Origin of the sequence: Salinicoccus cyprini, from assembly GCF_007713705.1 — a bacterium.
GTDB classification, from domain to species: Bacteria; Bacillota; Bacilli; order Staphylococcales; family Salinicoccaceae; genus Salinicoccus; species Salinicoccus cyprini.
Genome location: NZ_VMSJ01000006.1, coordinates 115,344 through 170,508, shown reverse-complemented (window position 1 = coordinate 170,508; position 55,165 = coordinate 115,344). Strand labels below are relative to the sequence as shown.

52 protein-coding genes, 1 tRNA gene and 1 other RNA gene (1 of these 54 running past the window's edge) are annotated in these 55,165 nt (G+C 47.4%); 8 read left to right on the top strand and 46 right to left on the bottom strand.

Features of this window, described 5'->3' with window-relative positions; all coding sequences use genetic code 11:
* Together FO441_RS12715 and FO441_RS12430 are read right to left on the bottom strand one after the other, a co-directional pair.
* The coding region (locus FO441_RS12715; protein ID WP_425473453.1) for a helix-turn-helix domain-containing protein at window positions 1–116 on the bottom strand (116 nt) is incomplete at its 3' end.
* A gap of 555 nt (window positions 117–671) precedes the next feature.
* The gene (locus tag FO441_RS12430; RefSeq protein WP_145290797.1) at window positions 672–2,054 is read right to left on the bottom strand and encodes a reverse transcriptase domain-containing protein; all 1,383 of its coding nucleotides are present in this window, start codon (window positions 2,052–2,054) and stop codon (window positions 672–674) included.
* Between the two features lie 610 nt (window positions 2,055–2,664).
* Between FO441_RS12430 and FO441_RS12425 the strand changes: the two genes are divergently transcribed.
* The gene (locus FO441_RS12425) at window positions 2,665–3,459 is read left to right on the top strand and encodes a TIR domain-containing protein (RefSeq protein ID WP_145290794.1); all 795 of its coding nucleotides are present in this window, start codon (window positions 2,665–2,667) and stop codon (window positions 3,457–3,459) included.
* A gap of 587 nt (window positions 3,460–4,046) precedes the next feature.
* Here the strand turns inward: FO441_RS12425 and ssrA are convergent.
* The 19 genes from ssrA to FO441_RS12330 all read right to left on the bottom strand — a co-directional run bounded on the left by ssrA (window position 4,047) and on the right by FO441_RS12330 (window position 22,271).
* Window positions 4,047–4,412, bottom strand: a transfer-messenger RNA (tmRNA) gene (gene ssrA / locus FO441_RS12420).
* A 71-nt stretch (window positions 4,413–4,483) separates the two neighbouring features.
* Window positions 4,484–4,951, bottom strand: a complete 468-nt coding sequence (gene smpB, locus FO441_RS12415; RefSeq protein WP_145290790.1) for an SsrA-binding protein SmpB — start codon at window positions 4,949–4,951, stop codon at window positions 4,484–4,486.
* 2 nt (window positions 4,952–4,953) lie between these two features.
* The gene (gene rnr, locus FO441_RS12410; protein WP_145290788.1) at window positions 4,954–7,296 is read right to left on the bottom strand and encodes a ribonuclease R; all 2,343 of its coding nucleotides are present in this window, start codon (window positions 7,294–7,296) and stop codon (window positions 4,954–4,956) included.
* Window positions 7,297–7,316: 20 nt separating this feature from the next.
* Window positions 7,317–8,063, bottom strand: coding sequence for an alpha/beta hydrolase (locus FO441_RS12405; RefSeq protein WP_145290785.1), 747 nt, complete (start codon window positions 8,061–8,063; stop codon window positions 7,317–7,319).
* Between the two features lie 96 nt (window positions 8,064–8,159).
* Entirely contained in the window at window positions 8,160–8,390 is a 231-nt protein-coding gene (gene secG, locus FO441_RS12400; RefSeq protein WP_145290782.1) for a preprotein translocase subunit SecG, read from the bottom strand.
* 80 nt (window positions 8,391–8,470) lie between these two features.
* The gene (locus tag FO441_RS12395; protein WP_145290780.1) at window positions 8,471–9,907 is read right to left on the bottom strand and encodes a sucrose-specific PTS transporter subunit IIBC; all 1,437 of its coding nucleotides are present in this window, start codon (window positions 9,905–9,907) and stop codon (window positions 8,471–8,473) included.
* Complete coding sequence (locus FO441_RS12390) at window positions 9,904–10,872, bottom strand: carbohydrate kinase family protein (protein WP_145290777.1); 969 nt, start codon at window positions 10,870–10,872, stop codon at window positions 9,904–9,906. The genes FO441_RS12395 and FO441_RS12390 overlap by 4 nt, the downstream gene beginning before the upstream one ends.
* Window positions 10,872–12,311 carry a glycoside hydrolase family 32 protein gene (locus FO441_RS12385; RefSeq protein ID WP_145290774.1) on the bottom strand — a complete coding sequence of 480 codons (1,440 nt, stop codon included), beginning with the start codon at window positions 12,309–12,311 and terminating at the stop codon, window positions 10,872–10,874. Before FO441_RS12385 ends, FO441_RS12390 begins: the two co-directional genes overlap by 1 nt.
* Before the next feature lie 88 nt (window positions 12,312–12,399).
* Window positions 12,400–13,374, bottom strand: a complete 975-nt coding sequence (locus FO441_RS12380; RefSeq protein WP_145290771.1) for a LacI family DNA-binding transcriptional regulator — start codon at window positions 13,372–13,374, stop codon at window positions 12,400–12,402.
* Window positions 13,375–13,521: 147 nt separating this feature from the next.
* Window positions 13,522–14,823, bottom strand: coding sequence for a phosphopyruvate hydratase (gene eno, locus FO441_RS12375; RefSeq protein WP_145290768.1), 1,302 nt, complete (start codon window positions 14,821–14,823; stop codon window positions 13,522–13,524).
* 65 nt (window positions 14,824–14,888) lie between these two features.
* Window positions 14,889–16,415: a 2,3-bisphosphoglycerate-independent phosphoglycerate mutase gene (gene gpmI / locus FO441_RS12370; protein ID WP_246095149.1), complete on the bottom strand. Its 1,527-nt coding sequence runs from the start codon at window positions 16,413–16,415 to the stop codon at window positions 14,889–14,891.
* Window positions 16,412–17,164, bottom strand: coding sequence for a triose-phosphate isomerase (gene tpiA / locus FO441_RS12365; RefSeq protein WP_145290763.1), 753 nt, complete (start codon window positions 17,162–17,164; stop codon window positions 16,412–16,414). Before tpiA ends, gpmI begins: the two co-directional genes overlap by 4 nt.
* A 36-nt stretch (window positions 17,165–17,200) precedes the next feature.
* Window positions 17,201–18,388: a phosphoglycerate kinase gene (locus FO441_RS12360; protein WP_145290760.1), complete on the bottom strand. Its 1,188-nt coding sequence runs from the start codon at window positions 18,386–18,388 to the stop codon at window positions 17,201–17,203.
* Between the two features lie 102 nt (window positions 18,389–18,490).
* A complete protein-coding gene (gene gap, locus FO441_RS12355; RefSeq protein WP_145290757.1) occupies window positions 18,491–19,495 on the bottom strand; it encodes a type I glyceraldehyde-3-phosphate dehydrogenase in 1,005 nt (334 codons plus the stop codon).
* A 32-nt stretch (window positions 19,496–19,527) separates the two neighbouring features.
* Window positions 19,528–20,550, bottom strand: coding sequence for a sugar-binding transcriptional regulator (locus tag FO441_RS12350; protein ID WP_145290755.1), 1,023 nt, complete (start codon window positions 20,548–20,550; stop codon window positions 19,528–19,530).
* Window positions 20,551–20,670: 120 nt separating this feature from the next.
* The gene (locus FO441_RS12345) at window positions 20,671–20,928 is read right to left on the bottom strand and encodes a glutaredoxin family protein (protein WP_145290810.1); all 258 of its coding nucleotides are present in this window, start codon (window positions 20,926–20,928) and stop codon (window positions 20,671–20,673) included.
* Window positions 20,929–20,930: 2 nt separating this feature from the next.
* Window positions 20,931–21,383 carry a threonine/serine exporter family protein gene (locus tag FO441_RS12340; RefSeq protein WP_145290753.1) on the bottom strand — a complete coding sequence of 151 codons (453 nt, stop codon included), beginning with the start codon at window positions 21,381–21,383 and terminating at the stop codon, window positions 20,931–20,933.
* Window positions 21,384–21,394: 11 nt separating this feature from the next.
* Window positions 21,395–22,180, bottom strand: coding sequence for a threonine/serine exporter family protein (locus FO441_RS12335; protein ID WP_237605479.1), 786 nt, complete (start codon window positions 22,178–22,180; stop codon window positions 21,395–21,397).
* 19 nt (window positions 22,181–22,199) lie between these two features.
* Window positions 22,200–22,271, bottom strand: a tRNA-Arg gene (locus FO441_RS12330).
* Between the two features lie 180 nt (window positions 22,272–22,451).
* Between FO441_RS12330 and clpP the strand changes: the two genes are divergently transcribed.
* Both clpP and FO441_RS12320 read left to right on the top strand, forming a co-directional pair.
* The gene (gene clpP, locus FO441_RS12325) at window positions 22,452–23,045 is read left to right on the top strand and encodes an ATP-dependent Clp endopeptidase proteolytic subunit ClpP (RefSeq protein WP_145290747.1); all 594 of its coding nucleotides are present in this window, start codon (window positions 22,452–22,454) and stop codon (window positions 23,043–23,045) included.
* A 111-nt stretch (window positions 23,046–23,156) separates the two neighbouring features.
* On the top strand, window positions 23,157–24,098 hold the full coding sequence (locus FO441_RS12320; protein WP_145290744.1) for a TIGR01777 family oxidoreductase: 942 nt from the start codon (window positions 23,157–23,159) through the stop codon (window positions 24,096–24,098).
* 51 nt (window positions 24,099–24,149) lie between these two features.
* On the opposite strand, the gene whiA is transcribed toward FO441_RS12320, so the two are convergent.
* The 22 genes from whiA to FO441_RS12210 all read right to left on the bottom strand — a co-directional run bounded on the left by whiA (window position 24,150) and on the right by FO441_RS12210 (window position 49,098).
* Entirely contained in the window at window positions 24,150–25,097 is a 948-nt protein-coding gene (gene whiA / locus FO441_RS12315; protein ID WP_145290741.1) for a DNA-binding protein WhiA, read from the bottom strand.
* A gap of 19 nt (window positions 25,098–25,116) precedes the next feature.
* A complete protein-coding gene (locus tag FO441_RS12310) occupies window positions 25,117–26,097 on the bottom strand; it encodes a gluconeogenesis factor YvcK family protein (RefSeq protein WP_145290738.1) in 981 nt (326 codons plus the stop codon).
* A complete protein-coding gene (rapZ, locus tag FO441_RS12305; RefSeq protein ID WP_145290735.1) occupies window positions 26,084–26,968 on the bottom strand; it encodes an RNase adapter RapZ in 885 nt (294 codons plus the stop codon). The genes FO441_RS12310 and rapZ overlap by 14 nt, the downstream gene beginning before the upstream one ends.
* A 164-nt stretch (window positions 26,969–27,132) precedes the next feature.
* Window positions 27,133–28,077 carry a thioredoxin-disulfide reductase gene (gene trxB / locus FO441_RS12300; RefSeq protein WP_145290732.1) on the bottom strand — a complete coding sequence of 315 codons (945 nt, stop codon included), beginning with the start codon at window positions 28,075–28,077 and terminating at the stop codon, window positions 27,133–27,135.
* 66 nt (window positions 28,078–28,143) lie between these two features.
* Window positions 28,144–29,562: a tetratricopeptide repeat protein gene (locus FO441_RS12295; RefSeq protein WP_145290730.1), complete on the bottom strand. Its 1,419-nt coding sequence runs from the start codon at window positions 29,560–29,562 to the stop codon at window positions 28,144–28,146.
* Window positions 29,555–30,043 (bottom strand): acyltransferase, encoded by a 489-nt coding sequence (locus FO441_RS12290; protein ID WP_145290727.1) that lies wholly within the window; start codon window positions 30,041–30,043, stop codon window positions 29,555–29,557. The genes FO441_RS12295 and FO441_RS12290 overlap by 8 nt, the downstream gene beginning before the upstream one ends.
* A 3-nt stretch (window positions 30,044–30,046) precedes the next feature.
* Window positions 30,047–30,874 carry a prolipoprotein diacylglyceryl transferase gene (gene lgt, locus FO441_RS12285; protein WP_145290724.1) on the bottom strand — a complete coding sequence of 276 codons (828 nt, stop codon included), beginning with the start codon at window positions 30,872–30,874 and terminating at the stop codon, window positions 30,047–30,049.
* A complete protein-coding gene (gene hprK, locus FO441_RS12280; RefSeq protein ID WP_145290721.1) occupies window positions 30,864–31,802 on the bottom strand; it encodes an HPr(Ser) kinase/phosphatase in 939 nt (312 codons plus the stop codon). The genes lgt and hprK overlap by 11 nt, the downstream gene beginning before the upstream one ends.
* Before the next feature lie 201 nt (window positions 31,803–32,003).
* On the bottom strand, window positions 32,004–33,158 hold the full coding sequence (locus FO441_RS12275) for a DUF4097 family beta strand repeat-containing protein (RefSeq protein ID WP_145290719.1): 1,155 nt from the start codon (window positions 33,156–33,158) through the stop codon (window positions 32,004–32,006).
* Between the two features lies 1 nt (window position 33,159).
* A complete protein-coding gene (gene uvrA, locus FO441_RS12270; protein ID WP_145290716.1) occupies window positions 33,160–36,000 on the bottom strand; it encodes an excinuclease ABC subunit UvrA in 2,841 nt (946 codons plus the stop codon).
* A gap of 6 nt (window positions 36,001–36,006) precedes the next feature.
* Window positions 36,007–37,986, bottom strand: coding sequence for an excinuclease ABC subunit UvrB (uvrB, locus tag FO441_RS12265; RefSeq protein WP_145290713.1), 1,980 nt, complete (start codon window positions 37,984–37,986; stop codon window positions 36,007–36,009).
* 80 nt (window positions 37,987–38,066) lie between these two features.
* The gene (locus FO441_RS12260; protein ID WP_145290710.1) at window positions 38,067–38,303 is read right to left on the bottom strand and encodes a DUF2198 family protein; all 237 of its coding nucleotides are present in this window, start codon (window positions 38,301–38,303) and stop codon (window positions 38,067–38,069) included.
* 3 nt (window positions 38,304–38,306) lie between these two features.
* Window positions 38,307–38,945, bottom strand: coding sequence for a YfbR-like 5'-deoxynucleotidase (locus tag FO441_RS12255; RefSeq protein WP_145290707.1), 639 nt, complete (start codon window positions 38,943–38,945; stop codon window positions 38,307–38,309).
* Window positions 38,945–39,526, bottom strand: coding sequence for a TlpA disulfide reductase family protein (locus FO441_RS12250; protein WP_237605485.1), 582 nt, complete (start codon window positions 39,524–39,526; stop codon window positions 38,945–38,947). The genes FO441_RS12255 and FO441_RS12250 overlap by 1 nt, the downstream gene beginning before the upstream one ends.
* A 125-nt stretch (window positions 39,527–39,651) precedes the next feature.
* The gene (locus FO441_RS12245; RefSeq protein WP_145290701.1) at window positions 39,652–40,761 is read right to left on the bottom strand and encodes a LysM peptidoglycan-binding domain-containing protein; all 1,110 of its coding nucleotides are present in this window, start codon (window positions 40,759–40,761) and stop codon (window positions 39,652–39,654) included.
* Window positions 40,762–41,095: 334 nt separating this feature from the next.
* Window positions 41,096–41,524 carry a c-type cytochrome gene (locus tag FO441_RS12240; protein ID WP_145290699.1) on the bottom strand — a complete coding sequence of 143 codons (429 nt, stop codon included), beginning with the start codon at window positions 41,522–41,524 and terminating at the stop codon, window positions 41,096–41,098.
* 306 nt (window positions 41,525–41,830) lie between these two features.
* Window positions 41,831–42,941 (bottom strand): peptide chain release factor 2 gene (prfB, locus tag FO441_RS12235; RefSeq protein ID WP_145290696.1). Its coding sequence is split into 2 segments (ribosomal slippage): window positions 41,831–42,868 and window positions 42,870–42,941, totalling 1,110 coding nucleotides; the frame shifts between segments, so codons are not numbered across the junction.
* Between the two features lie 17 nt (window positions 42,942–42,958).
* The gene (gene secA, locus FO441_RS12230) at window positions 42,959–45,481 is read right to left on the bottom strand and encodes a preprotein translocase subunit SecA (protein ID WP_145290693.1); all 2,523 of its coding nucleotides are present in this window, start codon (window positions 45,479–45,481) and stop codon (window positions 42,959–42,961) included.
* A gap of 147 nt (window positions 45,482–45,628) precedes the next feature.
* Window positions 45,629–46,189 (bottom strand): ribosome hibernation-promoting factor, HPF/YfiA family, encoded by a 561-nt coding sequence (gene hpf, locus FO441_RS12225; RefSeq protein ID WP_145290691.1) that lies wholly within the window; start codon window positions 46,187–46,189, stop codon window positions 45,629–45,631.
* A 55-nt stretch (window positions 46,190–46,244) separates the two neighbouring features.
* On the bottom strand, window positions 46,245–46,910 hold the full coding sequence (locus tag FO441_RS12220; RefSeq protein WP_145290688.1) for a ComF family protein: 666 nt from the start codon (window positions 46,908–46,910) through the stop codon (window positions 46,245–46,247).
* Entirely contained in the window at window positions 46,907–48,157 is a 1,251-nt protein-coding gene (locus FO441_RS12215) for a DEAD/DEAH box helicase family protein (RefSeq protein ID WP_145290685.1), read from the bottom strand. Before FO441_RS12215 ends, FO441_RS12220 begins: the two co-directional genes overlap by 4 nt.
* A gap of 68 nt (window positions 48,158–48,225) precedes the next feature.
* Complete coding sequence (locus FO441_RS12210) at window positions 48,226–49,098, bottom strand: DegV family protein (RefSeq protein ID WP_145290683.1); 873 nt, start codon at window positions 49,096–49,098, stop codon at window positions 48,226–48,228.
* Window positions 49,099–49,198: 100 nt separating this feature from the next.
* Here FO441_RS12210 and FO441_RS12205 point away from each other — a divergent pair, with 100 nt between their 5' ends.
* Window positions 49,199–49,831, top strand: a complete 633-nt coding sequence (locus tag FO441_RS12205; RefSeq protein WP_145290680.1) for a YigZ family protein — start codon at window positions 49,199–49,201, stop codon at window positions 49,829–49,831.
* Here the strand turns inward: FO441_RS12205 and FO441_RS12200 are convergent, their stop codons facing one another.
* Window positions 49,832–50,884 carry a glycosyltransferase family 4 protein gene (locus FO441_RS12200; protein WP_145290677.1) on the bottom strand — a complete coding sequence of 351 codons (1,053 nt, stop codon included), beginning with the start codon at window positions 50,882–50,884 and terminating at the stop codon, window positions 49,832–49,834.
* A 145-nt stretch (window positions 50,885–51,029) separates the two neighbouring features.
* Here FO441_RS12200 and FO441_RS12195 point away from each other — a divergent pair, with 145 nt between their 5' ends.
* Together FO441_RS12195 and gdpS are read left to right on the top strand one after the other, a co-directional pair.
* A complete protein-coding gene (locus tag FO441_RS12195; protein ID WP_145290674.1) occupies window positions 51,030–51,986 on the top strand; it encodes an LCP family glycopolymer transferase in 957 nt (318 codons plus the stop codon).
* A gap of 22 nt (window positions 51,987–52,008) precedes the next feature.
* The gene (gene gdpS / locus FO441_RS12190) at window positions 52,009–53,055 is read left to right on the top strand and encodes a GGDEF domain-containing protein GdpS (protein WP_145290670.1); all 1,047 of its coding nucleotides are present in this window, start codon (window positions 52,009–52,011) and stop codon (window positions 53,053–53,055) included.
* 30 nt (window positions 53,056–53,085) lie between these two features.
* Here gdpS and ytxJ read toward each other — a convergent pair whose 3' ends face one another.
* Window positions 53,086–53,406, bottom strand: a complete 321-nt coding sequence (ytxJ, locus tag FO441_RS12185) for a bacillithiol system redox-active protein YtxJ (protein ID WP_145290667.1) — start codon at window positions 53,404–53,406, stop codon at window positions 53,086–53,088.
* A gap of 103 nt (window positions 53,407–53,509) precedes the next feature.
* Here ytxJ and FO441_RS12180 point away from each other — a divergent pair, with 103 nt between their 5' ends.
* The gene (locus tag FO441_RS12180) at window positions 53,510–53,752 is read left to right on the top strand and encodes a hypothetical protein (protein ID WP_145290664.1); all 243 of its coding nucleotides are present in this window, start codon (window positions 53,510–53,512) and stop codon (window positions 53,750–53,752) included.
* Window positions 53,753–53,761: 9 nt separating this feature from the next.
* Here FO441_RS12180 and FO441_RS12175 read toward each other — a convergent pair whose 3' ends face one another.
* On the bottom strand, window positions 53,762–54,658 hold the full coding sequence (locus FO441_RS12175) for an EMYY motif lipoprotein (protein WP_246095147.1): 897 nt from the start codon (window positions 54,656–54,658) through the stop codon (window positions 53,762–53,764).
* A gap of 167 nt (window positions 54,659–54,825) precedes the next feature.
* Here FO441_RS12175 and murB point away from each other — a divergent pair, with 167 nt between their 5' ends.
* On the top strand, window positions 54,826–55,165 hold the beginning of the coding sequence (gene murB, locus FO441_RS12170) for a UDP-N-acetylmuramate dehydrogenase (RefSeq protein ID WP_145290660.1). 599 nt of this gene lie beyond the right edge of the window; only the first 340 of its 939 coding nucleotides appear in the window; it begins with the start codon at window positions 54,826–54,828; the stop codon falls past the right edge of the window.

Here is a 55,165-nt window from a genome sequence, read left to right as displayed (position 1 = left end):
TGAACTGTCTGACGGGCACGCCCAATCCGTTTCGCAATATGAGAAATTGGTGTGTCGTGATGGAAATAGGCTTCTATGATTACCAGTTCGTCCGTGGTAAGATGGGTGTAGGTCATGCGTGATCACTTCTATGATTTTCTTTGGTCGGAAAACTCATTTTGAGTGTATCACGTGTGACCCTTTTTAGGTGTCTAGCTTAATTTAACAATCGGCGATTTTTAAAGAGGACACGACTTCTATCAATTAGTACTACATATTTCTAGACAACCAAACAATTTAATTTCAAAATCTCTAAAGCATAAAGTGTCCTCATATTCATACTTCCAATTTCACTTTCCACTACCATTTTTATTATTTTATCCCTATTTAGTTTGTCAAGATAAGCTAGACCATTATTATGCCATTCATATAATTCCAAATATAATATTTTAGGTGTACATTAAGACAAAGCATTTTTTGCAGCATGACTGTCAGGAAGTTTATTGCCAGTATTTAATATTTCTTGTTCCAATTCTATTCATTAATAATTGAGAAGAATCATTACTTATGATCTCATGAAAACTACTTCCATTGTTCTCCTTTACCATAGAATAATTAATTCTATTTCTATATTACTAAAGATGCTCTAATTGATTCCCGCGTTTATTTATAAGAAGACACATAATAATCACTTATATTCTTTTATGTATTTTCCTCCAATGTCTTTTAATCTGTTTTTGTATTACACTTTTAACCGGCAACTTGCTCATTCTTTTATGGGCTTTATTAGCGTACTTAATAAAATTGCCATATCCTTTGTACTGAAATCCCAAATGCGTATATAAATCATATAAATCTTTTTTAGGGCCTGGGCGATTCGTAGCATATTCAATTCTCTTTACTGTCTTTGCTTTCCGATAAGCTCTTGTATAGTAATTAAACAAACTTTTTTCTCTTAATTGTATCATTTTTCCGTCAGTAACAAATCCCAAATAATCAAGGCTAGAAGGCTTGAACGACTCATCCATTACACTTTTACCGTCCCAAAATCTTATTTCAGTTTTTTCTTCTTGGACTTCTAAACCATCTTTTTTATACTTTTCAATTATGCATAAAAGTTCATCTTTAATTTCTTGTAGACTGTCTTCTTTTTTCTCTACCGGTACAACAATAATTAAATCATCACAATATCTTCTATACATAGCATTTCCTGATTTGTTTTCACACCATTTTTTCAGTTCTTCGTCGAAGTCAATTAAATGAACATTGGAACAAACTGCGCTCATGCTCGAACCTTGGGGAATTCCATATTTATTTTTATTGTAATATACTAATTTTTGTTCCTTAATCTCTCTAAATTCTATTGGACTCATTATTCGCTTTATTTTACGTGTTTTAATTTTCTTTTTTAGTTTGCTCCTATATTTTTTTTCTAAGAATTCATCAAGATCTTCTTTATTAACCCAAGAATATTTTGTAAGATTTTTATATACTCTATACCAGTCATCACTCAATGATTCCACTTCTAAAACTCTGCATAGATTTCTCTTTAATGTACGGTGAACTATATTATCGAAGTATTTAGTAAAATCTATTGAAATTACAACCGCATTATCAAACTTAAACAAATGCTCAAAAACTTCATATGCAAAATCAATATTGTTCTTTCCAATCTTATTATTTCTATATGCTATGATGTTTTTATCAAACTTTTGTTTGTATGCATATGAATTATAAGCATTGTTTAACATATCTCCATAATACTTATAAATATATCCATCCTTGTGAGCGGCATAGTAGATATTACGTGTTTTCTTTTCTTTCTTCTTGATTGAATTACCTTGATCATCAAATTCGTTTACTTTTATGTATTTTTTAAAGTTTAATTTGAAATGAATGAATGGCCAAAAGGCATATGAAGACACCCACTTCTCGTTTTGAAGTTTGTGTTTCATATGCCTTATACTTATCTGCTCGTCAAAATGTAAATATCCTTTGATTTCGTATTTATCCCAATTGATGTTAGAAGAGCTAGAAAGGTCATGTGATTGTCGTGGTCCATCACTCTGTTTCATAACAGAAGACCTCCTAGCCTAATTTGGTGTCGCTCACATTAAATGAGCGCTCTGTTGACCACTGATCCAAAATAATGGGATCTCTTAAAACGATACACTATAATTACCATGAGGAGGCAATCAAGGTGCTGATATGGCTGTCTGGCGCTCCAGAAGCGTTTCTAGTACTCGCAATTCTGGTGATCACCGACGAGCTTGGCGAGGTGATAAATATTTATCAACTTGACAAGCGAGAAACATATCACTTCTACATCTATTTATATAGAATAATTAAATTATAACATAAAATTAAATATTCTAACATTTATTTATTTTATGTTTTGTACTTTAAAGAACCATATTACTCACTAGGTAATAAGAAGATTTTTAAGTATGGAGAGGACGGAACTCGAACTTGCGTTAAGAAATCAAGCTACTTAGAAGTTAATTATAGTGACTAGTGGTATACAAAAATTTTACTTATCAGAGAGCTGTATATTTTACGAACTTCATTCAAAACCCTTCCATTTATAGTATAATTTTTTAATAGAACATTATAGTACTATATTAAAATATGTTTTGTTATTAACAAGAGTTTGAAATAGAATATAAAATATTTAGGGGGATTACTTTGGATAAAGTTGAAGTACTTAGCAACTTGAAAGAGAGAGTTAAAGCACTTGAATATAACGATGACGCGAGTCTAAGAAATCTAAAATTACAAATGAGAACAACACTAAAAAAAATATTGGACAATAGTGAAGTTGGAGAATATCTTATGTCTATTGAAAGGACTAAATTTTATTTATCGGTGTATACTAATGGAACTCCCGAAAGCAAAAAAATTCAACAATGGGAAAATGGAAAAAAAGAACTAATAGGTTTACTTGATGTCATTCTTCATTCATTCATATTAGAAGGGGCATTGCCACAGGAAACTGAAACTACATCTCCTTCTTTTAATCAACAAAACACTAATGTTTTCATTGTTCATGGTCATGACGATGCTATGAAACTAACAGTTAAAGACTACTTAGTTAAGTTAGGTCTCAATCCAATTATTCTTCATGAACAACTAGATGAAGGAGATACTATAATTGAGAAGTTTGAAAGAGAAGCTAAAAACGTAAGTTATGCAATTATATTGTTGTCTCCAGACGATGTTGGTAAAGCTATTAGTGCAGAAGTCTATCTTCCGCGGGCACGTCAAAACGTGATTTTAGAATTAGGCTTTTTCACCGGAAAGTTAGGAAGAAAACGTACGTTCAATTTGTTAAAAAACTCCCAGGGAGAAGAACTTGAACAGCCAAATGATTTTTCTGGTGTAGTCTATCATCAGTTCGATCCCGCTGGTGGATGGAAACTTAAATTAGGTCAAAGTTTGAAAGCTGCAGGATTTGATATTGATTTTAATCTTTTGCTTTAAACCTACACCATCCAATAATATTTCCCTCTCACATTTGATTGGTATGCTTCCTTCAAATTTTTCGCTTTTTGGAAGTGCACCCAAATTGTTAGACATACTCTAACAATTGGAGGTGCATTTTTTTATGGATAAGTTTGATACAGAGGATAGACTAAACGCAGTCGATCAATATTTAAATAGTAGAAAAGAACTCTTATGAAATTGCTAAAGCTTTGGGTACAGATTATAAACTGGTTCTCACATGGATAAAATGTAAACGTCAGTATTAAAATGTAGGAAATCGACAATTTAAATATGAAGAAATATCTTAATTTATGCGATGGTCCGGAACCACTAGCTTGTTGACCACGTCGACTATATACAGACAATGTCGCCGCTACTCCATCGCCATACTGACGAGTAAACGGGATCAAATTACGGATTCACGTGTTGAAAAACTGTCGTAGTAAATTATAAAATTACAATGTAAGGAAATTGAAGAAATGAAGAAGCAATCGATGACCTTGAAGAAGAAGATTGAAATAGAGAAGTTATAATAAAAAGTGCCAATTCCCTTGATGAGAAGGGAATTGGCATTTTTATGTTTCATATGGAGACGGCGGGAGTCGAACCCGCGTCCAGAGACTTTGGCACAACTCTTTCTACGTGCGTAGTCCATTTCTTGGTTTCGCATGGCTGGTGGTAATGGACAGACCCCAGATCCATGCTAGTCTGATTGATCTCTTCACCCCGGTCTGCAGACGGAAGACCGGGATGCGTATCCTATTAAGGTTGAATCATCCGATCAAGACGCATAGGAAACGTCATGGGATGATGCAGAGTGCTCTTAGGCAGCTACTGCGAAGTTGTTTTGTTTGCCAGTTATTATTAACTGAGTATCGTTGATGACGAAGCCGATACCTCCGGCACGCTTAAGCTGCTCAAACAGCCCCTGTCGAATCCGGAACGTCCCCGGATTAAAAGCACGTCCTCTCAAGACGTATATTATATTATAGCAGATCGCTCTCCATTTTTCAAGTTGATGCTATCTCATACGGTCTTTCATCGCCCGGTCGATATCGCGTTTCATCTGCTTCTGCTTCAGATCTTCACGCTTGTCGTACTTCTTCTTGCCTCGGGCGACACCGAGCAGCACTTTGCAGAAGCCGTTTTTGATAGAGAGTTTGAGCGGAATGATCGAATAGCCGGGGTCCTGTGTCTCTCCGAGCAGCTTATCGATCTCCTTCCGCTTCAGAAGCAGCTTGCGTGTACGCAGCGGGTCATGGTTATAGCGGTTACCCTCTTCATAGGGGGCGATATGCATGTTGTACACATACATTTCACCTCTATAGACACGGGCATAGGAGTCCTTCAGATTGGCGGAGCCGCGTCTGATGGATTTGATTTCGGTGCCCCTCAGTTCAATGCCCGCTTCGATTGTATCTTCAATCGTATAGTCATGGCTTGCTTTCCGGTTCTGCGCAAGTGGTTTATCATGTGTTTTCTTCTTCATGGCTATTTCTTCTTTCTATTGCTTTTTTTCGCACCTTTGTAGAATGGCTTCTTGTTGCTCTTGCCTTTGTCAAAGTGCTTTTTGCCATCCTTCTGCCTGCTGTCATTGCCTTTATTCCGGCCACCGCCATTGCCTTTATTCTGTCCGCCGCTTCTCGGTTTGGACTTCGCTTTGATTTCAACAGGTCTGTCCCTGCGCTCTCTCGGCTGGCGCTCCGGCATGCCGACGACTTTGAAATCGATCAGGCGCTCTTCCAGGTTGACGTTCAGCACTTCGACCTCGACCGGGTCGCCGATGCGGTAGACGGTGCCTGTACGATCACCGATGAGTGCCATATGACGCTCATGATACTGGTAATGGTCGTCTGTCATGTAGGAGACGTGTACCAGTCCTTCGATCGTGTTCGGCAGTTCGACAAACATGCCGAAATTCATCACGCCGGCAATGACACCTTCATATGTCTCACCGACATGCTGGATCATATATTCCGCCTTCTTCAGGTCATCGGTATCCCGTTCTGCATCCTGGGCCCGTCTTTCCCTGTTCGACGTATGCTCGGCGATATCCGGCAGTTCTGAAGCAATCTGGTTCACTGTTCTCTGTCCGGTCTTGCCTTCAATCAGATATTTTCTGATCAGGCGATGGACCACAAGGTCCGGGTAACGGCGGATCGGGGAAGTGAAGTGTGTATAGTACTCTGCAGACAGGCCGAAGTGTCCCAAGTTCTCCTCGGAATAGCGTGCCTGCTGCATGGAACGTAGCATCAGTGTGCTGATGACCATCTCTTCAGGCCGCCCTTCGACCTCTTCGATGATTTCCTGCAAGGCACGCGGATGGATCTCATTGCCTTTACCTTTGACGACGATGCCGAAGTTTGTAATGAATTCGAAGAACTGTCTCAGCTTCTCCTCTTTCGGATCTTCGTGCACACGGTACAGGAAAGGTACTTCCATCCAGTGGAAGTGCTCTGCCACTGTCTCATTTGCTGCAAGCATGAATTCCTCGATCATCTTCTCGCCGACGGAACGTGTACGCAGAACGACTTCAGCCGGGGTACCATCCGGTTCCACAAGTACTTTTGCTTCGTTGAAGTCAAAGTCGATTGCACCGCGTTTCTCTCTTCTGCCACGCAGGATCTTCGCCAGTGCCTCGGCGTCCTGGAGCATCGGATGGACATCACTGAATTCCTGGATCAGTCCCTGGTCCCCTTCATCCAGCATGCGATTGACCGCATCGTAGGTCATACGGCGGTCGGAGTGGATGACACTCTGGAATATATCATGATTGACGACTTTGCCCTCACGGTCGATCTCCATGCGGCAGCTCATCGTCAGACGATCCACATGTGGATTCAGTGAACAGATGCCGTTCGACAGACGGTGCGGAATCATCGGAATGACCCGGTCGACCAGATACACACTTGTCCCACGTTCGTAGGCCTCCTTATCGAGTGGCGCATCTTCTTCAACATAGTAGCTGACATCTGCGATGCTGACCGTCAGCTCATAGTTCCCGTTATCCAGCGTTTTGACGGAGATGGCATCATCAAGATCTTTCGCATCTGCACCATCGATTGTAATGGTGAACTCGTCACGCAGATCGGTACGGTCCTTGATCTCTTCCTTGCTGATGGCATCAGGCACCGCTTCCGCTGCTTTCAGCACTTCTTCCGGAAATTCGATCTCAATGCCGTGCTGATAGATGATGGAGAGGATATCCACACCCGGATCGTTCTTATGGCCGAGTATCTGGATGACATGGCCTTCCGGATTATCATTTTCATTCTCACGGTATTTCGTAATCTCCACAAGTACCTTGTGTCCGTCTATGGCACCGAGATTCTGCTTCCCTGGAATGAAGATGTCATCTACAATCTTCTTTGAATCCGGCACGACAAAACCGAAATTCTTATTCGCATGATACTCCCCGACAATGCGGGTGATGCCGCGTGTCAGTATGGAAGTGATCTGACCTTCCTGGTTATCCCCCTGGGACTGCTTCTGCACTTCGACCAGTACAGTATCCCCATCGAGTGCCCCATTGATGGCATTCGGCGGAATGAAAATATCCTCAAGCTCCGTATCCTCGGGACGCAGGAAGCCGAATCCGCGCTTATGCATGGACAGCTTGCCCTTGATCAGATCCGTTTCGCTCATCTTCATGAATTTATCTTTTTTCGTTCTATGGACTTCTCCAGACGCCTCCAGGGCAACCATGTCCTTTACCATTTCCTTGAAGTCTTCGGAATCATATGCTGAAAGTGCCTGCTGGAACTGGTCCATTGTCATCGGCTTATAGTCTTCCGAGCCGATCAGTGTCAAAATCTTTTCTCTGTAGCTACCCATGAATCTGCCTCCTACTCCTATTACGCATCCCAGTCGAGCTGGTCCATAAATGCGTGTATATCTTCGAAAAGTTGCTGTTTTTCCTTATCTATTGTCAGAACGTGACCGGACTCCGGGTACCACTTGAGCTGTTTCTCCTCATCTTCCGTAGAAGCTTCTTCAAAGATGATATTTGCAGAATCCGGGTTGATCATCTGATCCTGTTCGGATTGAGCGACAAAGAGAGGAACGAACACGTCCGGCAGGCTGTCCTTGGCGCGTGCAATCATATCACGCACTTCATCCAGCATCCCGGTCGGCTCAAACTTCGTCATCTCCCGCTCGATTTCCTCTTTTGTCTTGCCTTCCATCTTTTTGAATCCACGGGCGTACTCAAGCACCCCTTCGTACATCGTCTCCCGATCCTTCAGGTACATCGGACTGCAGATTGTCGCGATGCCGACGACATCACGCACTGTCGCGAGCCGTACTGCAAATACGCCACCCAGGGAGAGGCCGGCAACAAAAATCTTCTCATATCCGCGTTCCACGAGAAAGTCATAGGCTTGGAGCACTTCCGACCACCATACATGCGGACTTGATCTGAGCAGATTCTCAGGCGGTTCTGCATGCCCCTCGTAATGGGGTGCATATGACGTGATGCCCTGCTTCTGAAGATAGCGTCCGAGCTGTCTGACATCCGATGAATTACCGGTGAATCCATGAAGCAGCAGCACTGCCTGCTCTCCTTCTTCAAAGAAAAATGGTTGCGGTAACTGTATCTTCATTATTTATACCCTACTTTCAATTCACTAATTTCATTGTACGTCAAAAACTGCTCTTAGAAAAATAAAAACCCCCTATATCATAGGGGGCTCCGTTCATTAGCTTAAATATGTGAGCAGCAGCATGATCATGAAGAACAACAATGACAGTATGACCGTTGCCCTATGAAGTATGAGATCCATGCCACGCGCTTTTTGTTTACCAAATAATTGCTCTGCACCGCCACCGATTGCACCTGAAAGGCCGGCACTTTTCCCTGACTGTAGCAATACCACTGCAATTAAAGATATACAAACGATAATCAGAAGCACAACGAGTAATGTTTGCATGTGGTAATCCCTCCGAATGATAGTAACATTAGAAATTCTATCAGAAATACGGATGGATTGCAAACTTGACCTGGTGCCTCCTATTCATTCTCCGCATCTTTGAACCGACTCATTCTCGACAATGCAAACGTTACTGCAAATGCTGTCACAATGGCTATGGCTATGGATATGATGAAATATGGGATGTCAGTCGGTACGATTGAAATGATTCCCGGAATGGCAGCTGCACCAAGGGCTGTCGCTTTGACATCGAACAGACCAACGAAGAATGCACCGACCGCCGAACCGATGATTGCTCCGATAAACGGATATCTGAGTTTCAGATTGACACCGAACATTGCTGGTTCCGTTATGCCGAGCAGTGCGGAAATTCCGGCAGCGGAGGCCGTCCCTTTCATCTTCTTACCTTTGATGATGACAAAGACTGCCAGAGCTGCAGCACCTTGCGCGACATTCGACATGGAAGCGATCGGGAAGATGAAAGAACCACCGGTAGACGCCTGGTTGGCAATCAGCTGGGTCTCAATCGCGATGAAGCTGTGGTGCATACCAGTAATGACTATCGGAGCGTAGAATAGACCGAATAATGCTGCACCTACAGGGCCACCAAAATCATAGAGCCACATCAGTCCTCCTGACAGGAAATCCCCTGCTGTGCGTGTCAATGGTCCTACAAAAAGGAACGTGACAAACCCTGTAATGAAAAGTGAAAACAGCGGTGTAAGTATGATGTCTAGGGCGGAAGGGACGATTTTTCTGAACTGGATTTCAAGTTTGGCGAGTATCCAACTTGCTACAAGTATCGGTAATACCTGTCCCTGGTACCCGACCTGCTCAATGGAGAGGGAGAAGATATCCCAAGAAGGAATCGGATCACCTGCTGCCACAGCATTCGGATAATCATATCCATTCATGAGGGCAGGGTGGACCAGCAGCATGCCGAGGGCTGCACCAAGGTAAGGATTGCCTCCAAATCTTCGCGTAGCACTGAACCCTATCAATATAGGCAGAAATACAAAAGGCGCATTGGCGAATATATCAATCATATTCGCCAGGTCAGCCAAACCTGGATTGGCTTCTATGACAGAGGCTTCATCATAGAATAGTCCTTCGGCAACCAGCAAGTTGTTTATACCCATGAGCAGCCCTCCAGCAACAATGGCTGGTATGATTGGCACAAAGATGTCTGACAGCATTTTAACGAATTGCTGTATTGGGTTCATCTTTTTATTGGACCTTTGGGATACTTCCGATTTTGTCGATGCCTCCTTGCCGGTGATTTTTGACATCTCATTGAATACTGTGTTTACAGTGCCGGTGCCTATGATGATCTGATACTGTCCTCCGGTAGAGAATGTGCCTTTGACAATATCCATATCGCTGAGCGTTTTTTCATCGACCAGACCTTCGTCATTCAACACCATTCTCAGACGCGTCGCACAGTGCGTCATCGCGTCGATGTTCACTTCGCCTCCGAGCGCTTCGATTATCTTTTTTGCTTCATCGTTGTAGTTCATTGCAAACCTCCCATAAATGTTTCGACTTCATGCTTATCCGGTATGCTGCTGATTGCACCTTTTTTCATCGTCGTCATCGCCCCGACGGCATTGGCGAATCCGAGTACTTCCCGTCCCGTCTCTGCCAATGTACTGTAGGGAGAAGATCCACTCTCCGTCAACTTATGTATGACGGCACCGATAAAGGCATCCCCTGCCCCAGTCGTGTCGACTGTCAGTACAGTGTACCCAGGGTGGCTGAACATGGTGTTATCCTTCAGGATGACTTCGCTGCCATCAGGTCCTTTTGTGAAAATAACTACTTTTACATTTCCGGTAAAAAGCGCTGAAATCGCCTTTTTTTCATCTTCGATGCCAGTGATGAACCGAATCTCCTCATCCGATACCTTGATGATGTCAGCCATAGGAATAAAAGATTGTACCGTCTCCTGATAAGCTGCCTTATCCTCCCAGAGCGGCAGGCGAATGTTGGGATCGAATATAATCGTGCCGCCAGCCGTCTTCATCTTCCCTATTGCAGCCTCATGTGCCAATTTCATGTCACTTTCTACTAGGTCGACCGAGCAGAAGTGAAGAATATCGTCCGCGCTGAACTCTATCCCATCAATTTGTGAAGGATGATAGAGCAGATCGGCAGAGGGATTCCTATAAAATGAAAAGTCCCTGTTTCCTGTGTCATCGAGCGAAACGAAAGCCAAACCGGTATTTGCCTGTTGTGTACGAGTAATGTATTCTGTTTTGACGCCCGCACCTTCCAGCGTATCCAGAATCTTGTCACCAAAAGCATCTACGCCAAGCTGTGTCAGCAAGAAAGATTCCCCGCCAAGAATCGCATGAGTTGCAGCAACATTTGCCGGCGCACCACCAACCTGGGGTTCAAACCCACCAACATCCTTCAACTTCGTTCCTTTTTCTTCAGGGATGAAGTCAATCAGTGCTTCTCCCATTGTAAATAGACGTTTCATTACTCGACCTCCAGTTCATATATATTCAGATCATCCAAACTGATATTGTGGGCACTGATATCATGAGTGCTCGCTTCACTGAACATCCTGCTCGTGAAAACATATTTTCCATGGTTGATGAAAAGCTCTATACTACTGACATCAACAATGGCTCTCAAATGATGCACCGGCTCCTCCAACGCTGCCTTCCGGTATTCCGGATACCTGCACTCGACCTCGTGGTTGAAGTGTCTTCTGATTTGGATTTCTGATCTGCTGCTGGAATACGTGATTTCAAAATATTCATCTCCGCTATCCAGGAGACAAAGTGTGAAATCGTCCATCGTTCTCACGTTTACTTCAAGATCGTATGTTTCAGGCAGGTCGACTATTTTGGATCCTTTATACCTGCTGTCATGTGCTTTTCTATATTTCATCAACTGAGGAATAGGTTCCTGGAACAGACGACCATTTTCAATCGATAGTTTCCTTGGAATAGTGAGACAGTGCGCCCATCCATCTTCGTCACTTGGATAGCCGGTTTCCGGCAAGCCCATCCACCCAATAAGGATGCGCTCTCCCGAACTATTTTCAAACGTCTGAGGGGCGTAGAAATCATACCCGTAATCCATAAGATGAAATGCGTCATGATCCATAACAGCCGTTTCGTAATCGAATTGTCCGACAATGCACCCTGATTGATATACATTCAGATAACCCGTGTCATTTGCAATGCCTTGTGGAGAAAAAAGCAGAACATCATACCCATTAAGGTTGAACATGTCAGGACATTCCCACATATAACCAAAATCAGCCAGCCCCGTCTTTACCTCAGCATGGAAACGCCACTCCTTCAGGTCTTTGGAATGATAAAGTACCACACACCCTCGTCCTCCAGTCGTTTGGGCTCCGACAATCATGTAGAAGGTGTCTTCATGACGCCACACTTTCGGATCGCGGTAGTGCTCCGTGTAGCCGGGATGAGGTCCTTCTATAACCGGCTCTTTCTCTTCGACTACACCTGTCTCTTCGTTGAATACCCCACGGATCTGATATGGGGTCCGATTCCAATCTTCGCTTCTATGGTTGCCTGTATAGAAGATCTGGATATCCTCTTCATGGAGGAGCGCCGAACCGGAATAGGCACCATGGGACTCCCAGGTCGTGTCCGGAATATTTGCTGCACCTTCATATTTGAATTCGATCAGATCTTTTGAAGAAGCATGATACCAATACTTTAATCCATGAACCGCACCAAGCGGAAACCACTGGAAGAAGATATGATAAGTATCTCCCTTCTGAACCAGTCCGTTCGGATCATTCAGTAACCCGGAGACTGGCTGCACATGGAACTTCTGACGCCATCTTGCTTTTTCAACACTATGCAATAGGGCCTCATATTCCTCTATGAAAACATCTTCGATTTTTCTGTAGCGCTCTGTCCGTGACCACTCTTTCATAACAGTACCCCTTTCTTTTCGGAACCGGTTCCAATAAGCATTAAAAAAAAAGTGAACCGCTTTGTTCACTTAAACTTTATACCTGATTTTATTTTTTGTCAACGCTTTCATTTATAATTAGTTCATTTCCTACATGCTGTATCATTGAAATACGCTCTCCATCGATCAGTTTCAGTATGCTTTCAGCCGCCTTTTCACCTGCTTCGAAATAACCAAATCGCACAGTCGTCAAAGTCGGCGTGACGATGTTTGTCGTATTATATCCTCCAAAACCTGTGATGGACAGTTCATCCGGAACACTGATGCCGCGTTCAATTGCATGCTTCAAGGCTGCCAGTGCAATATTATCGGTTGCGCAGATCATGACTTCAGGTACAGAGGCTTCGAAGATGACGCCTATATCATCGAATGCCTCACTATAATTGAAGGAGGTCTCTGCCGTTTTACATGTTATTCCCAGAGTGTCGAAATAATCCAACACGCCATCCCGCCTTTTTATCCCTACTGCTTCATCCGTATCGGAGACACCGAGGTACAAAAGGTCGTCCTTGAAGTAACGGGCTATATATTCCGCCATTTTCCGCCCTGCCCCGTAATCATCGTGGATGATGCAATGAACGCCTTCTGAAAATTGCCCCACGATGACCACTGGTATATCCACACTGTTTATGATGGACATATGTTCGGCCGTCATATGGGTTGCCATCAGTATAATACCATCCACACGCTGATTGAAAAGAGCTTTCAGCCCTTCCATCTCACGATTTATATCTTGATTAGTATAATATATGATGGACTGTAAACCGGAGTCATGGAGCACTTTATCAATCCCCTTGAAAGTTTCATTCGCAGCAAACGAATCCACTCTGGGTACGATCACACCGAGCATGTTGGTACGCTTGGCTTTCAGGCTCTGGGCAAAACGGTTCGGTTCATAATTATGTGTCTTGATGATTTTTTCTATTTTCTCTTTGGTCCTCTGACTGACAGACCCGTTATTCAAATACCTGGATACGGTGCTCTTCGATACACCGGCCAGTTGACTGATCTTCTCTATATTCATTAGCCTCACCACTTTGAATCATTGAGTTTGAACTATAGTATATCACAGGATACTTTCTCATTAACGATACATGGCATAAGCAGTCGACCATCTGATCCACCAAAAAAAACAGCCCCTGAAAAGGGGCTGCCATCAAATCAACTTCTTCTACTTCTGATCCAGGTTGTAGAATGAAGCAAGTCCTGAATATTTTGCTGTTTCGAACAGCTCGTCTTCGATTCTGAGGAGTTGATTGTATTTTGCTACGCGGTCAGTACGGGATGGTGCACCTGTCTTGATCTGTCCTGCATTGACAGCGACAGCGATATCAGCGATTGTCGTATCTTCTGTTTCACCGGAACGGTGGGAGATGACTGCTGTATATCCGGCGCGTTTCGCCATTTCGATTGCTTCGAATGTCTCTGTCAGTGTACCGATCTGGTTCACTTTGATCAGAATGGAGTTGCCGACGCCTTCTTCGATGGCACGGGCAAGCTTCTTCGTGTTTGTAACGAAGAGGTCATCACCGACAAGCTGGACTTTTGAACCGAGTTTTTCTGTCAGAAGTTTTGTACCTTCCCAGTCATTCTCGTCCAGTCCGTCTTCAATTGAGATGATTGGATACTTCTCGATCATTTCAGCATACCAGTTGACCATCTCTTCTGATGTGTACGATTTGCCTTCGCCTTTAAGCTCATATTTCTTTGTATCCGGATCATAGAACTCGCTGGATGCAGCATCCATTGCGAGACGGATCTGTTCTCCAGGCTTGTATCCGGCTTTTTTCACTGCTTCGATGATTGTGGATAGTGCTTCCTCGTTGGAACCGAGGTTCGGTGCGAATCCACCTTCATCACCGACGCCTGTGTTGTAGCCTTTATCTTTCAGTACCTTTTTCAGATTGTGGAAGATTTCAGCACCCATGCGCAGGCCTTCCTTGAATGATTCCGCACCGACCGGCATGATCATGAATTCCTGGATGTCCACGTTGTTATCCGCATGCTCCCCGCCATTGATGATGTTCATCATCGGTACTGGAAGCTGGACTGCATTGAATCCACCCAGATATTTGTAGAGTGGCTGTCCAAGGAAATCTGCAGCTGCTTTCGCTACAGCCATTGATACACCAAGAATGGCATTGGCGCCAAGCTTGCCTTTGTTTTCAGTACCGTCAAGTGCGATCATCATCTTATCGATGGACACCTGCTCAAGTACACTGAATTCGCCATCGACAAGTTCAGGTCCAATGACTTCGTTGACGTTCTCAACTGCTTCTTCGACACCTTTTCCAAGGTAGCGTGTGTCATCTCCGTCACGCAGTTCAACAGCTTCGTATTCTCCTGTGGAAGCACCTGAAGGAACCAGTGCGCGACCGAAAGCGCCGCTTTCTGTCAGTACTTCCACCTCGACTGTCGGATTGCCCCGGGAGTCAAGAACTTCACGTGCATAAACATCTGTAATTAATGGCATAGCAATGTCTCCTTTTTTGTTGGTTTCTATATTATTACCCGAAAAGATGTTCTTTTCGGCAATAATCATCTGATCAGACTTTCTCCTGTCATTTCTTCCGGCTGTTCAATCCCCATCAGATCAAGAATCGTCGGGGAAAGGTCCGCCAGACGACCGCTTTTCACTTCTGCGCCTTCTCTGGTGACGATTACCGGCACAGGGTTTGTCGTGTGTGCAGTCATCGGTTCTCCATCGATCGTTGTCACTTCGTCCGAATTGCCGTGGTCCGCCGTGATGATTGCCGTTCCGCCCTGGGCGATGATCTCGTCCACAATCGGTCCGAGACACTCATCCACCGCTTCAATGGCTTTGACTGTCGGCTCCAGCATACCACTATGGCCGACCATATCCGGATTGGCGAAGTTCAGGATGACCATATCAAGGTCTTCTTTACGAAGCTCCTCAAGACATCTGTCCCGCACTTCATAGGCGCTCATTTCCGGTTTCAAATCGTACGTCGGCACTCTCGGCGAATCCACAAGCACTCTGCGTTCACCGTCAAACTCCTTGTGGCGTCCCCCGCTCATGAAGTAGGTGACATGTGGGAACTTTTCAGTTTCTGCAATGCGCAGCTGCTGCTTCCCGGCTTTCGATACAACCTCACCGATGGTGTTGACGATGTCCTTCTTTTCAAATACAACGTCTGCCAGTACATTATCACTATACTTGGTGAAAGTGACAAATTTAAGATCGGAGTACTTCCTGTCGATCTCGAATCCCATGAATTCCTGGTTGGTATAGATTTCGGACAGCTGTGCGGCACGGTCGGGACGGAAGTTGTAGAAGATGACTGCATCATCATTCATCACGCCCCGGTCGTAGTCGCCATCATGTCCGAAAACGATGAACGGCTTGACGAATTCGTCATAGATGCCTTCGTCATAGCTTGCCCTGATGCCGGCTTCGGCACTGGCATACCTCTTGCCGACACCATTTGAGATCGCCTGATAGGCCATTTCCTCCCGGTCCCATCGCTGGTCGCGGTCCATGGCATAGTATCTGCCGCTTACTGTGGCAAACTCACCGATGCCGATCTCCTCAAAACGCTTTTCGGATTCCTGAACATATCTGATGGCAGAGTCCTGCGAAACATCCCGACCATCCAGAAAGGCATGAACATAGACGTTTTCCACTCCCTTTTCCTTGGCCATCCTGAGTATGGCGAACATATGCTCATAGTGCGAATGGACGCCGCCGTCACTCAAAAGACCCATGACGTGCAGAGCGCTGTTATTATCATTGACATGCTCCATTGTATCGAGGAGTACTTCATTATTGTAGAAGTCCCCATCTTCAATGGATTTGTTGATTCTTGTCAGACTCTGATAGACGATACGTCCAGCACCGATATTGAGGTGACCCACTTCGGAATTCCCCATCTGGCCTTCCGGCAGGCCGACGTCAAGTCCGCTTGCCAGAAGCTCGTTATGCGGATACTTTTCGAAGAACCGGTCGAAATTGGGCTTTTTGGCCGCTTTGACGGCATTCCCTTTTTCCTCATCCCTGTTGGCGAAGCCATCGAGAATGATCAGACCTACTGGTTTGGACATTATTTAGCACCTTCCAACAGTTGAACGAAGGAATCAGGCTTCAAGGAGGCGCCACCGACGAGTGCACCATCAATATGCGCCTGTGCCATATACTCCTTGACGTTTTCAGGTTTTACGGAACCACCATACTGGATGCGCACCGCTTCCGCCGTCCCATCATCGTATAGCGAAGCGATCGTCTCACGGATGATACCGCACATTTCATTGGCATCTTCGCTTGTTGCAGACTTGCCTGTACCAATCGCCCAAATCGGCTCATACGCAATGACGGATGCTTTGACCTGGTCTTCAGTCAAGCCATCCAATGCTTTTGAAATCTGATCCTTCACCTTGTCCGTCGCCTTGCCCGATTCACGCTCTTCATCCGTTTCGCCACAGCAGATGATCGGCACAAGATTTTTGGCATGGAGTGCATGCGCCTTCCTGTTCACTGTCTCATCCGTTTCATTGAAGTGCTCCCTGCGCTCGGAGTGGCCGATGATGACGTACTGTACGCCAAGGTCCTTGAGCATGGATGGAGAAACTTCTCCCGTAAATGCACCACTGTCTTCGAAATGACTGTTTTGTGCACCGACGCCGATTTCCAAGTCTTTCGTCTTTTCAACCAGTGAAGGCAGGTGGATGAATGGGGCACATATTGCGCTTTCCACTTCGGAACTTCTCGGCAGTTCGCCAAGTGCGTCAATAAATTCATTGCCTTCTGAAATCGTTTTGTTCATCTTCCAGTTTCCTGCTATAAATGGGGTTCTCATAATCTTCCTCCTCATATTGTTGAAATCAAACGCTGTCTACTTATCGTCGATTACGGAAAGCCCTGGAAGTTCCTTGCCTTCCAGATACTCAAGAGATGCACCGCCGCCTGTAGAGATATGAGAGAAATCGTCCGCATATCCAAGGTCCATGGCTGCAGCTGCAGAGTCGCCGCCACCGATGATTGTTGTCGCCTCATCCAGTTCAGCAATGGCTTTGCATACACCGATTGTACCTTTGGCGAAGTTCTCCATTTCGAATACGCCCATCGGCCCATTCCATACGACTGTCTTCGCACCTTCAAGTACTTCCTTGAATCTCTCAACCGTCTTCTCACCAATGTCGAGGCATTCCATGTCCGCAGGAATTTCATCTACAGAAACCGTTCTATGCTTGGCATCAGGAGCGAAGTCTTCTGCTGCAACGACATCGACAGGCAGCACAATCTTATCGCCTGATTCCTCGAGCAGTGTTCTGGCCATGTCCACCTTGTCTTCTTCAAGCAGCGACTTGCCGATCTCCTTGCCCTGTGCCTTGAAGAATGTATAGGCCATGCCGCCACCGATGATGACACGGTCTGCCTTATCGAGTACGTTCTTGATGACACCGATCTTATCGGATACTTTTGCACCACCGAGAATGGCGACGAATGGGCGTTCAGGCGCATCGATTGCACCGCCGATGAAGTCGATCTCCTTCTGCATGAGGTAGCCGGATACTGTCTCCAGATTATTGCCGATGCCTACATTCGAAGCGTGGCTTCTGTGTGCTGTACCGAATGCATCATTGACGAAGATATCACCAAGTGATGCCCAGTACTTGCCGAGTTCCGGGTCATTGCCGCTTTCCTTCTTGCCATCGATATCTTCGAAACGGGTGTTTTCGAACATCAGGATGCCGCCATCTTCAAGATTGCTGATACCCTGTTCAAGCGCTTCTCCACGTGTGTGGGGAACGAATGCGACATCCGTATCCAGCAGTTCGGTCAGTCTTTCAGCGACCGGCTGCAGCGTCTTATCCTTCTTGTCCTCTTCCGTCTTCACTTTGCCGAGGTGGGAGAAAAGAATGACCTTTCCGCCCTGTTCAATGATATACCTGATTGTAGGGAGTGCCTGTACAATACGGTTGTCGTTCGTGATTTCCCCATCCGACATCGGGACATTCAAGTCAGCGCGAAGCAATACTTTCTTGCCTTTCAGTTCAACATCTTCTACAGTTTTTTTCATTGCCGTGCCTCCTATGCTTTTCTGTTCATCTTCATTATACCCATCTATAAATCGGAATAAAATAAAAACGGGCGGTTCCCCGCCCGTTTTTATTAATCAAACTTACTGATTGCTTTTCACCATGTGGTTAAGTGTTCTGACAAGCTGGGCAGTATAGGACATTTCATTGTCGTACCATGCAACTGTACGTACGAGCTGTTTGCCGTCTACATCAAGGACACGTGTCTGTGTCGCATCGAAGAGTGAACCTGCTTTGATGCCGATGATGTCAGAAGAGACGATCTGATCTTCATTATAGCCGAAAGAAGGGTTCTCAGCATTTTTCATCGCTTCGTTCACTTCTTCAACTGTGACTGATTTTTCAAGTACTGTTGTTACTTCTGTCAGGGAACCTGTTGGTACCGGTACACGTTGCGCACCACCGTCAAGCTTGCCTTCAAGCTCAGGAAGCACCTGACCGATTGCTTTTGCAGCACCTGTGGAGTTAGGCACAACGTTCACTGCTGCTGCACGTGCACGGCGGTAGTCGCCTTTAGGGTGCGGTGCATCCAGTGTATTCTGGTCGCCTGTATATGCGTGGATTGTTGTCATCAGTCCGCTCTGGATACCAAACTCGTCGTTCAGCACTTTGACGACCGGTGCCAGGCAGTTCGTTGTACATGAAGCAGCGGAAACAACTTCCTCTGATCCATCGAGTACATCTTCGTTGACACCGTAGACGATTGTTTTCATATTGCCTTTGCCTGGTGCAGAAACGAGCACCTGCTTGGCACCGGCTTCGATGTGCTTTCTCGCGCCTTCTTCGTCGGTGAAGAAACCTGTGCACTCGAGTACTATATCGATATCCAGATCGCCCCAAGGCAGTTCTGCCGGGTTCTTCTGGTTGAAGGATTTGATTTCGTTGCCATTGATCTTGAAGCCGCCTTCAATCTGCTCGACTTCGCCTTCAAAACGTCCCTGAGTTGTATCATATTTGAAAAGGTGTGCAAGGAAATCATCATCTGTAAGGTCGTTTACTGCAACTACCTGCATATCATCGTAATTCTGAATTTCTCTCGCTGCCAGTCTTCCGATACGTCCAAATCCATTAATTGCTACTCTAACCATGTTTAATGGCCTCCTTGATTTCATATATAATATTATTTGCTATCCAACAGAAATTGCGCGATGGTCTCATCAATGAAAAGTACGGTATTCTTCGGTGCAATCTTCATGTAGGCGCCGACTGCCTCCTTCTTGCTGCTGCCTCCGGCAACGGCAAGTATGGCCTGCTTGCTTTCAAGATCTTCGAGCTGAAGGCCGATCGTTCTGACTTTGCTGACGATATCGCCACAAGCATTGAAGTAGTAGCCGAAGGCTTCACCGACTGCCTCCTTCTCTTCAAGCTCTGAGAGCGTCTCCCGGCTGACATTCCGCCGGTGTGCCATTGTGAATGCTTCGCCGATGCCGTGGATGACATAATGCGACTTCCTGTTCAGTTCAGCAACTTCCATCACCGAAGGCTCGGCCTTCAGTGATTCGAAGACATTTTCTCCGACGTTATCGGGGGCATGGAGCACCTTGTGCTCCCCACCGGCAGCCGTAGCAAGACGGCTTGCGATGGAATTCGCCTGATTGCCGATTTCTTCCCCGAGCCCGCCGCGAGCCGGTACAAAAAGTACATGCTCATTGACAGGTTTGAGATGGTTGCCTACATTTGCCATCGTAGAGCCGCCTGCTACAGAAATGACTGCGCCATCAAAGAGCATCTTCTGAAGCTCTTCGGCCATCAGCTTCGGCAGCGCCTGCTGAAGTTCAGGATTGTCATCGGCGTCACCACGAATGATGAAGAAATCCTGTAGTGCGTACTTCTCCTTCAATCTGCGTGCAAGATCCGTTCTGCGGTCGAGCGTCGTCATGAAAGGTGAAAGATCCTGCAATACTTCAATACCCGCTCGGGAAATGGATATGCCTTTTTTATCAATGACGATCAGGTCGAGATTCTGAAGTGTATCCACTTCCTTCCTCAGAACCCTTTCCGTCATGTTGAGCTGTCTGGCAAGTGTCCGGCGTCCGATGGGCTGATGCGATTCAATCTGCTTCAGTATGCTTGAGCGTTTCTGCAATTCCATGATGATTTCCGGCGCTATGCGTTTCTGGATGTCCAATAGCTTTTGCCACATGAGACTCAACACCTCTCGTTAAAGTGAGACGTATTACGTCCCACTAGGGACAAAAAATAATTACACACTTAATATATCATACATATTAAATAATGCAATTATTTATCTTTCGCTATTCTGTTATTTACCCAGGTGGGTCTTCAAGTAATCATAGACATAGGCGAAATCGATGATGCCTTCCTGGACGACATTGCCTTCATGCATCAGCACAGGTACACGAATCATGTATTCCTCCTGCAGCACTTCGTCCTCATCTATATCCAAAGTCCTCATCTGGACATCATTGTACCTGAGTTCGGACAGTGCAAGGTTGATCTGTTCTTTTCCTTCATCGCATAAAGGACATTTCTTTCTTGTATAATATGTCAGTTCCAGCATATTCATACCCTTTCTTTTTTCAGTTTCTTTCTGACTGCCTGCAATACCTGATCGATCATTTCGGTACTGATGATGCCCATCGCGATGGCCAATGAAATCAGTGCGGCTTCAAATCCATACTCCAGAGCAGTCATATAGTCTTTCAGTACAACGTGACGCATGGCATTATATGCAAGGCCGCCGGGCACCAGCGGAATGATGCCGCAGGTGATGAACGCAATGATCGGCATTCTTTTATGGCGTGAATAGAAGATTGCGATCATGGATAGTGCGATTGCACCCAGATACGTAGCCAGGATCAGATCCATCCCGGCTTCCCGGCAAGCGTAGAAGACAAGCCAGCCGAATGCCCCTGTAACGCCGCAGCTGGCCAGTGCCTTCCTCGGCGCATTGAAGAGGACGCCGAAACTTGCAGAAGCGAAGAAGCTCAGTACAAATTGATAGAAATAGATCATTCGTGCGCCTCCTATACCAGCAGGAATACCAGACCGACGCCTGCACCGATGGCAATGGCCGTCAGAGCGGCTTCCGCGCCTTTGATCACGCCGGCCATCAGGTGGCCGCGGATCATCTCCCGGATTGCATTCGTAATCAGTACTCCAGGCACAAGCGGCATGACACCGGCAATGATGATGGTATCGAGCATGGTGCCGTAACCGCTTTCGACAAGCGCAATCGAAACAACCGCTATATAGAGGGCAGCGAAGAATTCAGTAAAGAATTTGACCCTTGTATAGCGCTGGATGCCTTCCATGATGAAAACCCCACCGGCACCGGCGATGAAAGCAGCCGGCAAGTCGGCGGCTGTACCATCGAAAAGCAGCAGAAATAGAAAACCGATGGCACCACCGGAGAGAACAACCAGCCAGAAGGGGAAAAAATCGGTATTATGGATTTTTTCCAGACTGCTGATTGCCCGCTTGAGTGGCAGACCTGCCGAAATACGCCTCGACAGCTCATTGACGCTCATTATCTTCTCCAGATTGTTGGCCCGTTCGTCGATGCGTACCGTCTGTGTGAGCGCATAATCGTTCATGGAAAAAATAATGACCGTGGGAGTGACGAATACTTGGGCATTTTCAATACCGTAACTGGATGCGATGCGCAGCATCGTATCTTCAATCCGATATGTTTCAGCTCCACTTTCCAGCAGCATCTTGCCACAATTGACGGCAATGTAGAATACATCGCGCACAAAATCTTCGCTAAGGACTTTATCTGGAGCTTCCATAACCTCAAGTTCGCCACTCACACGGCCCACCTCGATCTAACACCCCCGGAGAGGATCGAACTCCCATCTCAAGAACCGGAATCTTACGTGTTATCCATTACACCACGGGGGTATGATTAAATTATATTTCGGAACGCAATAAAGCAAATATAAGTATAGCAATAAATAAGAATGAATTAAAGCCTTAATTTTACTCTTCTCTACACAAAGTGTTTCTTTTGACCTTATTTGACTAATATGGTATAACTGAATCAGTGAAAGAAAGCCAAACACAATACCAGGAGGTAATACAATGAATCTCATTCCTACAGTTATTGAACAGACAAACCGCGGGGAACGTGCTTATGACATCTACTCGAGACTGCTGAAGGACAGGATCATCATGATCGGTACGGGCATCGATGACAATGTTGCAAACTCCGTAGTCAGCCAGCTGCTCTTCCTGCAGGCTCAGGACCCTGAAAAGGATATCTTCCTATATATCAACTCACCAGGCGGCAGCGTTACAGCCGGCATGGCAATCTACGATACAATCCAGCACATCAAGCCGGACGTACAGACAATCTGTCTCGGTATGGCGGCATCCATGGGTTCCTTCCTGCTGGCAGCAGGCGCCAAAGGCAAAAGGTTTGCCCTGCCGAACGCTGAAGTGATGATCCACCAGCCACTCGGTGGTGCGCAAGGTCAGGCGACTGAAATCGAAATCGCAGCCAAGCACATTCTGAGAACACGTGAGAAGCTCAATAAGATTCTTGCTGAACGTACGGATCAGCCTCTCGATAAAATCGAGAAGGATACGGATCGCGACTTCTTCATGACAGCAGAAGAAGCAAAAGAATACGGTCTTGTCGATGAAGTCATGGAGCCTGAAAAACTCCAGGGCTAGTCGAGGACTGCCCGAAAAGCCGGAAGATTTTCCGGCTTTTTTATTTTTTTGACCAAAAATCGGTTATGATCTGTGCGTAGAGGTTATAATCACATTAAGGAGCGTGATGATATGAATGTACTGATTACGGGCGGCACAGGATTTGTCGGATCAAGGCTGACAGAGATTTTGAAGCAGGAATACGATCATGTCTATATACTCACCCGCAGCGAGCGCACTTCCGATCATCCATATGTCCATTATGTAAAGTACGACCCGGATCATCCGGAGGATGATGCATGGATGGATGAGATGCCGCTTAAAGTTGATGTCATATACAACCTTGCCGGGGCTTCACTCCAGGATAAGTGGACGGATGAACATAAGGAAGCCATCTATAATTCAAGAATGGATGTGACACGCATGCTCAGACGCTATGCGGCACAGGCTGAAGTCACACCGGGTGCGCTTGTCAGTGCCAGCGGCATCAATTACTATCCTGCGAGCAAAAGTGTGCGCTATACGGAATCGGATACGTTTGCAGCGCATGATTTCCTATCGACTGTAGTGACTGCATGGGAAAATGAAGCCAAAAAATTCGAGGACCTCGGCGTCAGGGTGGTCTGTGCCCGCTTCGGACTCATCCTTGATTCAAAGGAAGGTGCCTTGCCGAAAATGAGCATACCATACCGATTGGGTGCGGGCGGACCTCTTGGCAGCGGGGAACAGTGGTACAGCTGGATCCATATCGACGATGTGCTCAATGCCCTCCTCTATACCGGCGTACATTCGAGCATCAGAGGTCCAGTCAACATGACAGCACCGATGCCGTTGAGACAGAAAACTTTCTCCAAGTATCTGAGTTCCGCGCTCGGCCGTCCGGATTTCTTCAAGACACCGGCTTTTCTGATTGAAAAGATTCTCGGGGAACAATCCATTCTGGTTCTTAAAGGCCAGTATGTACTGCCGGAAGTCCTGATGGAAAATGACTTCAAATTTGTTTTCCCTACTCTGGAAATCGCGCTTGAGAATATTTTCGACCTTGAAGACAAGAAGAAGACGGTCTCCGACTGATCATATCTGAAACGGCAAAACGCGTGTACTTGATTATAAGTACACGCGTTTTTATTTGAATATGATCTCTTCGCCGCTTCTCAGCTTGTCTGCGATGGTATCCAGCTTTCTCAACCGGTGGTTGATGCCGGACTTTGAAATGGTGCCTGTCGACACCATTTCTCCGAGCTCCTTCAAAGACACATCCTGATGTTCCACACGCAGCCGTGCGATTTCCCTGAGCCGTTCGGGCAGTTCTTCAAGACCAATCTCCTGATCAATGAACTGGATGTTCTCAACCTGGCGCATCGCCGCACCGATTGTCTTGTTCAAGTTGGCCGTCTCGCAGTTGACGAGCCGGTTGACCGAGTTTCTCATATCTCTGACAATCCGGATATCCTCGAACTTGAGAAGTGCCTGATAGCCGCCGATCAGACTCAGAAATTCTGCAATCTTCTCCGCTTCCTTCAAGTAGGTGATATAGCCCCGTTTGCGTTCTATATGTTTGGCATTGAGCTCATAGCCGTTCATCAGTTCGGTCAGACTTTCTGCATGTTCCTCATACAGGGAGAATATTTCCAGGTGGTAGGCCGATGTTTCAGGATTATTAACTGACCCTCCGGCAAGAAAAGCACCGCGCAGGTAGCTGCGGATGCAGCATTCATTCTTTTTGACAGTATCACTGACCTCATGGGAGAGCACGCCGTCCTTCATGATGTCGAGATCCTCAAGCACTTTCCTGCTGTCCTTCTTGATGCGCGATATATATACATTATTCTTTTTAAGCTTCATCTTTCTGCGTACGAGCAGTTCTATTTCCACCCCGTAGAGATTACGGATCAGTGTGAATATCCTTCTGGCTATCGCCGCATTTTCAGTCTGTATGTTGATGATCCATTCTCCGTTGAAATGACTCAATGCCCCATTCATCTTGATGAGTGCGGACAGTTCACTCTTCATGCAGCATGGCTCCACTTCGATCCTAGATAATTCATTTTTCATCTCGGAAGCAAATGACATGCGATCACGCCCTTATCGTTTATTTCTTATACTGCAGTGTGCTGATTTCCCTGAGGGCAATATCATATATGATCTCCGCCAGCACCTTATTATCATGGCGCACTGCACCTTCTGCATCGATTTCGACGAGTCGATGATCGGTTACAACAGTCGCGCCCATCTCTTTCAGACGCTCCCTGTCGCTTTCCACAGTGGTCATATCGTTGCGGTTGTAGTAGTCGGATATGCGACCTTTGATGTCCTCTTCATTCAGGATGATGAAATCGATGGCATTGTGTCCCATATGCTTGTTGATTGCGTCCAGATGATCTGCTGCAGAATAGCCGACAGTCTCCCCGATCTGGGTCATGATGTTGGATACATATACTTTTATGCCCCGCGCCTTGCCGATTGCCTCCTTCATCCCTTCAGGTATGAGGTTCGGTATGATGCTTGTGTACAGGCTGCCTGGTCCAAAGACGATGACATCCGACTTTTCGATGGCCTCGATGGCTTCCGGTGTCGCTACAGTGTCATTCGGTATCAGGTAGACTTCCTCTATCTTCTGCTTCACTTCCGGAATGTAGCTCTCTCCGACGATGATCGAATTGTCTGCCATCCTTGCGGCAAGCTTTGGACTGATGTTGGTCGATGGAATGACCGTCCCTTTCACATTGAGAATTTTGCTCAGTTCTTTGACAGCCACAGCGAAGTCGCCTGTCATGTCATACATGGCGGCAAGCATCAGATTACCGAGCGCATGGCCGCCAAGCGCCTCTTTTCTGAAGCGGTAGGCGAACAGGTTCTCAAGTTTCGTTTCCACATCACTCAGTGCAGTCATGACGTTTCTGATATCCCCCGGTGCCGGCATATCAATCTGGTCACGTATGATTCCGGTCGATCCGCCATCATCAGCGACGGATACGATAGCGGATATATCAACAGGATATTTTCTCAAGCCTCTGGCCAGTACACTGAGACCTGTTCCGCCACCGACAAGTGTGATCCTAATCTTTTTCATTTTCTGAACCTTTGACCGGCGCATCCCTATGCACCGCCCGGATTGCAAAATCAAAATCCTCACTGATATCATGCACCAGCTTCTCAGCAAGCGTCACCGAACGATGCTGGCCACCGGTACATCCGATGGCGATGATGAGCTGGGATTTGCCCTCCTTCATGAACTGCGGGAGCATGTACTTGAGCAGATCATAGAGTTTGGCATAGAATACTTTCGTTTCCTTCCACTTCAGGACATAGTCGGACACCGGCTTATCCAGTCCTGTCTGGGGACGCAGTACATCGACATAGTGCGGGTTCGGTAGAAAACGCACATCGAATACAAGATCAGCATCAATCGGAATGCCGTGCTTGAAACCGAAACTCATCACATTCACATTGAACACGGGGCGGTTCTCACCGGCATTCTTGTCGAACATCATGCCTCTGAGTTCCTTTGCCGATGTATTTGTCGAATCGAGAATATGTGTCGCATGGCCTTTCAGTTCATCCAGCAGCTCGCGCTCCTTCGTAATGGCATCCAGCAGATTCATCTCATGATCCAGCGGATGGGCCCTGCGGGTTTCCTTATAGCGTGTGACAAGGCGATCATCCGAAGCATCGATGAAAAAGATTTCCAGAGCGAGATCCGGGTGGTCCCTCAGCTTTTCGATCTCTGCAACGAGGCGGTCGAAGAATTCCTTGCCTCTCAGATCGATACCGAGACCAACACGATCCATCTGGCCGTCCGTCGTCTCCATCAGTTCGACCACTTTCTGAAGCAGGATGGGCGGCAGGTTGTCGATGCAGAAGTATCCCATATCCTCCAGTGCTTCGATGGCTACGGATTTTCCGGCGCCGCTCATGCCTGTTACAATAATCAGCTGCTTCATTGCCCCACGTCCTCTTAAGTAGTTTTATGTGTGCTTTCTATTAATTAAATCATGTCAGAAGCTTTGTAGCAATAACATATGATACGCATACCAGACTCTGTTTTCAACCTGCCGGCTCATCTGTACTACAAAAAAATTCCCCAGGAGGAACCCTGGGGAGGTGGTTATTTGCTTTCCTGCATATCTGCAAGATGTTCAATATAATGCTGTACATTCTGGGCGGCGATACTGCCGTCTCCAGTTGCAGTGACAATCTGGCGCAATGTCTTGTTGCGCACGTCGCCGGCTGCAAAAATACCTGGTATGGCTGTTTCCATTTCATCATTTGTTTCCACGTAACCGAGCGCATTCAGTATGCCCAAGCCTTCAAATGGTGCTGTCAGAGGCTTCATGCCGACATATACAAAGACACCATCTGCTTTATAATCATACTCGGAACCGGTATTCTTATCGAGCAGTGTCACGCTTTCAACACGGCTTTCGCCATTGATGGACTGGATTTCCGTATCCCAGATGAAATCGATCTTATCGTTTTTGAACGCACGATCCTGAAGGATCTTCTGCGCACGCAGCTGATCCCTTCTGTGGACAATCGTCACTTTGCTCGCGAATTTGGTCAGGAAGACGCCTTCTTCCACTGCGGAGTCGCCCCCACCGATGACGACCAGTTCCTTCTCTTTGAAGAATGCCCCATCACATACAGCACAGTAGCTGACACCACGGCCGCCGAGCGTATCTTCGCCTTCGACACCGACCTTCTTGTATTCGGCACCCGTCGCAATGATGACCGCACGCGTGTGAATCTCTTCACTGCCTGTTTTCAGTACTTTGATTTCTCCATGGTCTTCAATGGATTTGATATCTCCATATTTATATTCGGCACCGAATTTCTGAGAATGCTCGAACATTTTAGTGGATAGTTCCGGTCCTGTAATGAAGTCGAATCCCGGGAAGTTCTCCACTTCTTCAGTGTTTGCCATCTGTCCGCCCGGCATGCCGCGTTCCAGCATGACCGTTTTCAGGTTGGCACGGGAAGCATAGACAGCAGCTGTCATACCTGCCGGTCCTGCGCCGATGATGACAACATCATAGATATTTTCTTCAGTCATGAGACAAAACTCCTTTTCTTCTATATCGACTCTAAAATATTATACAGAAATTCGAGCCGTATTTCATTAAATCTGCCTGACGGCTTCAAGTGCCTTGTTCAGCCGGTAGAGGCTCGTATCGAAACTGTCGACGAGCGACCGCTTGCTGATCTTTCTGCCGCGCTGGTGGAAGTATAGGGTGGCGGCTGTGAATGCACTGATGTCCTCAAGTTCCACCTTGCTGTCGTACAGCGTATGGAACGTCTCTATCCATGCCAGCTGGTCATCCTCATCTTCATAGCCTGCCTGCGTCATGGCTTCGAGACCTTTATGCATGCGCCCGAGCCGGACCAGTTTCAGGCCCTGGAATAGAAATGAAATGTAGAGCTTCTCGTAATCTTCGAGCGCTTCGATGGTATCCCATACTTCATGGCCGAGTATGGCGTCGCGCGGTACAATATTGTAAATCTTGTACAGCCCGAGCAGTCTCCTGTACGGATCATCATCCTTCAGGTACTCCGTTTCCAGTTGTGTGATGCGTGCTGTCGCTTCATGGCGCTTCCACGGGCTGTGCATTTCACTTACCTGGTGGAATGTCTGCATCTTATCCCAGAACATCCGCGACTCCTCGACTTTGCCGATATGGTAGCTCGCATGGCTCAGTGCATGCAGCAGCTGGAAGCTGATGAATACCTGATCCTTGTAGAGTGGATAGAGCAGTTCGTAGGAGCGCGCATGCTGCTGCAGGAAATTGAGTACCAGACCGACTTTGAACCTGGCATCGTCATCAAGCGGCTGGACGACTTCGAGCTTTTTCAGGAAAGCCCGGTACTTCTCCTCTTCCCCTGTATGATAGTAGAGCAGTGTCATATGACTCAGTGCATGCATATCCGTCCGGTCTTCCTTGAGCAGCTGCTCGAGCAGTTCATGCGCCTCTTCGAAGCGGTTCAGGAACAGGGCTGCCATCGCCTTCTGGTTGCGGAACTCCCTTTCCTCCTGAATGGATATGGGAATCGTACTGAGAAAGTCGAGTGCCTCCTCAATACGTGCATTCATGAAGAGATGCTGGAACAGATGCTGACCGGTGAAGCGCGTGGCTTCACGCTCCACTTCATCCTCATCCTGGATGCTCACTTCGAACATCTGCTCGAGCTCTTCATCATACCCGGAATCAGGTGCATACTTTACATACTCCACGCCGAAAAGGAACGCCTTGTTCGGGTCGTTCATGATGATATAGAGCTGGCTCAATATAAAATAAAATTCAGCATCATACTGATGCTGAATGAAGGCGTTTATCAATATATGTTCAGCTTCTGCTCCACGTCCATTTTCAGCAAGCAGGTACGCGTACTGGGAAAGGTAGGCCAGGTTGTTCCGATCGAGCTCGTAGGCCTTCTGAAAACTTTTCAGTGCCGCATGCTTCTTATTCTGTTCAGTTTTTTTCAGTCCCTGATTAAAATGGAACTCTCCATTCTGTTCAAAGGGAATCACTTTCCTATTCATTATTCCTACTCCTTACTATAAGCGGGTTGCCATAGCAGATTGAATGATCGGGAACATCTTTTGATACGACGCTGCCTGCACCAATGACTGCATGATCTCCGATGACCACGCCCGGCAGAATGGTGACATTCGCACCGACCATGGTATCATGCCCGATGCGTACATCTCCGACCCTGTACTCATCCACCAGATATTCGTGCGTCAATATTACTGTATTATAACCGATTATACTGTTTTTGCCAATGTGGATGCGCTCCGGATACATCAGATCCGGCATGGCTTTGAAAGCAAGCGAAACGTTCTCTTCAAGCTTCATTCCGAGCAGTCCTGCATACAGCCGATGCTTCCATATCGTCGAAGGACAGTATCGACCAAGCTCAATTATAATGAAGTTTTTAGCGACTTTGAACCTCGACACCGTACGATACATATGCCAGAGCGGGTTTATTGCACCCGCTTTTATCCTCTTCACTCTTCTCATCCATCATCTTCCTTTATAGACGCCTTCTGTTTCCCCATACTTCGGCAGCTTGTACTTAATGCTGCGGTAGATCCATACCGCCAAAGCGGCAACAATCAGCAGAATTGAAATGAACTGGGCTGTACGCAGGCTCTCGCCGATCATCAGACTATCCGTGCGCATGCCTTCGATGAAGAAACGCCCTACAGAATAGTAGATCAGGTAGAGCAGGATCGTCTGCCCTATTTTCAGCTTCGGACGGATCAGTATCAGCAGGACGAAGCCGATGATATTCCAGACCGATTCATACAGGAACGTCGGGTGGTAGTATGCACCATCTATGTACATCTGGTTGATGATCCAGTCAGGCAGCAGAAGGGAATCAAGGAATTCACGAGTCACTTCGCCTCCGTGGGCCTCCTGGTTCATGAAGTTCCCCCAGCGTCCGATCGCCTGGCCCAATATGATGCTTGGTGCGGCAATATCAGCAAGTTGGAAGAAGCTGAAGCCCTTGATGCGGCTGTAGATGACACCAGCAAGAAAACCGCCGATCAGACCACCGTGGATGGCCATCCCGCCTTCGTTCACCATGATGATGTCAATCGGGTTCTGGCTGTAGTAGTCCCACTGGAAGACGACATAGTATAGTCTTGCACAGACAATGGAGGTGATGATGATATAGAACATCATGTCCATGAACAGCCCTTCAGGCAGTCCTTTCCTGTCTGATTCCCGGTTGGCGAAAAAGTAGCCGAGCAGCATGCCTGAGGCAATGATGATGCCGTACCAGTATATGTTGAGCGGTCCGAGTTCCAATGCGATCGGACTGAATGGTGGTGTACTATAGATCATCGATCATTCCTCCGTTGACTTGAATCTGCCGGTTCAGCCTATCGTTGAATTCCTGGGCAGCGTCATATCCCATATGCTGCATGCGGTGGTTCATCGCGGCCACTTCTATGATGCCTGCCAGGCTTCGGCCCGGCCGGATCGGAATCGTCTTCTGATCGATCTCGGAATTGAGGATGCGCATCTTCTTCTGATCCAGACCGAGGCGCTCATATGTCTTGTCGGACTCCCAAGGTTCAAGGCTGACATTCAGCATGACACGCTTTTCTTCGAGGATGCTGCCTGCACCAAAAAGGGTCATGACGTTGATGATGCCGAGCCCGCGTATTTCGAGCAGGTTTCGGATGAGCGGTGGTGCCGATCCCATCAGTACATTTTTCGATACTTCCTTGATTTCGACATTATCATCCGCCACAAGACGATGACCGTTCTTCACAAGCTCAAGGGCGGTTTCACTCTTGCCGACGCCGCTTTCACCGGTGATCAGCACACCGATGCCGTATATGTCGACCAGCACACCGTGCATGTTCGTCTCAGGCGCCAGTGCCTTCTCAAGAAAGTTCGACATGCGGCTGATGAAGTTTGTTGTGTTGTCTTCCGTGACCAGCAGCGGGATATGCGTCTGGTTGCATGCCTCGATCAGTTCAAGTGGAGCTCCGAGGTTGCGTGTCACAATAATGCATGGCGTCTCTTTGCGGCATAGACGTTTTGAACGGTCCTCACGTTCCTCCTCTGTCAGCATACGCTCAAAGAAGGAGGACTCCGTCATCCCGAGCACCTGTACCCGGTCGGATGAATAGTGGGAGAAATAGCCGGCCACTTCAAGTCCGGGCCTTGATACATCTATATTGACAATCTCCTTATCGATGCCTTCGTTACCGGAGATGATCTTCAAATTGAATTTATCTATGATTTTCTTAACTGTAAGCATTCCGTCACCTCGGTGATTTGTTACCTCAACTATAAAGAAACAAAAAATCATTTTCAATATATCGGGTTGTAAAGATGGATCATTTCATGTGCATTTGGTTTTTTATTCACACCCCAGTCACATTTGGTTATGTATGATAGACACAGAAATGAAGAAAAACCCTGCACTCATGCAGGGTTTTCAGCTACTGCCATATTTTCATCAGCTGCGGTGCAGTGTTACACTGCCGAACTTGGTACCCACTTCAAGAAGCATCGCCTTGTCATCCGACTGGTTGACAAGCATGAGTTCCTTGAAACCGATATCCTGGGACTTCATGAATCTGACATCCAGATCAGGCGGATAGTTGATCTGCCCGACGACTGTACTCAGTCTGCCTTCCAGTGCACGGCCATGCGGCACATTGATATTGATGCTGCCCATATTTGCATTGATGGTCGCAGATTCCGTGTGCTCCTGGAGTGAGATGTTCACTGAACCGTTGGATGAAACAGTGACATCCTGTGCATTGAGCGTCTCGGTATTGACGGTACCGAGCATCGAAATCATTTCAAGGGCACCATGTGCCCCTTCTCTTACATCGATGTTGCCTCTTGAAGTACGCACGAATGCATTATTGCTGGAAACAGCATCGAGCTCGATATTGCCGTTCAGCAGGTCGACTGTCAGATCGCTGAACTCCTGGCTTTCGATACTGACATTGCCGTTCGATCCGGATACGATCAGACGATTGATGATGGATGGATTGATCTGAAGTTCCACATTGACCCGCGCCGTCCGGATATCGGAAAAGATGAGGAGTTCATCGTTCTTCACTTCGCAGATGATGTCCTGGAAGTAGTTCCTATCATTATCCAGCTTGCGGTAGAATGGTGTCACTTCGAATTTTGCAGTGGTCACCTTGTCTGTCGGCACCACTTTGACATTGCCGTTCGTAATGTCGATGGATACATTGGAGTAGCTGTCTTCGACTGTCTCGATCAGTCGGTTTTTCGAACCTTGTGTGAACATCGAATCGATGGTGCTGTTCTTGACTCCGTCGAATGCTTTTTCAAAAGTCTTGTAGAGCTGTGCCGTCTGCTTCTGGCTCTCCATTTTGTTCTTGACCTGGTTGAACGCTTCGTTGGCCTTGTCGCTGTTGACATATTTCTGAAACTCATTCACGAACTGCTGGAAAACATCTTTCGGTCCGTCGCTGGTCTGGCGCCGGCTGCTCTTGCGTCCGGCACCTGCCTGCTGGTGGGAAGTCTGGTCCTGGTCCGACTTGGACTCCATTGCGTCCAGCAGGCGCAATGCCTCTTCGGATGTGATCTTTCCTTCTTCCAGCATTTTTAAAATACGGTCTTTGTTATCCATTTCAATCCCCCTGATGGTTTCTATCCAACCATTTTTTTAGATGATAGCCTGTGTAGCTGTCCGCTTCTGCCATGATTTCCTGGACGGAACCATTCACAACAATCGTGCCTCCGCCATCACCACCTTCAGGACCAAGGTCGGTAATATGATCTGCCACTTTGATGACATCCAGATTATGCTCGATGACAATGACGGTGTCACCATTGTCGACCAGCCGCTGCATGACGGTGATCAGCTTGCCGATATCCTCGGAATGCAGTCCTGTCGTCGGTTCGTCCAGTATATAGAGCGACTTCCCGTCAGAACGCTTATGCAGCTCGGAAGCCAGCTTTACACGCTGTGCTTCCCCACCGGATAAGGTTGTGGCAGGCTGTCCGAGACGGACGTAGCCGAGACCGACATCGAGCAGTGTTTTGAGCTTGCGCTTGATCTTGGGCATGTTTTCAAAGAAATAGTACCCTTCCTCCACTGTCATTGCCAGTACATCTGCAATGCTGTTATCTTTATATTTCACTTCCAGTGTCTCTCTATTATAACGCTTTCCATCACATACTTCACATGGTACGAACACATCCGGCAGAAAATGCATCTCGATCTTGATGATGCCATCACCTCTGCAGGCTTCACATCGACCACCCTTGACGTTGAAGCTGAAGCGGCCCTTCTGATAGCCGCGTACTTTTGCTTCGTTGGTCTGGGCGAACACGTCGCGTATATTATCGAACACACCCGTATATGTTGCCGGATTGCTTCGCGGCGTCCGACCGATCGGGGACTGGTCGATATCGATGATCTTTTCGATATTTTCAGCACCTTTGATCTCCTTGTGCTCACCTGGTATATGCTTGGATTTATAGAGTTTAGTATGCAGACCCTTGTACAGGATTTCATTGATCAGTGTACTTTTGCCTGAACCTGATACGCCTGTGACGACATTCAGTACAGACAGCGGAATCTTGACGTTTACGTTTTTGAGATTGTTTTCCTTGGCGCCTTTTATTTCGAGGCTGCGTTTCATATCCGGCTTCCTGTATGCTTCAGGCAGCGGAATCTTCTTCTTGCCGCTCAAGTACTGGCCGGTGATGGAATTGTCATCATTCATCACTTCTTCAGGTGTCCCCTGTGCCATGATCTGGCCGCCGTGTTCGCCGGCACCCGGACCGATATCGATCAGGTGGTCGCTTGCGAGCATCGTATCTTCATCATGCTCGACGACGATGAGCGTATTGCCGAGATCACGCATGTCCTTCAGTGTACTGATCAGGCGGTCGTTATCCCGCTGGTGCAGACCGATTGAAGGTTCATCGAGAATATAGAGCACGCCGCTCAGCCTGGAGCCGATCTGGGTGGCCAGACGGATGCGCTGGGCTTCGCCGCCGGAAAGGGTTCCGCTGCGACGATTGAGCGTCAGGTAGTCGAGGCCGACGTTGAAGAGAAAGGTCAGACGTTCATTGACTTCCTTAAGAATCGGTGCGGCAATCTGACGGTTCTTCTCGGACAGTTCCAGATTGCTGAAGAACTGCAGCGCCTCTTTGACAGGCTCATCGACTGCTTGGCCGATATGGCGGCCATCGACTTTGACTGCCAGCGCTTCTGCATTGAGACGGTAGCCGTCGCACGTCTTGCACTCGATCTCCCGCATGTATCTGCTCATGACATCCCGTGTATACTCCGAAGGGCTTTCCTTATATCTGCGCTCGATATTGTTGATGATGCCTTCGTATGGCATCTTGCGTGTCCGGGCAACCCCGTTGTTCTGGTTGAAGGTATAGCTGATCATCTCACCTTTTGAGCCGAACAGTATGATATTCTTCTCTTTCTTTGTCAGATCCTTGTACGGCTTCTGCATATCGATGCCGAAGTGGTCGCACGTCTGTCTGAGCAGTGTCGGATAGTAGTCCGAACTGATCGGCTGCCATGGGTTCAGTGCCCCTTCCTCGAGTGTCAGTGAAGGATCCGGAATGACAAGTCGCTCATCCACAGCCATCTTCATGCCAAGGCCGTCACAGTCCGGGCACGCACCATAAGGTGCGTTGAATGAAAAGAGCCTCGGTTCCATCTCTGAAATGGTGAATCCGCATTCCGGACAGGAGAAGTGCTCGGAGAAATGCATATCCTCACCATCGATTACATTGACAGTGACATTCCCTTCACCTTTTTCAAGAGCAGTCTGCATCGAGTCGCTGAGACGTGCTTCGATGCCTTCGCGTACAGCCAGACGGTCGATGACGACATCGATGCTGTGCTTCTTGTTCTTCGTCAGTTCTGGAACAGACTCGATATCATGCATTTCATCATCGACGATGACACGTGCATAGCCTTCTTTCGCAAGCTGTTCGAAAATCTTTTCATGCATCCCTTTCCTGCCGCGTACAATTGGCGCAAGCACCTGGATCTTGGAGCGCTCGGGAAGCGTCATGACCTGGTCGACCATCTCCTGTATGGTCTGTGACGTAATCTCTATTCCATGGATCGGACAGTATGGTGTCCCGGCTCGTGCATAGAGCAGACGCAGGTAATCATAGATTTCGGTGATTGTCGATACTGTCGAACGGGGGTTGTTGCTTGTTGTCTTCTGGTCGATGGAGATGGCAGGAGACAATCCTTCAATCGAATCCACATCCGGCTTCTCCATCTGTCCGAGAAACTGCCTGGCATAGGCGCTCAATGATTCGACATAGCGCCGCTGCCCTTCAGCATAGATCGTATCGAACGCAAGCGATGATTTGCCGGAGCCCGACAGCCCTGTCATCACAACAAGCTGGTCCCTTGGAATATCGACATTGATATTTTTGAGATTATGCTGTCTGGCGCCTCTGATGCTGATATTTTTATTTTTCAAAAATGATCACCCTTCTGCTTTCAGTTCAAATAATGCATCTCTCAGTTCCGAAGCGGTCTCGAAGTCGAGGTCTTTTGCTGCCTGTTTCATGTCTGCTTCCAGCTGAGTCATTACCTTTTCTCTTTCCTTCTTCGTCATCTTGGCTTTTTTGCGTTTGCTGCCCGCCTTTTCATCCCTGTCTTCCTTCACTTCGACTTCTGCACTGATGGCATCCCGGATCTCCTTCTGGATGGTCTGTGGTGTGATGCCATGGGCTTCATTGAATGCCATCTGCGTTTCGCGTCGCCGCTGTGTTTCGTCAAGGGCATATCTCATGGAGTCGGTGATCTTGTCACCGTACATGATGACGTGGCCGTTGCTGTTACGTGCGGAACGTCCAATGGTCTGGACGAGGGAACGGCTCGAGCGCAGGAACCCTTCCTTGTCGGCATCAAGTATTGCAACGAGTGATACTTCAGGAATATCAATGCCCTCACGAAGCAGGTTGATGCCGACCAGCACATCATAAGTTCCCATGCGCAGTTCACGGATGATTTCGATACGTTCCAATGTCTTTATTTCAGAGTGCAGATACTGCACTTTGATGCCCGACTCCTTCAGGTAAGCGGTCAGGTCCTCGGACATCTTCTTCGTCAGCGTCGTAATGAGCACCCGCTCATTCCTTTCGGTACGTGCGACGATCTCTTCAAGCAGATCGTCTATCTGATGCTCGGATGGACGCACATCGATTGTCGGGTCCAGCAGACCCGTCGGCCGGATGATCTGTTCGACCATCTTTTCGGTATGCTCCATTTCATATGGGCCTGGTGTTGCGGATACATAGAGCAGCTGCTGTGCCTTCGATTCGAACTCTTCGAACATGAGCGGACGGTTGTCCAGTGCACTCGGCAGTCTGAATCCATGGTCGACCAGCACTTTCTTCCTTGCCTGGTCACCATTGTACATGCCGCGTATTTGCGGGACTGTCACGTGGGATTCGTCTATCATGATCAGAAAATCATCAAAGTAGTCGAGCAGGGTATAAGGCGTTGACCCCATCGGACGCAGCGTGAGGTGCAGCGAGTAGTTCTCGATGCCTGAACAGAATCCCATCTCCCGCATCATCTCAAGGTCATAATTGGTCCGCTGCTCAAGACGCTGTGCTTCAAGCAGCTTGTTATCATCACGCAGAATCTTGAGCTGGGATTCCAGTTCCTTCTCGATCCGTTCGATGGCCACCCTCATCTTCTCTTCACGTGTAACAAAGTGGGAGGCCGGGAAGATTGCAAAGTGCTCCCGTTCCGCCATCACTTCACCTGTCAGATGGTTCACTTCCCGGATGCGGTCGATTTCATCGCCGAAAAATTCGACACGGATGCACTGCTCATCCCTTGAAGCTGGAAATACTTCCACTATATCTCCCCTTACCCTGAATGTTCCCCGTCTAAAATCAATATCGTTGCGTGCGTACTGGACATCGACCAGCTTGCGCAGAAATTCATTGCGGTCCATCTGCATGCCGACCCGCGCGCTGACAACCATATCCTTGTACTCTTCCGGATTACCGAGACCGTAGATGCAGCTGACGGAAGAAATGATGATGACATCATCCCGTTCAAAAAGCGAACTTGTCGCCGAGTGGCGCAGCTTGTCAATTTCATCATTGATCTGTGCATCCTTCTCGATGAATGTATCCGTCTGCGGCACATAGGCTTCCGGCTGGTAGTAGTCGTAATAGCTGACGAAGTACTCTACCCGGTTGTTCGGGAAAAACTCCTTGAATTCGCTGTACAGCTGGCCGGCAAGGGTCTTGTTATGCGCGATGATCAGCGTCGGTTTGCCGACCGCCTCGATCACCTTGCTCATCGTATATGTCTTTCCGGTACCTGTCGCACCGAGCAGTGTCTGGTGCCTGTTTCCGGATTTGATCTGTTCTGTCAGTTCTGCTATCGCTTTAGGCTGATCGCCTGCTGGTTTGAATTTGGAAACGACTTCGAATTTTGCCATTCAACTCTTCCCCCATTTTTTACTCACACACTATTCTACCAAAATAAAAATAGAAATAACAAACATTTGTTCGGTTATTTCTATTCTTCATCTATTTGATCTACTTGGAATATTTCCACCAGCATATAGCCGATGACTATGGACAGGGCATCAACAAAAATGACCCATTCCGAATGATAGAACCCTCGATATATCGATACGCCGAAAATGACGAACGTCAATAGGACGGCAATGAACTTGTTGCGTGTCAGTCTTGCAAAGACCACAACAGTAACCGCTGGAACGACCATCGCCATCATATACCAGTAAAGCGTCATTCATCAGATCTCCTTGTCCATGATGGACTCTGTAATGTCCATCAGCTCAGTTTTTGGTATGAAACGCTCTTTCAGCATGTCTGTAAGTATATTGTCGAGAAAATCCTGGACGCAGACAAGATGGGAGAACTTTTTGATGGTGATCAGCGACATTTCGTATATTTCGAAAAACAGAGGCTCCGGATTGCGTTTCTGGATTTCACCGAAGGATTCATACAGCAGATCGATCTTGTCTGCTACCGACAGGATCTGTCCTTCCAGCGTACCATCCTTCCCTTCCTGCAGACGCTTCATGTAGATTGCCTGGTATTCAGGCGGGAACTCCTCCTCGATGAAGCGTGTCGTCATGCTTTCCTCCACTTCCTTGAACAGCATGTTGAGCTCTCCGGAAGCATACTTGACCGGTGTCTTGATATCTCCTGTGAATATTTCAGGATAATCATGATTCAGTGCTTTTTCGTAAAGACTTTTCCAGTCGATTTCACTGCCATGATGTTCTTCCACTGTTCCCAGATACTGCGCAATCTTTGTCACTTTAAAAGAGTGCGCCGCAACATTGTGCTCCTGATATTTGAATTTACCAGGACACCGGATCAGTTTCTCAAGATCGTTCAGACTTTTAAAATACTGGTGAACACCCATTAGGACTCCTCCTTGACGTAATTTATATAGTTATTGATCAGTTGCTGCTCCACTTCGCCGATATAGGCTCTGACAATTTCACCTTCCTGGTCTACAAAGAAAGTGGTCGGCATCAGATTGGTCTTGAGTGCATCGATCGATGCAGATTCGTCTGTAAATTCATATACCGGATACTGGACATCGAATTCCTCCAGAAAGGCATCCCTGTTGGATGCTTTATCGTCCACATTGATGCCGACGACTTCTACCGGTTCATTCTCATGGGACTGGTGGTATGCATTCAGTTCCGGCGTTTCCCTGCGGCATGGATCGCACCATGAAGCGAAAAAGTTGATGACAGTCACTTCATTGGATCGAATGATCGATTCGAGAGATTCGGAGTCATTGATGACACCTTCCACCTGCTCCTCCATTATATTCATACCGACTGCGTGGTGATTGTCACGTCCTTCGGAATTCTGCAGCGTTTCGAGAGACTGGTCTCTGAGCCCCTCTTCCGAAATATTGATCACCGCGGCTATACCTGCGCCGACGAGAATGAAGAATGCAGCGAGTACAAGTACTATAATGATATTTTTCATTTTCATCCTTCAACAAACCTTATTATTTATTTAGCCTAGTTTAACATAACATCTCGATGCTTACATTGTTCAGACATGCAAAAAAGGCCAGAACAGAGTTCTGACCTTGAAAGATTTCATATATATTAGTATCTGAAGTATCCGTCGACTGTACCATGTACATAGCTTACTGCGCGCTGTCCAACACCTGCTGATGGGTTGAGTGCATCAACCATCTGGCCGTTGCCGATGTAGACACCAACGTGTGATCCACCATTGAAGAATACAAGGTCACCCGGCTGCGGGTTTGAAACTTGTGTGCCAACAGACATCTGAGCTGCTGCAGTTCTTGGAAGGCTCTTGCCTTTGTATGCTTTCATGAACTGCTGTGTAAATGCGGAGCAGTCCACTGCTGTTGCAGAGTTGCCGCCATATACATAGGATTTGCCGGCTGCTACGGAGTGTGCAACTGCTGCTGCGTTGCCACCAGTGGAAACTTGCTGAGCCTGTGCCTGCTCTGCCTGACGCTGTTCTGCCGCTGCCTGTTCAGCTTGACGCTGTTCGATTCTTTGCTGACGTTCAGCTTCAGCCTGTTCTGCTGCACGTTGTTCAGCCGCACGCTGTTCTGCTGCTCTTTGCTCTGCTGCCGCTTGTGCCTGCTGGTTATTATTTTGTGCTGCTGGTGCAGATGGCTGCTCCTGGACAGTTTCTACAGTTTCTTCAACTGCTGGTGCTTCCTCAACTGCTGGTGCTTCCTCAACTGCTGGTGCTTCTTCAACAACTGGTGCTTCCTCAACTGCTGGTGCTTCTTCAACAACTGGTGCTTCCTCGACTGCTGGTGCTTCTTCAACAACTGGCGCTGCGCTTGCAGCTACAATCAATGTTTTGCCAGCGTAGATCAGGTCAGAGGAGAGGTTGTTCCATTCCATGATCTGCTGATAGTCGACGTTGAACTTCTGGCCGATTTTGAAAAGTGTATCTCCTGGCTGAATGAGATATGTACCGTTATCAGTTTCTTCAACTACTTCTTCAGCAGCTTTCTCTTCAGCGTCAAGCTCAATGACGTCTCCAGGGAAGATAAGATCTCCTGAGAGTTCGTTCACTTCTTTGAGGGTGGATACGGATGTACCACTTTCATTTGCCAGACCCCAAAGTGTGTCACCATTCAGTACTGTATATTCTGCTGCAGAGATGTTGTGTGACGCTATGCCTGTAAGTGCTGTTACCGTTGCAACTGATAGCAATGTTTTCTTCATAATAAGTAAATCCTCCTAATTTCCTAAAAACCCTTGATAAAATTATTGTTTATATTATGACCCGACCGGGTACTCTGTCTATTGTTAAGAATGTGTAAATTCATGCCGTCCTGATTACGTTGAACACTATAGCACACAAAAATTACTTTGTGGGGGTTTGTAATCCACTTGTAATATAAACGAAAAGACTGAAATACACTGTAATACTTGCAGGTTTCCCATGTATATAAAAGACAAAACCGGCTGAGCCCAATGCTCAGCCGGTTTTCTTTACGGTGTCCTCACATCCATTAATGCCTATCTGAACACCCATCCGATTCAATCTGTAATATTTCTATTCACCTGTCTGGGAGGAAAGCCATTGCACCACTGCATCCAGTTCCTCTTCATCAGTTACCAGACCCGCTGGCATTCCGTCTCCACCTTCTTCAATCCTCGTACGGATTTCATCTTCTGAAAGTCTGCTGCCGACATCAGTCAGAGCCGGACCACTGCCGCCTTCCAAATTCTGACCATGGCAACCCATGCAGTTGTTCTGCTGATAAACTTCCTGGGCAAGCTGTGCATCCCCTGCAGCTGCACCGGAATCGCCTTCTTCACTGCTTGACTCCTCCTCTGTCGACTCTTCCGTCGATTCTTCTGATTGCTCGGTTCCTGTCTCATCCACGGCATCAGGATCCGTACCTTCATCAGAAGAATTGCCACCACAGGCACCAAGTACGAGCACCATTGCAAAACTCATAAGTATCCAAAACTTCTTCATCATTCATTCTCCTCTGCTGGTTTGATTGGAAAATTTCAATACATCGTATGTCTCTTATACACGGCATCATAATTGCATACCCTGGATGCAGGCATGCTTGCTGCTGATGAACTTCATTTACGGCATGATAGAAACATCCTCCGGTGATGATTTCAGCTTATAATAGCACCATACCCCAATTCACGAAGCATTCAAACCATATCATGGATATTTAATGAAAAATCCCGTGACTGTTCTGGACGTGTTCGTTCCTCGCATCCATAGAATAAAAATTGCCCGTCCCCAGGAGGACAGGCATCTGCACTTCTAATTCTCATCCATTGTAGACCGTAGGTAGGCATCGATGAATGGGCTGATGTCTCCGTCCATCACTTTATCCGTATTGCCGCTTTCCACATTGGTACGGTGGTCCTTGACCATGGAATAAGGGTGGAATACGTAGGAACGTATCTGGCTGCCCCATCCGATCTCCTTCTGCTCGCCTTTGATTGCATCGATTTCGGCCTGCTGCTCTTCCAGCTGGCGCTGGTACAATTTCGATTTGAGCATCGTCATGGCCTGCTCCCGGTTTTTGATCTGTGAACGCTCGTTCTGGCATGTAACGACGATGCCGGTTTCGTGGTGGGTGATGCGGACTGCGGAATCGGTTGTATTGATGTGCTGTCCACCAGCACCGCTGGCGCGATATGTGTCGATGCTGATATCTTCAGGTTTTATTTCTATCTTGATATCCGTATTTTCAAACTGGGGCGTCACTTCACATGATACGAAGGAAGTATGCCGCCTGCCTGATGAATCGAATGGAGAGATGCGCACCAGACGGTGGACACCTTTCTCCGCCTTGAGCAGCCCATAGCTGTTGAGTCCCTTGATCAGCAGTGTCACACTTTTGACGCCTGCTTCATCCCCGGACTGGTAGTCGAGCGTCTCCACTTTGAAGCCCTGCTGGTCGGCATAGCGCTGATACATCCTGAGCAGCATCTGTGCCCAATCCTGTGATTCTGTGCCGCCTGCTCCCGGATGAAGCTCAAGGATGGCATTCAGTGCATCATGTTCACTGTTCAGCAGAATGTTCAGTTCAAATGCCTCAATTCTCGCCTTGACCTGATCGACATTCTCCTCGAGCGTCAGATGCATGTCTTCATCGGTCTCCTCTTTCAGCAGCTCGTACGATACTTCGATATCCTCTACTGCCGCTTCGATTTCACGGAACTCGTCGACCACTTTTTTCAGATTGTTGTTGCTGTCGATGACCTTCTGTGCCTCTTCCTGGTTGTTCCAGAAGCTTGGATCGGCCATCGTCTCTTCATACTCACGAATCTGAGTCTCTTTTTCCTCTAAGTCAAAGAGACCCCCTGAAGTCATCGAGCTTCCCGTGCATATCCGCAATGAAGTGTCTTATCTCATGCAATTCCATAATTATCCCTCTTTCGTCTATTTACCGTGGCAATTTTTATATTTCTTTCCTGAGCCGCATGGGCAGGGGTCGTTGCGTCCGATGCGCATTTCCTTCTTGACCGGACCCTTTTTGACCTTTTCCTTGCTGTCTCCAGCCTGCATTTCGCCTTTTGAGATGACCTGTTCCCGCTTGATCTCCTCATCGGACTTCACTTCCGTCTTCAGAACATATCTGGCAGTATCATCTTCGATCGACACAAGCATGTCCTCGAACATCTGCAGACCTTCATTCTGGTATTCACGCAGCGGGTTGATCTGTCCGTAGGAGCGGAGATGGATGCCTGTTCTGAGCTGGTCCATGCTGTCGATGTGCTCCACCCATTTCTGGTCGATCGTACGCAGCATCATCATCCGTTCGAACAGTCTCATTCTTTCCGTACCGAGCTTCTCTTCCTTCGCCGACAGTTCATTATCGACCTTACCGAGAATCAGAGCAGCAATCTCTTCATTCTCGCGGCCTCTGATATCGGTGATTTCGATGCTTTCATCAGAAAGATACGTATCTTTGACCGTCCGGATGAACTGCTCGTAGTCCGTCAGTTCCTCATCATCCAGTATATAGTAGCTGACCGTACGCTCGATGGAAGACTCTATCATGCCCATGAGCTGGTCGCGGACATCTTCCTTGTCGATGATTTCATTTCTTTCCTGATAGATGATCTCCCGCTGGCGTCTCAATACATCATCATATTCAAGCAGTCGTTTACGGGCATCGAAGTTGTTGCCTTCCACCCGCTTCTGTGCAGATTCGACCGCTCTTGAGATCATCTTCGATGTCAGCTCCTCCTCTGCCATGCCGAGGCGCTCCATCGTATTCTGCATGCGCTCCGACCCGAAGCGTCTCATCAGATCGTCTTCGAGCGACAGGTAGAACGTACTGACACCGACATCTCCCTGACGTCCGGAACGTCCGCGGAGCTGGTCGTCTATACGTCTCGATTCATGGCGTTCGGTACCGATGACAGCGAGACCCCCGGCCTCCTTGACACCATCGCCGAGTTTGATATCCGTACCACGTCCGGCCATATTGGTCGCGATGGTCACTGCGCCCTTATTGCCGGCGTTGGCAATGATCTCGGCCTCTCTCTCGTGGTTCTTCGCATTGAGAACGTTATGACGGATACCCTTCTTGCGCAGCATCTCGGAAATGTACTCACTGGTCTCGACTGCTACTGTACCGATCAGCACCGGCTGTCCGTTGCGGTGGCGCTCGACCACTTCTTCGACAACATGCTTGAATTTATTCTCCTTCGTCGAGTAGATCTTGTCCGTATGATCGGTTCTGGCAATCGGGCGGTTCGTCGGTATGACCGTCACCTTCATATTGTAGATGTTCAGAAATTCCTCTTCCTCGGTCTTTGCTGTACCCGTCATGCCGGAGAGCTTGTTGAACTGCCTGAAGAAGTTCTGGAATGTGATGGATGCCATCGTCTTCGATTCGTTCTGGATATCCACGCCTTCTTTTGCTTCGATTGCCTGGTGCAGACCATCCGAGAAGCGGCGGCCGCTCATCTTGCGTCCAGTGAACTGGTCGACAATGACGATCTTTTCATCTTCCACGACATAGTCGATATCGTTCTGCATGGAGAAGTGTGCCTTCAGTGCCTGGTTGATATGGTGGAGCAGATTGACATGCTTCACATCATACAGGTTGTCCACTTTGAACCATTTCTCGGCCTTTTCCATGCCTTCATCATTCAGCTGGATATTCTTTGTCTTGATATCATAGGTGAAATCTTCATCTTCCTTGAGCATCTTGACGAATTGGTTCGCCTGGATATACTGCGTATTCGACTGGTCGGCCTTGCCTGAAATGATCAGTGGTGTACGCGCTTCATCGATCAGGATGGAGTCGACTTCATCAATGATGGCATAGTTCAGTTTTCTGAGCACACGGTCCTTCTTGTATGTGACCATGTTATCCCGCAGGTAGTCGAAGCCGAGTTCATTATTCGTCGTATAAGTGATATCGGAAGCAAATGCCTCCCGCTTCTCTTCGCTGTTTTTAGCATTCAGATTCAATCCGACGCTCAGTCCGAGGAAATTGTATAGTACCGACATCTCCTCCATCTGTGTGGCGGACAGGTATTCATTGACTGTGATGACATGGACACCGTCGCCCGTCAGTGCATTCAGATATACCGGCATTGTCGCGGTAAGCGTCTTACCTTCACCTGTCTTCATCTCAGCGATGTCGCCTTTATGCAACGTAACGCCCCCCATGATCTGAACCGGGTAGGGTTCGAGACCGAGGGTACGCTTTGCGGCTTCTCTGACAGTTGCAAATGCTTCCGGCAATATCTCATCGAGCAGCTTATCCTGCTGCTTTTCATCTTTGGCCTCACTGATTCTGCTTTTGAATTCATCCGTTTTCGCCTGCAGCTGTTCATCGCTGAGTCCGGCGAATTCTTCTTTATAGCTTTCCACTTTATCGGCAGTCTTCCGAAGAGAGCGCAGCTCCCGTTTATTGCCGTCGTAGACTTTGTCCAAAATACCCATGGATTTCTCTCCCTCGCTATATCTCACTGTTAATTCATCTAATAATAATAGCACTAAACAGGGTAAAAATAAAACGAATCGCCATCATGGCAAAACCCTGACTGCATGCAGTCAGGGTTTTCTGTCGCCTATTTCTAAACAGGCTTTCTAATTTGTTTCAATCAGGCCGTACTTGCCATCATTTCGTTTATAGACAATACTTGTGCCTTCGGTTTCCCTATCGTTGAAGATAAAGAAATCGTGACCAAGCATATTCATCTGCAATACTGCCTCTTCGGAATCCATCGGTTTCAGCTGGAACTGCTTGGAACGCACAATGTCCATTCCTTCGTCAGTTTCCTCTTCAGTCGTACCACTGGCATTTGCCTCGAGCGCTGCGAAGAATTCCTGCTCAGGGTTCTTTTCCCTGAATTTACGGTTGATCTTCGTCTTATGTTTCCTGATTTGCCTCTCCAGTTTGTCTATGACCAGATCAACAGTAGCATAGAGGTCATCGTGCCTCTCTTCCGCTCTTAATGTAAGGTCCTTCATAGGGATTGTAATTTCGGTCTTCGCCTTCTTGTTACTGTAGGTCTTGATGTTGACGTGGGCGTGTGTATTTGGAGCATTTGTGAAGTAACGTTCCAGCTTGCCCACCTTCTCCTCAATGTGGTTTCTGATTGCATCTGTTACCTCAATATTTTCTCCACGAATTTCACATCTGATCATGATGAAACCCCTCCTTGAGTACGTTATTCTTCCTAGTCCCATTATACCAAAATCCTCAGGCTTTTGAAAACGTTAACACGTCGATAGCAGCAGGCCTGAAAGCGTGGAGCTTCTCCATCGCCTGATGGACTGTGATCCCTGTTGTGTATATATCATCGACAACAAGGATGCGTCTGCCTTCGATTCCAGCCGGTCTACTGATGAAGAATGGGTTCTCCTGTCGACTTCTGTCGTTTTTGCCAAGTTCCGACTGGCGCTTGACCCTGCTGGTCCCGAGCAGTTCTTCGTACTGGATGCCTTTGGCATCAAGCACCATCGCCGTCTGGTTGTATCCACGCTCCGTCATGCGCTGAGTGGAAATGGGAATTGGAGTGATTACATCATATTCCCCATAGTGGCCCGGCAGAAACATGGCAATTATTTCCGCCAGTGCACAGTCGCCCATGAACTTGTAGCGATGGAACAGCATTTTGTTCATTTCATGGTAATCGAGCAGACATGTCGTCTTCCCTGGAGGCTGATATCGTTCCAGAAGAAATAGGCAGTCGAGGCACTCCACCTCCTCATCCGACATTCTCCGGTGGCAGGAAGCGCAGCGCCGGCCAGGCCGCCAGACGGAAATCTCCCTGCGGCATTTTTCACACAGCGGTACCTGCTTGCTGAACAGATTGACGATGTCCAGCTGGACCGCAAGCGCTTCATGGCAGCAGTAGCAGATCATGCATCCACCCGTGCTGCATTGAATTCGCGGATCGTCCTGAATGTGCGGCGGATACCGTCCGTCTGATAGTGGGCGAAGAACCAGATGTTCCCCACCGGGTCGGTCTGTTTTCTGCCGACCCGCCCGCACATCTGTATCAGGCTTTCCATATTGAATCTTTCGGCATGCACGATGATCGCATCCAGTCTGTCGAAAGTGACACCCCGCTCAAGAATCGTAGTCGTCAGAAGTACTTTGATCTCCTTATTGCGCATCTTTTCAACCTTGTGGTTTCTTTCAGGATCACCGCTATGGACGGCCGCGGACTCGGGGAACACTTCATGTATCACTTTGAACAGCGCCTCCATCAATGAAATCTCAGGAACGAAGACCAGCACGAACCTTTCAGCATCAAGAATATCCCTGATAAGGTTCATCAGCTTCTTCGGGGCTCTGTCCCGGCTGATATCTCGTCTGATGTCATGCCAGACCATCTTCGGCATGGTCAGATCATGGCCGTGGTATCGTCTTGGCAGTGTAATGACACCATCCTTCCCCACTTCCCGGATCAGCTGTCTGGATGGTGTCGCCGTCATGAATATCAGGGTTGCTGCACGGGTCGAAGCGCGGCGGATGGCCTGCATGAGGATGGGATCCTCCGGTAATGGAAAGGCATCCGTCTCGTCCACGATGATGAAATCGAAGTGATCGATGAAATTGAACAGCTGATGCACCGTACACACGGTGAATTGGTAGTCATGGACCTGTTTGACACCGTCATACATCAGATCGATGCCACTCGACACGAATGCCTGTCCGAGCCGGATATGCACCTCCTTCACCACATCTATTCTCGGGGAGATGAAAGCAACATTCAACCCCGCCTCACGTGCCCATTCTATGCTCTGAAACGTCATCTCCGTCTTTCCCGCACCCGTTACAGCATAGAGCAGCAGCGATCTGCCTGTCTTCAGTGCATCCATGATACGGTCTGAAGCATAGGCCTGCTGACTGCTGAGCTCGAAATCGAGCGTATATGGACTGGCAGTCTTCCTTCTTACAGTCGGGTTGCATCTGAGCGGCGTCATGCTGTCGGAACGCCCAAGGTTGATGCATTTCATGCAGTAGGTCACCCGGCTCCCATCGAACGGTGCGTCGTAGCTGTAGAAGTACTTTTTTGATGTGTTGCCGCATCGATGGCACAGCGGCCCTTTCACGTCCACTCCAGCTGTTCTATATATGGCATCTCCTCTATGATCCAGTATCATCAATTGCCTCCCTGCTTAATAATAATAAAAAAAGACGCAGCAAAAATAGCTGCGTCTCCACCTGTCATTCAATATTCCGTGTCCACCTCATAGGTGGTGTAGCCGAGACCGAGCGCACCCTCACCAAGATGCGTCGCAATCACCGGACCAAAGTAGCTCAGTCTGAAAGTGATCCCGGGATACTGCTGTTTCAGACTGTCCATCCATCGCCGGCCCTCTTCTTCAGCGTTGCTGTGGATGACCACAGCTGTAACTGGCTTGTCTTTATGAAGCGCCATTTCTTCAGCGAAAACTTCCTCCACCCGTTTCATCGCCTTCTTCTTCGTCCGTATCTTTTCGAATGGTACGATTCTGGCTGATTCGAATTCGAGAATAGGCTTCACTTTGAGCAGACTGCCGATCAGTGCCTGTGCATTCGTCAGGCGCCCACCTTTCTGAAGGTTCGACAACGTATCCACTATGAAATATGCATTCGTATTCTTGCGCCGTTTCATTTCCTCAAGCTGGCCCAGAAGATCATCAAGCGGCATCCGGTCTTTATTCTGTGCGGCGTAAAGCGCCAGGAAACCCTGGACATAGCATGCGATTTCGGAATCGATTGCGTGGACTTCGATGCCCTCCACACTCTGTCCTGCTGTCATTGCACTCTGGTATGTACCACTGATCTGACTTGAGAGATGGACACTGATGGCATCGGTATAGCCTTCCTCCCTCAAGGATTCGAGCAGAAGGATGTAGTCGCCGATCGATGGCTGGCTCGTTCTCGGCAGCTCCTCCATTTCGCGCATCCTGTCGAAAAAGGTGTCATTGTCAATATCTTCATCCTCTTTGTATGACTGTTCCCCGATGATGACATTCAGCGGGATGGTACGAATATCGTACTTTTCTTTCAATCTTCCTGGAAGATAGGATGTTGAATCCACTACTACCGCAATTTTCATACTGCTTCCTCCAATTTCACCATTCACACTCAATATTCAGTTTACTACACCCCTATCGATTCCGTCCATGTGTTACTATATTTTCTAGAGGTGAACATACATGGAACAGCAATATATGAACAGAGTGGATGCAACCACCGAAATGGTCATCAGCAAATCGAAGTTCATCGCCCATATCGCGCGTACGGAGACGGAGGCTGCGGCAAAGGCCTTCATCGATTCAATCAAGCAGGAGCATAAAGCCGCCAACCATAACTGCAGTGCATACATCATTACACAGAGTGCGCTGATACAGAAAGCCGATGATGATGGTGAACCTTCCGGAACCGCAGGTGTGCCGATTCTCGAAGTGCTGAAAAGGGAGGGCCTATATAACGTAACAGTCGTGGTCACCCGATACTTCGGCGGTATAAAACTCGGTGCAGGCGGTCTGATCCGGGCGTATTCAGGCAGTGCGGCGGACGCTGTCAGCGCGGCGGGCAAAGTAGTGGAGATCGATGTACTGCCGTACAGGATCACCATGGACTATACGTATACGAACCGCTTCGAGCATGAACTCGAAGGATCGGACATCACCATCAAGGACACCGCCTATACGGACAAGGTTACCTATACAGTACACGTCAGGCAGAATGAAGCAGATCAGTTTCTGGCACGTGTCCAGGAAATCACAAAAGACACTTTCAGCCTGGAAGCATTGGACATGATCCGGGCCGAAAGTGCCGTGGAATAACTATAGGAAAATACGGTGGAACAGCCGCCTGGCAAAATCCAGCACCGGGCGCCGATTCGTATCGATCAGATTGGTCGCCTCCACAATGATTTCTGTCGTGAGGATGAGCAGCAGTATGATGATGATCGCTCCCGGAATTGTGGAAAGGTAGAGAATGATGCTGGCTCCTGAATACAGTGCCGCAATGAAATAGATCAGCACGACACTTTCAGTATGGGTATAGCCGAGGTTCTGCAGCCGATGATGGAGATGGCTCCGATCGGCCTTGACGAGTGACACATTGCTCCGATACCGTCTCAATGCTGCAAAGAACATGTCTATGAACGGCACCGCCAGTATGATGATCGGAAAGAACAGTGAAATCAATGTAATGTTCTTGAAACCCATCAGGGAGACCACACTGATGATGAAGCCGAGCAGCATCGCCCCGTTGTCTCCGAGGAATATTTTTGCCGGATGGAAGTTGTACACCAGAAAGCCAAGACAGGCGCCGATCAGGATGACGCATATCATCATGACAAAAATATTGCCCTGCAGTATGGTGATGAATCCGATGGTCGATAGTGCAATGACGGATACACCCGTGGCCAGTCCATCAAGCCCATCCACAAGATTGATGGCGTTGATGATGCCGACAATCCACAGTACTGTAATCGGAATGGCCAGAATGCCGAATTCGATCTCCACACCAAAAGGCGTGATCCGGTCGATGACGATGCCATGTGCAACCGGTACAAGTCCGGCTGCAATCTGTCCGATCAGCTTGAGACCCGGCTTCAGGTCATATTTATCATCCACGATGCCGACTGCGACAATGACAATCCCGCCAATGATGAGTGCTTTGTATTCAGCCTCGATCGGGCGGGATATGAGAACTCCTATGGCAAAGGAGATGAGTATTGCCACACCCCCCATGTATGGAATCGGTTTTACATGGACTTTTCTGTTATTTGGGTGGTCGACGAAACCAAATCGCCGACTACCCCATATGAAAATCGGCATCAGAATCAGGGAAATCAGAAACGACACCGTCAATAGGAATAGAGTATACATATCATCACCGTCTTAAATATTTCCAATCCACTATATCACATTCCACTTTATTTATGGTGTGTCCACCCATTTTTGTACATTTATATTTTTCATTGATAGTCGATTCGTTGTATAATTATGTCACTATGCCAAAGGAGATCTACTAATGAAAAGAACAGAGAAAAGACGAATGCACCCAGTACTGAAGGTGCTGATTGCAGTGATTCTGATTTCAGTCATCGTATTTGCCGGAATCGCCGCCTATGTATACTTCCAATTGAAAGGTGCAGCCAACCAGGTGTTTGACGATGAATTCTCCAGTTCCACTTCAGAACTCAGGGAAACGGAAGTCAGCTTCAGAAACCAGGATCCGATTTCCGTTGCACTGTTTGGAACGGATGATGATGAGCTGCGCAACGAAAGCGGAATGGGACAGCGTTCCGATACAATCATGGTTGTTACACTGAACCCGAATACGGACGAGGGGAAGATTGTCAGTATTCCGCGCGATACACAGACTGAAATCGCAGGACGGGGAACTGTCGAGAAGATCAACCATGCGTACGCCTATGGCGGTCCTGAAATGGCAGTGGATACTGTCGAAAACTTCCTTGATATGCCGATCGACCACTTCGTTTCCATCAACATGGATGGATTTACAACCATCATCGATGCCATCGGCGGTGTCACTGTAACGAGCCAGGATACATTCCAGCAGTCAGGCTACCAGTTTACAGCAGGAGAGACATATGAAATGGATGGAGACATGGCGCTCGCATTCTCAAGGAGTAGAAAATCCGAAGGTGCTGGCGGAGATTCCGGGCGACAGATGAGACAGCAGCTTATTGCACAGAGCATTGCCCAGGAAATATTGAGTGTCCAGACAATTACAAACTTCAACTCCATTCTTGATGTACTTTCCAACAATGTAAGAACGGACGTGCCATTCGGTGAATTGAACGCCTTGCGCTCGAATTATCAGGAGCCGGCCCGCAACATCGAACGTCTGACGCTTGAAGGGACGGATCAGAGACTGGATGACGGCCTATGGTACTTCCTGCCGAACGATGAATCCTACAATCAGGTAAGGAATGAAATGCGCCAGAATCTGGAACTGGAATAGTCAGGACAGGAGGAGAGAGTATATGCTCATTGATTTTGTACTCAATATATCAATTACCATCAGCGGCATATACTTGTTCCACCGCCTTCAGTATCTGGAAGACCGCCGGACCATTGATTCCGACATATTCCAGGCGCTGCTGATGACCACCCTGTCGGTGCTGCTGCTCATGGTGCCGATTGAAATCCAAGGGATGGGCTTCAGTCTCTACTTCATCCCACTGCTCATTCTCGTCAAATACAGCGTCCCCTATCTGATGATCGTATCCGTTGGAGCCGTTTTTCTGTTCCATCACCTGATCTTCAATTTCGACTGGCAGCCCTACCTTGTATTTCTCATACTGTATGTGCTGATCATGCTGGTACTGCCGTTTCTCGATTTTCAGAAGCTGAAGGAACTGACCGCAGCAGTCATCCTATTTACAGCACTGTATGGACTGCTCATCCATCTTTTCATCCAGCCGCTTACGCTTTTCCAGGTAACGGTATTCATATCGGCAAGTACAATCGTGATGTTCTTTGCCATGATGATGTATGAGGATATCAATAAGATACTGGGTCTGCTTAAGCGGTACGAGGAGGAGGAATACAAGGATTTCCTCACCCAGCTTGGAAATGTGAAGGCGCTTGATAACAGCACCGAAGAGATGCTCGGCACAAGCAGGACAATCAGCCTCCTGCTCATCGACATCGACAATTTCAGTCTGATCAATGAACAGCACAGCCATGCATCCGGAGATGCACTGATCAGACAGATGGCCCACCTTCTGAACAACTATGTGCCGAATGGCGGCATGCTGTTCAGAAGCAGTGGAGAAGAGTTCTCGATGATCATGCCGGATCTTTCCTTCGATAAGACCGTCAGGCTGGCGGAAGCCGTCCGGAACAGCGTGGAAAGGGCGCATTTTCATATCAGCGACCGGGAAACCGTCCATCTGACCGTGTCCATCGGCATCGCCTATCAGACCGTATCTTCCGATACGAAAGGAATTCTTTTCAAGGAAGCCGACGATATGCTTCATGCAGCAAAGAAGTATGGGCAGAACCGTGTCATGTTCAATCCCATATAAAAACCAGGATTGCGCTTGGCAACCCTGGCTCTAATCCTCAACTGATGAAAGATTACTGAGTGTAATATTCTGATGGGAGTCGTTCCACTTGAGGTTTCCATCCTCGAAGTAGAAAGCCTGTGGAGATTCATGTCTGACACCGAAATGCTCAGCAATATAGTTTGACAGCTTGCGATGGTCCTGAACGACCAGGTAATAGCCATCCATATCCCTTTCATAATGGAACTTCTGAAATTCTTCGAAGGCAGTGGCCGATATCGGACATGTACTACTATGTTTCATAAAAAAGAAATCTTTATTCGTTTGCAACAACTTTTGAAATGATTCAATCGATGTTGTTTTCGTCAGCATTTCATCACCTTCTCATTAAACTGTTAATAACTTATCATTTATTTTTCATTTTAGCAAATCGCGTTCTACATTATGATATAATGACATGGATTGGAGGCATGACATGAATAATCGATCACTTAAGAGATGGACATTTCTGGATACGATCAATGCAGCTCTGCTGATTGTCGTCCTGCTGTTCATGCTCGACTTTGAAAATAACAGGGCAGTATCTTTTATCCTTCTTGCTGTATTTGCTTTCTGGATTACTACTGTAATTCTCAGAAATATCTTCATATCAAAGATCCAGAAGGACCCGAACCACCCGATGCATCCTGGACAGTCCAAAGAACGCAAAGAAAAATAGAGAGCGAACCTACAGTTCGCTCTCTATTTCTTCTACCTGGGCATTATAGTCCTCGTCCAGCTGCTCATAGGTTTCCCTGAGCGGCAGTATATTCTGAAGCTGCAGTTCCTGGAGTCGATTGTTGTACTCCATGGAACTTTTGCGTTCCTGGTAGTATTTTCTGAACCCATAGTACATCTCGAGCGTCAGACTGCGTACACGGACAGCACTGTCGGTTTCGAGGTTCATCTGGTTGAACGTCTGGATATGGCCATCGATCAGCGGCAGCAGCACATTTTCTATGTGCTCCATCTTGGTGACCTGTGATTCATCCAGCTGAAGAATTTCAGATTCTGCTTCCAGCTCCGCACTATTTTCATTGATCTGCGAGATGATCGCATCGATCTCTTCAGTCTCCTCACCGCTTCCGGCCGAATCGATCACTTCATCCCGTTCTTCCTGATTTTCCATAAAGTCCTGACTCAGCTGTATGAGTTCTTCATTCGACCTGACGGACAAGGCGTATGTCTCGACATAGTCATTCAGCCCCTGGACGAAATTCTGCTTCACTTCCAGGCTTTCAGTATAAGTATCATGCAGATCAGCAAGCTGGTCATTCGTGACTTCTATATTCCCGACCTTATCATTCATCTGTTCGATCACCGGCATGATCTCCTGGTCCAGCGCTTCGCTGATTGCCGTAAGTTTTTCAAGATCGATGTCCGTATTTCTCGGAGAAAGCTCCTCTGGCAGACCGTCGATATCCAGCTGGCCCATTTTATTTTCATATTCAGTATCCAGCGCATGAACGTCTTCCATGCTGGTCATATAGTCCTCGAAGTTCTCTTTTAGACCTGGGCCGCAACCGGCACCAAGCATCGCGAACATCAGCACAAGGACACCATTCATCAATATTTTTCTGTGCAAAGAAAGTCACACTTTCACTATAGTATAGTCAGACACGGTGCGCGGGTTGCTAAACAAAATATAGCATACATCCTAAATCCTCACAACGGACATAACTTCGATTGGCAATGGCCCGGGCATTCCCTTATAATAGTATTAAGCATTTTCTTCTGAAAGGAAACATTATAGTGAACCATACTCAAATTGAACGAGACCTGAAAGCTCTGCTGGACCATTCTGAAATCAAACTTTATGAACCATTGAAAAAATATACATACACGCGTACCGGCGGGCCTGCCGATATCCACATTACCGTCCATGATATCGAAGATGCTTCCCGTGTCCTCGAGTATAGCCATGAAAACGATATACCGGTGACATATCTCGGTAATGGATCGAACATCATCATTCGTGATGGCGGAATCCGTGGCATCGTACTGAACCTGCTTGAACTGGATGACCTGTCGGAGTCGGACAATATAATCACTGCAGGCAGCGGTCGTGCCATCATAGACGTTTCGAACTACG

What these genes read in the sequence shown, in the direction of transcription:
- FO441_RS12430 (WP_145290797.1), bottom strand. Translation starts at nt 2,054, where the DNA reads ATGAAACAGAGTGATGGACCACGACAATCACATGACCTTTCTAGCTCT.
- smpB (WP_145290790.1), bottom strand. Translation starts at nt 4,951, where the DNA reads ATGAAGAAGAAAACACATGATAAACCACTTGCGCAGAACCGGAAAGCA.
- rnr (WP_145290788.1), bottom strand. Translation starts at nt 7,296, where the DNA reads ATGGGTAGCTACAGAGAAAAGATTTTGACACTGATCGGCTCGGAAGAC.
- FO441_RS12405 (WP_145290785.1), bottom strand. Translation starts at nt 8,063, where the DNA reads ATGAAGATACAGTTACCGCAACCATTTTTCTTTGAAGAAGGAGAGCAG.
- secG (WP_145290782.1), bottom strand. Translation starts at nt 8,390, where the DNA reads ATGCAAACATTACTCGTTGTGCTTCTGATTATCGTTTGTATATCTTTA.
- FO441_RS12395 (WP_145290780.1), bottom strand. Translation starts at nt 9,907, where the DNA reads ATGAACTACAACGATGAAGCAAAAAAGATAATCGAAGCGCTCGGAGGC.
- FO441_RS12390 (WP_145290777.1), bottom strand. Translation starts at nt 10,872, where the DNA reads ATGAAACGTCTATTTACAATGGGAGAAGCACTGATTGACTTCATCCCT.
- FO441_RS12385 (WP_145290774.1), bottom strand. Translation starts at nt 12,311, where the DNA reads ATGAAAGAGTGGTCACGGACAGAGCGCTACAGAAAAATCGAAGATGTT.
- FO441_RS12380 (WP_145290771.1), bottom strand. Translation starts at nt 13,374, where the DNA reads ATGAATATAGAGAAGATCAGTCAACTGGCCGGTGTATCGAAGAGCACC.
- eno (WP_145290768.1), bottom strand. Translation starts at nt 14,823, where the DNA reads ATGCCATTAATTACAGATGTTTATGCACGTGAAGTTCTTGACTCCCGG.
- tpiA (WP_145290763.1), bottom strand. Translation starts at nt 17,164, where the DNA reads ATGAGAACCCCATTTATAGCAGGAAACTGGAAGATGAACAAAACGATT.
- FO441_RS12360 (WP_145290760.1), bottom strand. Translation starts at nt 18,388, where the DNA reads ATGAAAAAAACTGTAGAAGATGTTGAACTGAAAGGCAAGAAAGTATTG.
- gap (WP_145290757.1), bottom strand. Translation starts at nt 19,495, where the DNA reads ATGGTTAGAGTAGCAATTAATGGATTTGGACGTATCGGAAGACTGGCA.
- FO441_RS12350 (WP_145290755.1), bottom strand. Translation starts at nt 20,550, where the DNA reads ATGTGGCAAAAGCTATTGGACATCCAGAAACGCATAGCGCCGGAAATC.
- FO441_RS12345 (WP_145290810.1), bottom strand. Translation starts at nt 20,928, where the DNA reads ATGCTGGAACTGACATATTATACAAGAAAGAAATGTCCTTTATGCGAT.
- FO441_RS12340 (WP_145290753.1), bottom strand. Translation starts at nt 21,383, where the DNA reads ATGATCTATTTCTATCAATTTGTACTGAGCTTCTTCGCTTCTGCAAGT.
- clpP (WP_145290747.1), top strand. Translation starts at nt 22,452, where the DNA reads ATGAATCTCATTCCTACAGTTATTGAACAGACAAACCGCGGGGAACGT.
- FO441_RS12320 (WP_145290744.1), top strand. Translation starts at nt 23,157, where the DNA reads ATGAATGTACTGATTACGGGCGGCACAGGATTTGTCGGATCAAGGCTG.
- whiA (WP_145290741.1), bottom strand. Translation starts at nt 25,097, where the DNA reads ATGTCATTTGCTTCCGAGATGAAAAATGAATTATCTAGGATCGAAGTG.
- FO441_RS12310 (WP_145290738.1), bottom strand. Translation starts at nt 26,097, where the DNA reads ATGAAAAAGATTAGGATCACACTTGTCGGTGGCGGAACAGGTCTCAGT.
- rapZ (WP_145290735.1), bottom strand. Translation starts at nt 26,968, where the DNA reads ATGAAGCAGCTGATTATTGTAACAGGCATGAGCGGCGCCGGAAAATCC.
- trxB (WP_145290732.1), bottom strand. Translation starts at nt 28,077, where the DNA reads ATGACTGAAGAAAATATCTATGATGTTGTCATCATCGGCGCAGGACCG.
- FO441_RS12295 (WP_145290730.1), bottom strand. Translation starts at nt 29,562, where the DNA reads ATGAATAGGAAAGTGATTCCCTTTGAACAGAATGGAGAGTTCCATTTT.
- FO441_RS12290 (WP_145290727.1), bottom strand. Translation starts at nt 30,043, where the DNA reads ATGAGAAGAGTGAAGAGGATAAAAGCGGGTGCAATAAACCCGCTCTGG.
- lgt (WP_145290724.1), bottom strand. Translation starts at nt 30,874, where the DNA reads ATGATCTATAGTACACCACCATTCAGTCCGATCGCATTGGAACTCGGA.
- hprK (WP_145290721.1), bottom strand. Translation starts at nt 31,802, where the DNA reads ATGCTTACAGTTAAGAAAATCATAGATAAATTCAATTTGAAGATCATC.
- FO441_RS12275 (WP_145290719.1), bottom strand. Translation starts at nt 33,158, where the DNA reads ATGGATAACAAAGACCGTATTTTAAAAATGCTGGAAGAAGGAAAGATC.
- uvrB (WP_145290713.1), bottom strand. Translation starts at nt 37,986, where the DNA reads ATGGCAAAATTCGAAGTCGTTTCCAAATTCAAACCAGCAGGCGATCAG.
- FO441_RS12260 (WP_145290710.1), bottom strand. Translation starts at nt 38,303, where the DNA reads ATGACGCTTTACTGGTATATGATGGCGATGGTCGTTCCAGCGGTTACT.
- FO441_RS12255 (WP_145290707.1), bottom strand. Translation starts at nt 38,945, where the DNA reads ATGGGTGTTCACCAGTATTTTAAAAGTCTGAACGATCTTGAGAAACTG.
- FO441_RS12250 (WP_237605485.1), bottom strand. Translation starts at nt 39,526, where the DNA reads ATGAAAAATATCATTATAGTACTTGTACTCGCTGCATTCTTCATTCTC.
- FO441_RS12245 (WP_145290701.1), bottom strand. Translation starts at nt 40,761, where the DNA reads ATGAAGAAAACATTGCTATCAGTTGCAACGGTAACAGCACTTACAGGC.
- FO441_RS12240 (WP_145290699.1), bottom strand. Translation starts at nt 41,524, where the DNA reads ATGAAGAAGTTTTGGATACTTATGAGTTTTGCAATGGTGCTCGTACTT.
- secA (WP_145290693.1), bottom strand. Translation starts at nt 45,481, where the DNA reads ATGGGTATTTTGGACAAAGTCTACGACGGCAATAAACGGGAGCTGCGC.
- hpf (WP_145290691.1), bottom strand. Translation starts at nt 46,189, where the DNA reads ATGATCAGATGTGAAATTCGTGGAGAAAATATTGAGGTAACAGATGCA.
- FO441_RS12220 (WP_145290688.1), bottom strand. Translation starts at nt 46,910, where the DNA reads ATGATCTGCTACTGCTGCCATGAAGCGCTTGCGGTCCAGCTGGACATC.
- FO441_RS12215 (WP_145290685.1), bottom strand. Translation starts at nt 48,157, where the DNA reads ATGATACTGGATCATAGAGGAGATGCCATATATAGAACAGCTGGAGTG.
- FO441_RS12210 (WP_145290683.1), bottom strand. Translation starts at nt 49,098, where the DNA reads ATGAAAATTGCGGTAGTAGTGGATTCAACATCCTATCTTCCAGGAAGA.
- FO441_RS12205 (WP_145290680.1), top strand. Translation starts at nt 49,199, where the DNA reads ATGGAACAGCAATATATGAACAGAGTGGATGCAACCACCGAAATGGTC.
- FO441_RS12200 (WP_145290677.1), bottom strand. Translation starts at nt 50,884, where the DNA reads ATGTATACTCTATTCCTATTGACGGTGTCGTTTCTGATTTCCCTGATT.
- FO441_RS12195 (WP_145290674.1), top strand. Translation starts at nt 51,030, where the DNA reads ATGAAAAGAACAGAGAAAAGACGAATGCACCCAGTACTGAAGGTGCTG.
- gdpS (WP_145290670.1), top strand. Translation starts at nt 52,009, where the DNA reads ATGCTCATTGATTTTGTACTCAATATATCAATTACCATCAGCGGCATA.
- ytxJ (WP_145290667.1), bottom strand. Translation starts at nt 53,406, where the DNA reads ATGCTGACGAAAACAACATCGATTGAATCATTTCAAAAGTTGTTGCAA.
- FO441_RS12180 (WP_145290664.1), top strand. Translation starts at nt 53,510, where the DNA reads ATGAATAATCGATCACTTAAGAGATGGACATTTCTGGATACGATCAAT.